The organism is Pseudoalteromonas sp. H103, assembly GCF_001469205.1.
Lineage (GTDB): Bacteria > Pseudomonadota > Gammaproteobacteria > Enterobacterales > Alteromonadaceae > Pseudoalteromonas > Pseudoalteromonas carrageenovora.
Genome location: NZ_LOFG01000017.1, coordinates 1 through 57671, shown reverse-complemented (window position 1 = coordinate 57671; position 57671 = coordinate 1). Strand labels below are relative to the sequence as shown.

Annotated in this window: 62 protein-coding genes (1 of these 62 running past the window's edge); 20 read left to right on the top strand and 42 right to left on the bottom strand. The window is 39.2% G+C overall.

From position 1 onward, the window contains the following. The 14 genes from ATS74_RS14645 to ATS74_RS14590 all read right to left on the bottom strand — a co-directional run. Window positions 1-1182, bottom strand: the 5' portion of a protein-coding gene (locus ATS74_RS14645; protein ID WP_058549616.1) for a phage major capsid protein. Its footprint begins 63 nt before the window's first position; the window shows 1182 of its 1245 coding nt (coding positions 1-1182); the start codon lies at window positions 1180-1182; the stop codon falls past the left edge of the window. Between the two features lie 69 nt (window positions 1183-1251). After that, complete coding sequence (locus tag ATS74_RS14640; protein WP_058549615.1) at window positions 1252-1995, bottom strand: head maturation protease, ClpP-related; 744 nt, start codon at window positions 1993-1995, stop codon at window positions 1252-1254. Next, a complete protein-coding gene (locus ATS74_RS14635; protein WP_058549614.1) occupies window positions 1992-3239 on the bottom strand; it encodes a phage portal protein in 1248 nt (415 codons plus the stop codon). Before ATS74_RS14635 ends, ATS74_RS14640 begins: the two co-directional genes overlap by 4 nt. Further along, on the bottom strand, window positions 3239-4954 hold the full coding sequence (locus ATS74_RS14630; RefSeq protein WP_058549613.1) for a terminase large subunit: 1716 nt from the start codon (window positions 4952-4954) through the stop codon (window positions 3239-3241). Before ATS74_RS14630 ends, ATS74_RS14635 begins: the two co-directional genes overlap by 1 nt. A 10-nt stretch (window positions 4955-4964) precedes the next feature. Continuing rightward, the gene (locus ATS74_RS14625; RefSeq protein WP_058549612.1) at window positions 4965-5426 is read right to left on the bottom strand and encodes a P27 family phage terminase small subunit; all 462 of its coding nucleotides are present in this window, start codon (window positions 5424-5426) and stop codon (window positions 4965-4967) included. A 92-nt stretch (window positions 5427-5518) separates the two neighbouring features. Beyond that, complete coding sequence (locus tag ATS74_RS14620) at window positions 5519-5896, bottom strand: HNH endonuclease (protein ID WP_058549611.1); 378 nt, start codon at window positions 5894-5896, stop codon at window positions 5519-5521. Next, window positions 5886-6242 (bottom strand): HP1 family phage holin, encoded by a 357-nt coding sequence (locus ATS74_RS14615; RefSeq protein WP_058549610.1) that lies wholly within the window; start codon window positions 6240-6242, stop codon window positions 5886-5888. Before ATS74_RS14615 ends, ATS74_RS14620 begins: the two co-directional genes overlap by 11 nt. Then, the gene (gene lysC / locus ATS74_RS20240) at window positions 6226-6507 is read right to left on the bottom strand and encodes an Rz1-like lysis system protein LysC (RefSeq protein WP_442960109.1); all 282 of its coding nucleotides are present in this window, start codon (window positions 6505-6507) and stop codon (window positions 6226-6228) included. The genes ATS74_RS14615 and lysC overlap by 17 nt, the downstream gene beginning before the upstream one ends. Beyond that, window positions 6401-6829, bottom strand: a complete 429-nt coding sequence (locus ATS74_RS14610; RefSeq protein ID WP_058549609.1) for a hypothetical protein — start codon at window positions 6827-6829, stop codon at window positions 6401-6403. The genes lysC and ATS74_RS14610 overlap by 107 nt, the downstream gene beginning before the upstream one ends. Continuing rightward, window positions 6822-7295, bottom strand: a complete 474-nt coding sequence (locus tag ATS74_RS14605; protein ID WP_082660636.1) for a lysozyme — start codon at window positions 7293-7295, stop codon at window positions 6822-6824. The genes ATS74_RS14610 and ATS74_RS14605 overlap by 8 nt, the downstream gene beginning before the upstream one ends. A gap of 177 nt (window positions 7296-7472) precedes the next feature. Further along, complete coding sequence (locus tag ATS74_RS19960; protein WP_161936777.1) at window positions 7473-7646, bottom strand: hypothetical protein; 174 nt, start codon at window positions 7644-7646, stop codon at window positions 7473-7475. A 17-nt stretch (window positions 7647-7663) separates the two neighbouring features. Next, window positions 7664-8008, bottom strand: coding sequence for an antiterminator Q family protein (locus ATS74_RS14600; protein WP_161936776.1), 345 nt, complete (start codon window positions 8006-8008; stop codon window positions 7664-7666). A 311-nt stretch (window positions 8009-8319) separates the two neighbouring features. After that, window positions 8320-9687, bottom strand: a complete 1368-nt coding sequence (locus ATS74_RS14595) for a virulence-associated E family protein (protein WP_058549607.1) — start codon at window positions 9685-9687, stop codon at window positions 8320-8322. Further along, window positions 9687-10730, bottom strand: coding sequence for a PriCT-2 domain-containing protein (locus ATS74_RS14590; RefSeq protein ID WP_058549606.1), 1044 nt, complete (start codon window positions 10728-10730; stop codon window positions 9687-9689). The genes ATS74_RS14595 and ATS74_RS14590 overlap by 1 nt, the downstream gene beginning before the upstream one ends. Window positions 10731-10818: 88 nt before the next feature. Here ATS74_RS14590 and ATS74_RS14585 point away from each other — a divergent pair, with 88 nt between their 5' ends. Beyond that, window positions 10819-11259, top strand: coding sequence for a hypothetical protein (locus tag ATS74_RS14585; RefSeq protein WP_058549605.1), 441 nt, complete (start codon window positions 10819-10821; stop codon window positions 11257-11259). Here the strand turns inward: ATS74_RS14585 and ATS74_RS14580 are convergent. After that, window positions 11219-11458, bottom strand: coding sequence for a hypothetical protein (locus ATS74_RS14580; RefSeq protein WP_058549604.1), 240 nt, complete (start codon window positions 11456-11458; stop codon window positions 11219-11221). The two genes, ATS74_RS14585 and ATS74_RS14580, sit on opposite strands and share 41 nt — an antisense overlap. Window positions 11459-11569: 111 nt before the next feature. Then, a complete protein-coding gene (locus tag ATS74_RS14575; RefSeq protein ID WP_058549603.1) occupies window positions 11570-11791 on the bottom strand; it encodes a transcriptional regulator in 222 nt (73 codons plus the stop codon). Window positions 11792-11918: 127 nt separating this feature from the next. Between ATS74_RS14575 and ATS74_RS14570 the strand changes: the two genes are divergently transcribed. From ATS74_RS14570 to ATS74_RS14530, 11 genes are all read left to right on the top strand, one after another. Then, a complete protein-coding gene (locus ATS74_RS14570) occupies window positions 11919-12545 on the top strand; it encodes a LexA family protein (RefSeq protein ID WP_082660635.1) in 627 nt (208 codons plus the stop codon). Between the two features lie 11 nt (window positions 12546-12556). Next, window positions 12557-13789, top strand: a complete 1233-nt coding sequence (locus tag ATS74_RS14565) for a hypothetical protein (protein ID WP_058549601.1) — start codon at window positions 12557-12559, stop codon at window positions 13787-13789. Window positions 13790-14193: 404 nt separating this feature from the next. Next, window positions 14194-14598, top strand: a complete 405-nt coding sequence (locus tag ATS74_RS14560) for a helix-turn-helix transcriptional regulator (protein ID WP_058549600.1) — start codon at window positions 14194-14196, stop codon at window positions 14596-14598. Window positions 14599-14617: 19 nt separating this feature from the next. After that, entirely contained in the window at window positions 14618-14782 is a 165-nt protein-coding gene (locus ATS74_RS19955; protein WP_016899782.1) for a hypothetical protein, read from the top strand. 112 nt (window positions 14783-14894) lie between these two features. After that, window positions 14895-15158, top strand: a complete 264-nt coding sequence (locus ATS74_RS14555; RefSeq protein ID WP_058549599.1) for a hypothetical protein — start codon at window positions 14895-14897, stop codon at window positions 15156-15158. A gap of 161 nt (window positions 15159-15319) precedes the next feature. After that, a complete protein-coding gene (locus ATS74_RS14550) occupies window positions 15320-16078 on the top strand; it encodes a hypothetical protein (protein WP_058549598.1) in 759 nt (252 codons plus the stop codon). Further along, window positions 16078-16248, top strand: coding sequence for a hypothetical protein (locus ATS74_RS19950; protein WP_161936775.1), 171 nt, complete (start codon window positions 16078-16080; stop codon window positions 16246-16248). The genes ATS74_RS14550 and ATS74_RS19950 overlap by 1 nt, the downstream gene beginning before the upstream one ends. 2 nt (window positions 16249-16250) lie before the next feature. Continuing rightward, window positions 16251-16832, top strand: a complete 582-nt coding sequence (locus ATS74_RS14545; protein WP_058549597.1) for a 3'-5' exonuclease — start codon at window positions 16251-16253, stop codon at window positions 16830-16832. A gap of 98 nt (window positions 16833-16930) precedes the next feature. Beyond that, window positions 16931-17152 (top strand): hypothetical protein, encoded by a 222-nt coding sequence (locus ATS74_RS14540; RefSeq protein ID WP_058549596.1) that lies wholly within the window; start codon window positions 16931-16933, stop codon window positions 17150-17152. A 1-nt stretch (window position 17153) separates the two neighbouring features. Continuing rightward, a complete protein-coding gene (locus ATS74_RS20130) occupies window positions 17154-18332 on the top strand; it encodes a tyrosine-type recombinase/integrase (RefSeq protein WP_058549595.1) in 1179 nt (392 codons plus the stop codon). A 62-nt stretch (window positions 18333-18394) separates the two neighbouring features. Then, the gene (locus tag ATS74_RS14530) at window positions 18395-19192 is read left to right on the top strand and encodes an HNH endonuclease (protein WP_082660623.1); all 798 of its coding nucleotides are present in this window, start codon (window positions 18395-18397) and stop codon (window positions 19190-19192) included. Between the two features lie 766 nt (window positions 19193-19958). Here ATS74_RS14530 and ATS74_RS14525 read toward each other — a convergent pair. The 4 genes from ATS74_RS14525 to ATS74_RS14510 form a co-directional block, all read right to left on the bottom strand. Further along, complete coding sequence (locus ATS74_RS14525) at window positions 19959-20450, bottom strand: hypothetical protein (RefSeq protein WP_152996122.1); 492 nt, start codon at window positions 20448-20450, stop codon at window positions 19959-19961. 65 nt (window positions 20451-20515) lie between these two features. Then, window positions 20516-20803 carry a hypothetical protein gene (locus ATS74_RS14520; RefSeq protein WP_058549592.1) on the bottom strand — a complete coding sequence of 96 codons (288 nt, stop codon included), beginning with the start codon at window positions 20801-20803 and terminating at the stop codon, window positions 20516-20518. Window positions 20804-21012: 209 nt separating this feature from the next. Further along, window positions 21013-21828, bottom strand: coding sequence for a DUF4145 domain-containing protein (locus ATS74_RS14515; protein WP_058549591.1), 816 nt, complete (start codon window positions 21826-21828; stop codon window positions 21013-21015). Window positions 21829-21870: 42 nt separating this feature from the next. Then, on the bottom strand, window positions 21871-22899 hold the full coding sequence (locus tag ATS74_RS14510) for a hypothetical protein (RefSeq protein ID WP_058549590.1): 1029 nt from the start codon (window positions 22897-22899) through the stop codon (window positions 21871-21873). Between the two features lie 139 nt (window positions 22900-23038). On the opposite strand from ATS74_RS14510, the gene ATS74_RS14505 reads away from it, so the two are divergent. Both ATS74_RS14505 and ATS74_RS14500 read left to right on the top strand, forming a co-directional pair. Further along, window positions 23039-23251 carry a hypothetical protein gene (locus ATS74_RS14505; protein ID WP_058549589.1) on the top strand — a complete coding sequence of 71 codons (213 nt, stop codon included), beginning with the start codon at window positions 23039-23041 and terminating at the stop codon, window positions 23249-23251. A gap of 73 nt (window positions 23252-23324) precedes the next feature. Beyond that, complete coding sequence (locus ATS74_RS14500) at window positions 23325-23804, top strand: hypothetical protein (protein ID WP_058549588.1); 480 nt, start codon at window positions 23325-23327, stop codon at window positions 23802-23804. 31 nt (window positions 23805-23835) lie between these two features. Here the strand turns inward: ATS74_RS14500 and ATS74_RS14495 are convergent, their stop codons facing one another. From ATS74_RS14495 to ATS74_RS14480, 4 genes are all read right to left on the bottom strand, one after another. Continuing rightward, window positions 23836-24504 (bottom strand): hypothetical protein, encoded by a 669-nt coding sequence (locus ATS74_RS14495; protein ID WP_058549587.1) that lies wholly within the window; start codon window positions 24502-24504, stop codon window positions 23836-23838. A gap of 72 nt (window positions 24505-24576) precedes the next feature. Further along, entirely contained in the window at window positions 24577-24987 is a 411-nt protein-coding gene (locus tag ATS74_RS14490; protein WP_058549586.1) for a LexA family protein, read from the bottom strand. A gap of 493 nt (window positions 24988-25480) precedes the next feature. After that, window positions 25481-25729, bottom strand: a complete 249-nt coding sequence (locus ATS74_RS14485) for a hypothetical protein (protein ID WP_058549585.1) — start codon at window positions 25727-25729, stop codon at window positions 25481-25483. Between the two features lie 119 nt (window positions 25730-25848). Further along, window positions 25849-27504 carry a hypothetical protein gene (locus ATS74_RS14480; RefSeq protein WP_058549584.1) on the bottom strand — a complete coding sequence of 552 codons (1656 nt, stop codon included), beginning with the start codon at window positions 27502-27504 and terminating at the stop codon, window positions 25849-25851. Between the two features lie 219 nt (window positions 27505-27723). Here ATS74_RS14480 and ATS74_RS14475 point away from each other — a divergent pair, with 219 nt between their 5' ends. From ATS74_RS14475 to ATS74_RS14465, 3 genes are all read left to right on the top strand, one after another. Continuing rightward, window positions 27724-28311 (top strand): hypothetical protein, encoded by a 588-nt coding sequence (locus tag ATS74_RS14475; protein WP_058549583.1) that lies wholly within the window; start codon window positions 27724-27726, stop codon window positions 28309-28311. Between the two features lie 97 nt (window positions 28312-28408). Continuing rightward, on the top strand, window positions 28409-29320 hold the full coding sequence (locus ATS74_RS14470; protein WP_058549582.1) for a zinc dependent phospholipase C family protein: 912 nt from the start codon (window positions 28409-28411) through the stop codon (window positions 29318-29320). Window positions 29321-29324: 4 nt separating this feature from the next. Continuing rightward, window positions 29325-29726, top strand: coding sequence for a hypothetical protein (locus ATS74_RS14465; protein WP_058549581.1), 402 nt, complete (start codon window positions 29325-29327; stop codon window positions 29724-29726). A gap of 236 nt (window positions 29727-29962) precedes the next feature. Here ATS74_RS14465 and ATS74_RS19765 read toward each other — a convergent pair whose 3' ends face one another. Then, window positions 29963-32233, bottom strand: a complete 2271-nt coding sequence (locus tag ATS74_RS19765; protein WP_082660621.1) for a putative bifunctional diguanylate cyclase/phosphodiesterase — start codon at window positions 32231-32233, stop codon at window positions 29963-29965. Between the two features lie 83 nt (window positions 32234-32316). After that, window positions 32317-35181 carry a UvrD-helicase domain-containing protein gene (locus ATS74_RS14455; protein ID WP_058549580.1) on the bottom strand — a complete coding sequence of 955 codons (2865 nt, stop codon included), beginning with the start codon at window positions 35179-35181 and terminating at the stop codon, window positions 32317-32319. A gap of 261 nt (window positions 35182-35442) precedes the next feature. Here ATS74_RS14455 and ATS74_RS14450 point away from each other — a divergent pair, with 261 nt between their 5' ends. Both ATS74_RS14450 and ATS74_RS14445 read left to right on the top strand, forming a co-directional pair. After that, window positions 35443-36180, top strand: coding sequence for a hypothetical protein (locus ATS74_RS14450; protein ID WP_058549579.1), 738 nt, complete (start codon window positions 35443-35445; stop codon window positions 36178-36180). Window positions 36181-36291: 111 nt separating this feature from the next. After that, window positions 36292-37209, top strand: coding sequence for a M14 family metallopeptidase (locus ATS74_RS14445; RefSeq protein WP_058549578.1), 918 nt, complete (start codon window positions 36292-36294; stop codon window positions 37207-37209). A gap of 76 nt (window positions 37210-37285) precedes the next feature. On the opposite strand, the gene ccoG is transcribed toward ATS74_RS14445, so the two are convergent. The 10 genes from ccoG to ATS74_RS14395 form a co-directional block, all read right to left on the bottom strand. Continuing rightward, a complete protein-coding gene (ccoG, locus tag ATS74_RS14440; protein ID WP_058549577.1) occupies window positions 37286-38668 on the bottom strand; it encodes a cytochrome c oxidase accessory protein CcoG in 1383 nt (460 codons plus the stop codon). Window positions 38669-38812: 144 nt separating this feature from the next. Beyond that, a complete protein-coding gene (locus ATS74_RS14435) occupies window positions 38813-40231 on the bottom strand; it encodes a sigma-54 interaction domain-containing protein (protein ID WP_058549576.1) in 1419 nt (472 codons plus the stop codon). Between the two features lie 72 nt (window positions 40232-40303). Beyond that, a complete protein-coding gene (locus ATS74_RS14430) occupies window positions 40304-41608 on the bottom strand; it encodes an ABC1 kinase family protein (protein ID WP_058549575.1) in 1305 nt (434 codons plus the stop codon). Window positions 41609-41668: 60 nt separating this feature from the next. Beyond that, on the bottom strand, window positions 41669-42226 hold the full coding sequence (locus ATS74_RS14425) for a DUF1439 domain-containing protein (protein WP_058549574.1): 558 nt from the start codon (window positions 42224-42226) through the stop codon (window positions 41669-41671). A gap of 94 nt (window positions 42227-42320) precedes the next feature. Continuing rightward, window positions 42321-45002: a DUF349 domain-containing protein gene (locus ATS74_RS14420; protein ID WP_058549573.1), complete on the bottom strand. Its 2682-nt coding sequence runs from the start codon at window positions 45000-45002 to the stop codon at window positions 42321-42323. After that, window positions 44992-45273, bottom strand: a complete 282-nt coding sequence (locus tag ATS74_RS14415; protein WP_058549572.1) for a YeaC family protein — start codon at window positions 45271-45273, stop codon at window positions 44992-44994. Before ATS74_RS14415 ends, ATS74_RS14420 begins: the two co-directional genes overlap by 11 nt. Window position 45274: 1 nt before the next feature. After that, window positions 45275-45601, bottom strand: coding sequence for a zinc-ribbon domain-containing protein (locus ATS74_RS14410; RefSeq protein WP_058549571.1), 327 nt, complete (start codon window positions 45599-45601; stop codon window positions 45275-45277). A 59-nt stretch (window positions 45602-45660) separates the two neighbouring features. Continuing rightward, entirely contained in the window at window positions 45661-47328 is a 1668-nt protein-coding gene (locus ATS74_RS14405) for an alanine/glycine:cation symporter family protein (RefSeq protein ID WP_058549570.1), read from the bottom strand. A 159-nt stretch (window positions 47329-47487) separates the two neighbouring features. Beyond that, window positions 47488-48615 carry a M14 family metallopeptidase gene (locus ATS74_RS14400; RefSeq protein ID WP_058549569.1) on the bottom strand — a complete coding sequence of 376 codons (1128 nt, stop codon included), beginning with the start codon at window positions 48613-48615 and terminating at the stop codon, window positions 47488-47490. A gap of 199 nt (window positions 48616-48814) precedes the next feature. Next, a complete protein-coding gene (locus ATS74_RS14395) occupies window positions 48815-50257 on the bottom strand; it encodes a glyceraldehyde-3-phosphate dehydrogenase (protein ID WP_058549568.1) in 1443 nt (480 codons plus the stop codon). A 174-nt stretch (window positions 50258-50431) separates the two neighbouring features. On the opposite strand from ATS74_RS14395, the gene ATS74_RS14390 reads away from it, so the two are divergent. Then, on the top strand, window positions 50432-51232 hold the full coding sequence (locus tag ATS74_RS14390; RefSeq protein WP_058549567.1) for a DUF2989 domain-containing protein: 801 nt from the start codon (window positions 50432-50434) through the stop codon (window positions 51230-51232). A 311-nt stretch (window positions 51233-51543) separates the two neighbouring features. Here the strand turns inward: ATS74_RS14390 and ihfA are convergent, their stop codons facing one another. The 6 genes from ihfA to ATS74_RS20125 form a co-directional block, all read right to left on the bottom strand. Then, entirely contained in the window at window positions 51544-51843 is a 300-nt protein-coding gene (gene ihfA, locus ATS74_RS14385; RefSeq protein WP_002960690.1) for an integration host factor subunit alpha, read from the bottom strand. 2 nt (window positions 51844-51845) lie between these two features. Continuing rightward, window positions 51846-54233: a phenylalanine--tRNA ligase subunit beta gene (gene pheT, locus ATS74_RS14380; RefSeq protein ID WP_058549566.1), complete on the bottom strand. Its 2388-nt coding sequence runs from the start codon at window positions 54231-54233 to the stop codon at window positions 51846-51848. Between the two features lie 15 nt (window positions 54234-54248). Further along, on the bottom strand, window positions 54249-55229 hold the full coding sequence (pheS, locus tag ATS74_RS14375) for a phenylalanine--tRNA ligase subunit alpha (RefSeq protein WP_006794499.1): 981 nt from the start codon (window positions 55227-55229) through the stop codon (window positions 54249-54251). Window positions 55230-55311: 82 nt separating this feature from the next. Next, window positions 55312-56022: a DnaA inactivator Hda gene (gene hda / locus ATS74_RS14370; RefSeq protein WP_138684120.1), complete on the bottom strand. Its 711-nt coding sequence runs from the start codon at window positions 56020-56022 to the stop codon at window positions 55312-55314. Then, window positions 56022-57077, bottom strand: coding sequence for a DUF2066 domain-containing protein (locus tag ATS74_RS14365; RefSeq protein WP_058549565.1), 1056 nt, complete (start codon window positions 57075-57077; stop codon window positions 56022-56024). The genes hda and ATS74_RS14365 overlap by 1 nt, the downstream gene beginning before the upstream one ends. A 328-nt stretch (window positions 57078-57405) precedes the next feature. Continuing rightward, window positions 57406-57671, bottom strand: a 266-nt coding sequence (locus tag ATS74_RS20125; protein ID WP_058549564.1) for a hypothetical protein, incomplete at its 5' end; no start/stop codon positions are given.

The window sequence follows — 57671 nt, the reverse complement described above, 5'->3', positions numbered from 1 at the left end:
GCGCATAAACGCTAAGAAACCAACTTGGCCCTTACGGCTATATGCGCTATCTGTGAATCGGAAGAACAACATTTGCGATACATCACGCACAATGTATTTAGAGAAATCACCAAATAAAACCGACTTAGCGTTAGCCGCCATAGTTGGAATGTGCTGGTTAGTTGCATACGGTTTACCTAAAATGGTATTAGGCTCTGAGGCTTCCATACCTGGTAACCAAAGTGGGCGGTTTTGTAGGTCTTTAAGTTTTTTAACGACTTTGATTGTAGCGTCGTTCATCATGTAACCGCATTGCATGCTGCGGCGATACGCAGGGTCTACGCTGTGTTGTAAATCAACCAAGTCATCAAATGTAACGGTTGCAATTTGGCCTGAAGCCCCTACTTTACCCGCTGTGGTATCGGCTAAAATACCGTGTGGCATTGAAGTACCTGTACCATTAATAAACGCATCTTCCGAGGTGCGGCCAATGCGCATACCAATTTGACTATTAATGTAACCTTCAAGGTCAAACTGAGTGTCTTGCAATAATTGGAACGGTACCGCAATCACTTTAGAGCTGATCATGTGCGTATCAATGTTACGAACACCAAATGAAGTATCTTCATCATCTGCTGTGCCATTTTCTGCTAACCATTCGCCTTGCTCAGCCGTTGCGTTAGCTGTAGGCCATGGAATTGTAGAGCCGGTTGCAGTTGGCACTACTGTTGCCAGCTCTCGCATGCCGCCATACGCTTTAAGCGCTTGTGAAATGCCTGGTGCAATTTCATCAGCCGTTAAATAGCCACCTTCTGAACCTTGCCCTGTACTCATTGTATTTTTAGGGCTGTCGATACGTGCTTGTACTGCTGCTCGTTCGTTTTCATTCAGTGCCGACATACCACCGCGTAACCAAGATGCATAAGCAGCTTTTTCTTGATGAAGTTGATGCTCAGCTTCATCAGTAGAAATACCGTTATTATCGGCACGGTCTTGAATGGTTTGCTTTGACTTAGCTTGTAAGTCGAGCACTTTTTGTTGGCGGTCTAAGTCGCCATCAATTGCATCTATTTTATTAACTAGGTCATCGTACTGCTTTTGCTTGTCTTCGCCCCAAGCCTGGTCTTTTGGGTGATCCGTTACTAATTGGTTTAGGGTTACAGCTAAACCTTTTCGCTGCTCACGCTTTTGTTGGATAGACATAATTATATTTCCTCAATTTTAAGTACAAAAAAAGCACCCGTAGGTGCTTTAGTAGTGGTGCCAGCGGAGCTAGCCAGTAGTTAGCAGCATGTTGGCAAATCGCTCTAGCCGTTCACGCTGCACAAATTTATCTTGTGGTTGTTGGGGTTTAGGTGCATTTTGATATGACGTTAAATCCCACGCTTTATTGGTGGATTTATCGTTTGTACCATCTTGCATAATGCTATCTACAAAGCCATGATCTAATGCCTCTTGCGCAGTAAACCATGTTTCGTTCATCATCCAGGTGCGCACTTGTTCTTCGCCTGCTTCAGTGCGTTTTTCGTAGTCGTTTACAATGGTGTTGTCGACTTTATCAAGCATATCGGCGGTGTCGCGTATCTCTTGTGCATTACCAAGGGCAAGTGTCCAGGCGTAGTGAATCATATAAAAGCCCGAATCAGCTATTTCAATAGTGTCACCTGCTAATGCAATACGTGTTGCTGCACTGGCTGCTATACCATCAATATGAACATGGATTTTTGCAGAGTGCGCTTTTAAGCTTGAGTAAATAGCGGTTGCTTCAAATACGTCACCACCTGGGCTGTTAATATAAACATCGATGTCGGTTGCATCAGTAATGCTAAGCAAGTCGCGCTTTATCATTTCTGCTGATACGCCCCACCATGGATCAATTACATCGTAAATCAAAAATGCTGGGCGGCTTTCGCCTGCGTTGGCCAGTGGTGATTGTTGCTTTACTTGATAACCAACTTGGTCACGGTTTTGGCAGTTATTTTTAACTAACTGCATTAATTTGCGGCTGTTATTCATGATTCGTTTTCCATTGGTTGATTATTTGCAATTGGGTCGTATGGCAAAGCGTATTTACCACCCAGCTCGGGTAGGTTTTCGAGCTTACGAACTTCGTCTATGCTCATCCAGCCGGGACCTTGTGAGCCACCGATAGATTGGCGGTATGCTTCGTTTCTGTCTTTAAGCGTTAGGCGCATTAAATTTGCAGCTATGAACTCGGCGAACATGGATTTGTTTAAAAACAGTTTGCGATTTATCTCTTGTTCAAAGCGGTTTAAGTGTGGCCCAAGTGTAAAACGTAAGAACGATAAGCCAATTTCACCAATACCTGAGCCCCACGATGTTGATTTTTGCTCTTGGTTTACCATAAAGCTCGGTAAACCAAATGCGCGGGCTATGTCGGTGATTTGAAATTCGCGTGATTCAAGCAGCTGTGAGTCTTTAGCTGATACGCTAAGTTGTTTTACATCTGTGCTGTTATCAAGCACGAGTGGAAATTTTGAGTTTTCAATACCACCGTATGCTTTAACCCATGCATTTCTGAATGATTCTTTTTGTGTTTCGTCCCACTTGCCTTGCTTAACAACGGCCACACGCTGAGTTGAACCCGATTTAAAGAACTCGCCGCTGTGTTGCTCCATGGCAAGCTCAAGGCCAATGCTGTTGAAAGCGCCCCACTGAATTACCGACATAGATTTAAGGCCGTTAAAACCGAAGCCCGGAAAGTGTAATATGTCGTCTTGGTCAAACCCTCGCGGGGTATCACCAAGCGTAAAAAAGTAATTTAGCCGACCGTTGTTATTAACAACGTTCATACCTACTGGACTGATTGGTAAAATCTCTTCGATATCACCATTTCGATCACGTAATAACACCGCATAACCATCACCATGTAATAACATACTTGAAACTATGAACTCCCAAAACGCTGCAGCGCTCCATACTGGTGTAGGTTGTAAGTTAAAAAGGTTAGCTAAGTTATGGTTAGCAATGCGATTTTTATCGCCATTATCACCACGCTCATAGATATGTACAGGCATCTGTGCAATTGCACCGGCAATTAGACGCACACATGCAAACACGATTGACACTTTCATTGATGTTTTAGGCGTTACAGCTGGGCCTGCCAATGATGGCATGACGCCAAACAGGTCAGATAAACTATTTATATCCTGCACTGTAATATCTTTTTGATCAGCAGAGTTGTTAACTGCTGGCGCGGTTTTACTGCTGAAACGACTTAAAAACGGGATATTAAACATTAGAATTCCAAAAATTCTTGATTAGAACCATCATCTTCTTCTGGCTGCCATGAGCCAATGAAGGCCAGCAACTTAGCGACGGCGGTATCTATTTTGTTGTCTTTATGTTCTTTTACTGGGCGAATGTATTTACCGTCCATGGTTTCTTTGGCTATTACGTTGCCTAGGCACCAAGTAAGAACTGGATCACCGTTATGGTGTATGCGGCCTTGCCTGAGTAAGTTTTCAAACTCACGCATTGCCGGTGAAAAATTGGTGTAATTTTGTGATACCTTAATTGGCTCTATGCCTGTGCTGTTTTGTACGCGCTGTGCTATAGGTGCTGCACCTGCTGGGTCGTAAAATAAGCCAGTTACTTGGTAGTTTTCGTTATCAGTTTCGATAGCGCGCTCTACTTCGTCGTAATCTATGCTGGTACCTTCGCATTCAATTAAGTGGCCTTGGTCTACCCAGTCACGATAAATGTCTATTTCGTTTGCTTTAGCCTCTGTTACATAGGTTTTCGCAAAGAAGTAGTAATGTAATTTGCCGTTTATCTCGCGTGTAAAACACGTTACATCGGCTGTTAAGTCGTCCGACTCTGAAAGGTCGACGCCTTTTGTGCATTCTTCGCCAGTAAATTGCTCCATTGTAAGCTCGGTATCAGCAGCTGATAACCAATCTTCAAGGTTAAGCCAGGACTCGCGAGCACCTACCCATAAATTAAGGTGCTTAGTTTTAAATGCGTTTTGCTTACGCGCTGACTGCCTTGCTTTTGTAAGCTGGTTTAAAAGAAACTCAACCTCTACAGATACACCAAAATTAGGATTAGCCTTGCGTAGTGCTTCTTCGCTTTGCCAGTCGTCATCTTTATCTATGGTGTAAATCATTGCGAAAACAGTTTCGTCGGTGCGGGTTCCTTCAAGAATCTCTTGGCACTCTTTTTGGAATTGCCCACATGGCCCAAACCAATTAGAACCCGCTGTTGATATGATCCATTCAAGTGGCTGCTCTCGGGCACCCATGCCGGTGATCATCGTATCGCGTTGGTCGTCATCATCATGTTCGTGGTACTCATCACATAAATAACAACTTGGCGAACCACCATCACCAGGATTACCAATTAAGCGTTCAAACTTGCCGCCGTCCGTTGTTTTTTCTATCTGCTGAGCAAACAATTCAATATTAAAACGGCGCCTAAATATAGGCTGTTTTAACGCCATCTTTTTAGCTGGATTAAACACTTCGTTTGCTTGTTTTTGTGTAGTCGCACCGCAGTAAACTTCAGCGCCTGGTTCATCATCATTCGCTAGCATGTATAAACCAATGGGAGCAACCCAAGTAGATTTGCCGTTTTTACGTGGTACTAACGTGAATGCTGTACGAAAACGCCGGCGATGAGTTTCTATATGTTTCCAGCCGTAAACTTGTGCTGTTATCCACTTTTGCCAGCCGCTCAAATTAAGCAAGCCTTCATGCCCTTTTGCTCTGGCCCATTTGCCTTTTACATGGCTAAAGGTTTCTAAAAACCAAATAACTTTAAGGGCTGCTTCAGGGTCAAAGTAATATGGAAAGTCCTTACTGCCTGCCCTTGCTAGGTCGTGGCTTTCACGTTCTACAGCGGCCATCTCATATTTGTTAGATGGCCGCTTACCGCTTAAAACATCAGATGCATACTTTTCGATATCAGCTAAGTGATCACGTTGAAACGTTGGGTAATTACTACGGTTTTGCATTTAGATGAACTCAGTACACATCATCAAATAGACCAGGCTGCAAATTATTAAACCGCTGATCTGTCGCAGGACTACCACCAATCTGATTTATCAAGCTATTCAGTTTGCGCCAATCATCATTGTACTGGCTAACCTCTGGCCGCGTTTTATGTTGAATGCCATTGCGGCCTTCAGTTGTATACTTCCAATTATTTTCATCTAAGTATGTAAGGGCCGCTTCCATGCGCGCAATTACAATGCAGTACTCTTTAAAAAACCGAATATAGTGAGGCTTAAAGCGATTAATCTTTACATACTCAGGTATATCACTATTCCATATCTGCTGTTCTGGCTTTGACATTCCACGCGGACGCGATTGGGTCGCGATCTTTTTCGCGTCCTTATCACTAATTTCCTTGTTTTCAGTAGAGTTAGGGAACGGAACTACCTTGTTAGCTCTATCCTCTGCTACTGATGGATATCTACCTGCCATAATTACCAAATAATCTCTTCAAATGGGTTTTTCAATTTCAATTCTGCCCCGCATAAAAATCTAATTGAGGGGGCGGTGTACGTGGGATAGCGCTAAACTTTGCCTACCCCCGGGTTAAGACTTTGACGTGACTCAAGTGCTGTTTTTTCTTTATCACATGCTTGGCATATGGTCTGAAGGTTATCTATCTTATCGTCACCACCTTGACTCAGCGGCACAATGTGATCACATATACCATGGTAAGCGCCATGCAACTCAACAGAGGTGAGAACACCTTTAGCTTTGCATATCTGACACAAGAAGTTATCACGATGAAATATAAACTCTCTTGTTCGCTGCCACACACGGCCACCTCTACCTGATTGTTTGTCCCCGTTACGCTTACGGCCAAACGGTAAACGTTTAGGGCATGGTTCACCTCTGTGCACAGCTTTGCACTTAGTGCACCAAGTACCAGGCTTAGTTGCCACTGCGCTGTTCCAGAATCTTATTGATACGCTCTTTTCTATAGTTAGCATCAATCTCAAGAAGTTCATCAAAACGCTTCTGCTGATGCTTGGAGTCTTCCAAAAGCAACTCTTTCATGCGAGCCCTATGGAACTCCTTATCATCTTCATATTTCTTTGCTTCACGCTCGTTACGTTTGTACTGAAACCAGTAATTAGCTAAGAACGTAAGAGCTGCAAATACAATCCCTAGTAATATTGCCCACTCATTCAAGCTAAACACTCCTCCTGCAGCAGTGGCTAAGCTAGCACTATACGTTGTAGCACTTACAACTTTCTGCGTAGCTATATCACTAATCTCTATTCGCATTGTTCCAACTTCTTGCTCTTAATAATTGTTCATTGCACGTATCAATAACAGACTCTAAATAAGCCGTGTACTGGCTATGTGATGCATTATCACCAACAACATGAGAACTAACACTACATGGCTTGATAAACTCATTAGGCATCAACACAAACTCATATTTAGTTTGTACTATTGTCTTTACTGCAGGCTCCAACCCTTGCGTACTTGAACATGCTGATAACAGTGCTAGGCACACAATCGTTAGCCCAGGTCTTAGTTGTTTCATTAGTTGAAAGCCTTAACGCATCAAGCTGCGCTGTAGAAGATTGGAGTTTAGTTTTAATTGAAGTAAGTTGTTGCTGGTGATCAGCTCTCAGCTTAGCCAGTAAATCACGCTCTTTAAGTAGCTGCTTATTTCGCTTATCAGCATCAGCCAAGCTATTAGTTAAATGCTCTGCATGGTTTTTATAACTTTGAACTGATGCTTTAATCTGTTTATTATTATCAAGTGCTTGTGTTAAGTCAGACTCAACAGCCATATACTTAACAACAGTAATGCCCAGCATCGTTGCTAAGCCTGCAAAAACAATCTTATTTAAACTAAGCATCAGTTAACTCACTCAAACATAGCTGTCGTTCCAACTCTCGGCGCTTAACCAAGCCTGGTAACTTACGGCCATCAGCATAAACCCAGCGTTGTAATTCATTACATGCCTTAACACGCTCACCGTTATTTAAGTATTTAAGCAGCGTACTACTACGGAAGTTCCCAGCGCCCACGTTATAGTGAAACGACATATATGCCGCATGCTCACTGGTAGTAAGCGAAATATTCACCGCTCTCAATAACTGCTCATTATGATCACCTAAGTCCATAGCAAACAGGTTTAAACATTCTTTTTCAGTGTAAGTCTTACCAAGCTCAGCTGTTTGAGTATGGCCAAAGCAAGCAGTAACCACACCAACAGGGTCCACATAGCCTGTTCTTACTTCACCCTCAAATTCAGCAACCATTACACCCGTTAAGGCAAGAACGCCCGTAACACCAGCGGCTAATAGTTTATTAATCTTCATTTAAGGCCTCAAACGTAAAAAACCCGCTAAGGCAAAACCTAAGCGGGTTACAACAACAGGATGTAAGGATAAATCAGCAGACACAAAAAAGCCCAAGGTGTTAACCTCGGGCTTTATGATGCAGCTTTGCTAAGCTTACCTGAGTTAGTATAGTTATTGGGCGCCCGATTGCAACTTTTATTTCATACCATTCATAATATCGTTTAATTTCTTTAGTTTAAAAACTTGCTCTTTGATTTTAGCCTTAACTAAGTCATTTTTTAAATTAAGACTAACCACTCCATCTATATCAATATTTACAGTTTCTAGCTGTGCCTTAGAAAAACTATTATTTTTGAATGATGAAAACATAAAACCTCCAAAATAAATTAAGCTGCTTGTTTAATTATTACGCCCTTAGCCAGCAAATGGCCCTCAAGCCAAGCTGCGCCACTAAGCAAAAGTTTCTTAGCCTTAGTTTCGCCAATGTCTAAATTATTAGCGATCACCTTAGTGCTCAATTTAGAACGGTAACTCATCATAACCACCACTTTCGTTTTTGGAGCATACAACCCCAGCATTGCCACAGCTTGGTCAATCAACAAACCCATATCATCATCAATTAACGCCACTACACCATCATTCGATGCAGAGCTCAGCGTAAGCCCCAAACCAGCCTGAGACCACACACCCCATTCATTAAGCAAATCATCAATAGTCGTAACTAACTGCATCATCATTCCCCATTAAAGCCAAATAACAAATTAAACTATACTGGTCACCCTTATTTTTACCGTGACCACCTACCGTGACCGCTGAAACCCTTGTATTTACTCTATTGGTCATACTGGTCATACTGGTCATAGTGTTTTTACATACACAAGAACAAACATATAAATAGAAAGTACAAAATACGCGTGTCCGCTCGCACCCGCGCGCGTATGTGTGCGCGAAAACACCGTGACCACCATGACCACCATGACCACACCAACAACCACGCACCTTACAGCGGTCACCGCAACTGGTCATGGTCATACTAAAAAATTTACTTAGCATTCCAAAACCCCTCAGGCGGCACATAAAACGCAGGGCGTTTACCATCAACACGCTTTTTCTTCTTAATAAAACCAAGCCTATGCATAATCTGGCCAACACGCTTTTGCTCAGGCGGACGCATAGCATGAGGATCCATACCAAGCACCTCAGTCATAATATCGGCCAACGAATAATCACCACGCATATTCTTAAGCAGCCAATCGTAAATAAGCCCCTCCCACACATCAGAATCAAACCTATCTTCCTGCTGTTCTTCAAACAAATGCTTATATTCATCAGTAGGCCACCACGGCATACCACCATTAAACAAATGAAGCGCCTCAGCCCATAGCTGATCCCTATCACGGGCAATTGCATCCTGGCATATCTTTGTACACATCACAGGCCAGTAACGCCGGTTACCCGTAGAGTCTTTTAAATACCTATCTTGGTTAGTGGTACCCACAAACACACACTGCCTCGGGAACTCCTGCACCATACGGCCATAACTCGGGCGGTACCTATCAACCTTAGAACCAAAAAACTGTTTAGCCTTCGTGTTTTCCGCCTTATTAAACGAATCAAGCTCAGCCAGCTCTATACCCCACATCCCCTGCATTTGCTGAAACGTATCTTTTTCACCAAGGGCCATAGGCGTATCAGTAAACCAATCACCAAACAAATTATTACACATGGTCGACTTACCTAAGCCCTGATTACCTTCAAGTATTAAAACCGAATCCACCTTAACTGGCGGACACATAACACGTGCAACAGCCGAAACCAAAAAGAACGTCCCAACCATTGCGGCATATTCAGTATCTTCTGCGCCCAAGTAATTATGCAACCACACAGCAACGCGAGGCGTACCATCCCACTTAACGGTATTTAAATAATCCTTAACAGGATGAAAAGCATGCTCTTCTGAATGAACCAAAATAGCACCCAGCACATCATTGGCCCTAGGTGTAAAACCATAGGTTTCAGAAAGGTAAATACGTAAGCGCTCAGTGTCAGTATCAGTCCACTCACCTACTTTACCCTTTAAGAAAGGCGGCTTATTACGTTTAATAATGCGGTAACTAAAATCGCAATAACCCAACACACCATCAAAAGCAGGGTCATTCTCAAGCACCAACTTTGTATTACTAATACTAGCTTGAGGCATGCCCGAATTCGTTCTTTGGAAACAGTCTTGCCACTGCTTATCCCCCAGAGAACGCTGTCGCGCGTCAGCGTTTTGCGGCGGCGGGTTATTTTCTTTATTACCATCATTAGCACTAGGCTTATCGACCACACTCAGTAACTGTGCTTTAACCGCATCAAGGCCAGCATTAACGTGTAAATCATTCCAATCGTTTAAACTACTTTTAGCCATTATGCCGCCTTATCCACAACAGCAGCAAAGTCAGGTATTGCTACCAAACCACCCACCGCAGCTGCAGCATCATTAGCCATACTTACACCCGGGTTCCCCTTCGTATTGGCATCGTCATCAGCACAAAATATAAAGGTTTTATCAGCAAGCTTGTGTTTAAGCTCAGTGGCCACCGCCATCAAATTGCCCGCATCAAGCGCCACTGCACATGGCCACTTAGTTGCCATATGAATGCTCGCCCCAGTGGCATAACCCTCACAAACCGCTAAAATATTACAGCTGCTCGCCTTACCAATAAAATGAAACAACCCAGCCTTACGGCCATGCTTTAAAAACAACTTAGTTCCCTGCTCATTAATAACCTGAATATTCCAAAGCACCTTTTCAATATCAATTAACGGCATCACTAAATCACCACGCTTAAAATGTAAAAAACTAAAATCGCGGGTTTCCTTATCAGGCAAATCAGCAAAAAATTGTTTAATTTCTTTACCACCTGTCACAGCCTCAGCCGTAAAATTAGGCCTAAATATAACTATCACAGCACTTTTAAAGCTGCTTAAACCAAAACTGGCCACCTTCTTGGCAGCCAAATATTTATTAGAGTTAACAGGTTTAGTAAATTGTTCGACAAGTATTTTGGAAAAATCGGCAATCACCCCATGCCAACGCTGGCGCGCGGCTTCATCTTCTGCTTCTTGCGCTTCGCGCTTTTTAGCACGTTGTGCAAATTCTTTATTTAGCCTGGCTTGTTCTTCTGGGGATATCGGTTCACGCTTAACAGTAAACCCATTATCTATAGCCATTTTAAAAACAGTTTTAATAGTAGTACCGCCACCAACCTTAATGCTACGCCAGGTACTTTTAATATCGCTCGGTTTATATTGCTCGCTACCTGCGCTCCAACTATCAAACGCATCAAAGCCTGTATCACCAAACTCATTTTTAATACCCATGCACACCTTAACCCACTCATCACGTGAGCAATTAGGGTCAAGGTACTGCAATGCATCCTGTAAATCCTGCAAAGTCGTTTGCTGCATTGTTATTATTCCTGTGTTGTATTAAAGCGCTTCCTTAAATTAGTATGTTCAGTAACCAAACCAACAAACCAAAATAAGGAAGCAAAAAATGTCTTTAGAACTCGACGCACAAAACCAATTTGTTTTAGTTAGTTCACTTGTTCTCCACCACACAGCTAAAAACTTTCCATTTGAAGTATCTTTAAGCAAAGATAAAATCCTAGCTTTTTTTGATGAACACGGAATAAACCACCTTATCAAAGATATGGATAAATCATTTAATCCAACTTTAAATTGGCTAAATGACGAGGGGTATATCCGCCGTTCAACTGGTTATAAAGACTCATACACAATTACAGAGAAAGGATTAACCGTTACACAATTTAAAGTAAAACAAGTACCAAGTTGGTTTGAACAATATATTGCTACTAAGGAAGGTAACGAATACTTCTTCAAATATAACGTTCGCCAATATGATATAGCCAAGCTAAAGTGCATCGGCCCAGCCCTTAATCTTTTACCGGAGAATTGGCTTCAGGCTGATGAATAACAGCAAACTGACTTTCTAGCTTCACTCTCTCTTCACTAAAATGCTTCAGACTATCTGTCATTGATTTAATACTGTCTTGGAGCTTTTTTTTTCTCAGCCTAAACATATCAAAATCATCTTTAGTTAAACCAAATTGAATGGTTTCCCCACATACCTCAAATGTTGCTAAACCAATACATTCGCTTTTTTTGTTATCCATAAATCACCTGTATAAAAAAACATATATTCCGCAGGTTTACCCCACATTGTGTTATTGCACTAAAATTAACCACACAACAACACAGGAGTAACCCACATGAAAACTACCAACCTAAGCAGCTTGCTTGCTTTCCTCAGGCGGATAAATATCAGGCCGCAGCTCATGCCTAGACACGCCCGTGACTTTTTCAATAATAATTACTTTATCAGGCGCAACTTTGCCGGTTCTTAGCCAGTTAGATACGTTTTGTTGAGAAGTTTGAATTGCATCGGCAAGTTTTACTTGGCCACCTAAAGTAGCAATTGCTTTTTGTAATGCTGGTTGAGTAGTCATTTTGATACCTACTTTGTGATTGACCCCTCACATCATACAACTTAAATTGTAATTTACAACAACTTAAGTTGTTTTCTATGTTACAAATTTTCTTGTAAAATGAAAAAAACCATATAAATTAATAATTATGAATACATTAGCTAAGCGTTTAAGTTATGTTTTAGAGATGAAAGACATAACTCAGGAAAAAGTCGCTAGCGCTATAGGTGCTAGTCAGCAGTCCATTCATGCCATATGTTCAGGTAAGACCTTAAAGCCGAGAAACCTTGTCGCCATAGCAAGGTTCCTAAATGTATCACCAGATTGGTTAGAATCTGGCAGTGGTAGTATGGGTGTAAATGAAAATAACACTATAGAAATGAAAAAATTTAGTCCTAACGTCCCCTTGATCAGCTGGGTGCAAGCAGGTCATTGGGCTGACATTCATTTGAACGATGTAGAAACGTTTTACCCCTGCCCTGAAAAGCACAGCCAATCAACCTATTCACTTGAAGTAAAAGGCGAGTCAATGTCGCCCGACTTTATCAATGGCGAAATAATCTTTGTTGATCCAGAGGTCGAAGCGCGTAACGGTTCGTGCGTTGTTATTAGGCAAAATGGCAATACAGAAGCTACATTTAAACAACTTATTATTGATGGCTCGCAAAAATACTTAAAAGCACTCAACCCAAACTGGCCTAACCCAATAATAGAAATGCTCCCTGATGCCACCATTTGTGGTGTAGTTATTGGCAGTTATAGAAAAAGGAATTAACAGGTAATCTCATGATAAAAAATATTATTTTGTGTATATTTGGGTGCATCATAACTGCGTTCACATTTTTTTATTCAACAATTGCACTTGGCGTTATCGTATCTATTTTGGTCGTGACTCTATTTTTAAGTTTATGGGGACAAGACGCAATAGTTACAAAAGTAAAACAGTACCCTATTTCAGCCATTATTTCTGTTATTGCACTCTATACTACTGTAATTGTCTTAATTGCGATCTCTCATGAGGACTTCTATAACGATAGCAAAACATTGACTCTCCCTGATGGGTTCATTGCCTCTTTCTATGCATCTGCATTTCAGGATCTAATTTTTTATTTACTAATTACATTAACGACAGCATTTGTAATTAAGTACATAAAAGTTAAGGATCCTCTTGACTATAATTTCATAGAAAAAATCCTCCATATGTTCCCTTTAATTAAAGATGACGAGATTCAAAAGGATTACATAACCCACAAAATGAATATACTTTCTTGTGAAATTATTCAAACGGAGAAAACTATCGTCTACCAAGAATGTGACGAAGAATTCTTAAAAATACTAACAAATACAAACTCTATATATAGAAATATTCACCATAATTATAACGTTACTGAAAAAATAGGTTCTTTAGGCGTTGCCCCAGATGCTTCTGTGATTGAGAAATTTAAGGGTAGCCATTGGGGTGAGTTACATCATGTTACATTTGTGGGTAACGATCCCTCTAAAACAAGTGAGATTCCTTATAAGAAATTTACCGGCAAGTCCTATTCTGATGAATACTATATAAACCTAAAAGCAGGTAAGCAAGGTAGGCTAACAACGAACTATTGGTTTTGGATGGATATGAAAAACGAAGGAAGAACAACTCCTAGTTTTTTCACAAAAGAGTACATAATCTTCTTAAAAAATGAAACACAATGCACTCTTGAGTTTGTTGTAAAATCCAACACTAATGATGATGTAACCTTTAGTTTAAAGCCTGGGGAAGACTGGAAATCAAAACCTTTCAAAGATTTAGTTCCAGATAAGGATGAAATAAGTATTAAAATAACTAATACTGATGAATTAAAAAAAGCACATAAGTGTGCTAGTGCTAAAACAGATACTGATAAAAATGATCCCGCAGGAACAGAAACTATTGTCGAAAATCCTCCTGTTCCAGATAATGTAACTGTCGAGGTAGACACTACGATTAAAATTAATGACGATAGTAAGGGTGGAACTAACCCAAAAACCAAATGATATTTAGTTAAGGAAGGCTTAAGGTTTTATCATTAATATAGTACATGACAATAGAAAAAATATGTTATAATCTACTCATGAAGATTCATTCACCACAACACAAGGGGGTCGTTATGGCTCACGTAGTTAAAGAACATGTTGTTAAAGAACATGTTGTTAAAGAATAATCATAATAAAAAATCTATTACTTTAGTAATTTAAAGAACTGGACTACAAGTCCAGTTTTTTTATAGCTATAAAAAATTTCTCTTTTAAACCGCCTTTTTCGGCGGTTTTTTTATGCCTATCAAAAAGTATTCACGAACAAAATTACAATTTAAATTACAATTTAAATTGTAATTTAATGTTGACTCAAACAATTTAAGTTGTATTCTAAATAACAACTTAAATTGTAAGACCGTACTATGAACACACAACGCACAGAAACCGGATACCAACTTGACGACATGCACGTTAACGCCAAGCCCTATTCACGCTTACCAACTCAACAGGCGCGTACCTTGCTATTGGTCGCTAAAGGCCTACCGCAAAAATGTATAGCTGACGAGTTAGGCGTAAAACTGTGCACGGTTCGCCAAGCATGTAACGAGCTCAGCTTTAAATTTAATACCCATTCTATGCGCCAAACGGTACATCAAGCAATCAAGCAAGGCGTATTGCGTTACACCGTATGCATACTGCTTTGCCTAATTAGCGCAGCAAATAACGACCTAGAGCGCAGCTTTAGAACTATTCGGGTAGCCCGAACAGTTCGCACCACCCGTTTACGCCGCATGCGTGAACTACAAAACGACTTACTAGCAGCCTAACGGCACAAGGAGAATAGCGATGACCAAAGTATTTTTATTCCCAACAGCCAGAAATAACGCCGCCACGGCCCCGTTACTTCACACGCTAAAGCAAGCACAAAAGGCAAGCCCCTTTGAACTGGTAATTCCAAATATTAAAGCGGCCAACAACCCATACCCTGAGCCACCGCCACACGCGGCCTAACTCAGGGCAATAGTTTCACAACCTGCTGGCGCGCACTTGCCCAACTAGCCCAGCCGAGTGGTTGCCGTAAGCAACCAACCAACAACACAACAGGAAAAAAGGACGAACAATCATGCTAAACGTATTCACAGCATTGGTAATAAACCAACTAAAACAACGTATTCACTTTATGAACCAGCATATGCAGGGTGAGGAACTTCGCCTTTACGAATCGGGTACCAAGTTCTGTGTAATAGTTCTGGTCAACACTCATAAAGAAAAACTAATAGGGTCAATTGCACTTAATGCCAGCGCCAAACGCGACCTATGCGTTACCAAAGCCTTTTTAAGCCTAATAGAAAACACCCGCACATTAAAAACAGCAATGGCCGCATGAAATCATTCAAGAAAAACCTAATTGCAATACTCTTTATAACAGTATTCATTGCATTACTAATTATTGAACAAAACCTAGACCAATGGGTTTAACCAGTAATTTCTGACAGCTCACTCAACGAGTGGGCTGAATTGAAGTTACTACAACACCAGGATATGAACATGACCAACCAACCTTTATCAGTAGTCGATGCAATCAACACCTTAGTAACGGCTTATAACCAAGAAGTAGCCGAGTTTGACCAAATGGTTACCGAAGCAGACCAGCTGCAAGAGCAAAACGACAAGCTAACCTCCTTGGTAAAAGACTACGAACAAGGCGCGGCGGTATTGCTTAAAAACCTTGAGAACGCCCAAATAAAGCTGGCGCAAGCGAACCGTGAACGCGACCAGGCATTAACCAAAAATCAAGATGCAAACATTACCCTTGCTGCATTTAAAGAAATAGCCGGCACACCTAAAAAGCTGCGCGAAAAAGTTAAAAGCTACAAAGAGCGCCTAGAAAGCCAACGCCTAGCCGCAGAGCAGCAAAAGCGTAAATACCAAGACGAATGCAAGAAAAATACGCAGTTAAAAGAGCAAATACTTGAACTTGAAAACCGCCTAGATGTAGCTGCAATAAACCAAATTTACAGAAACGACAACGACATAATTCAAACCTACCCCTACCACCTAGGTGGCATGGTTGAAGGGCACGACGAACAACAAACGCCCCTGCTCTACTTAAATCAGAGCGGCCGTGGCGGTTTAATACTGCTTAACAAAGACGACGAAGCCGAACTAGTAGAAGCACCCAAAGGTGGTTTACGCCCTAAAAAAGAAACACTTGAGCACTGCGGTAGATGGCTTCGCCGAGCAAAAGCAAATGGCTGGCAAACCGACGTAAAAGACATAAAAGCATTAGCAAACAGCAGCGACTAATGAATAGCTTTGAGCAAGCAACGCTCGAAACCTTAGTCAGCTTTAAAGCAAAAAAGCCAGAAGAGATCAGCCGCTTACTAACTAACAAAAAGCTTCAACAAGAAGCCTACCAACTAGTTAAAAAGTGGAACGACAAACGTAAACAACTGGGCTTAGTCCCTTGGGAATAACAATGAACACAGAACTAAACGACGTAATGCTCGACCTTGAAACCATAGGCCAGCACTCAAACGCGGTTATCGTCTCTATTGGCGCCGTATTTTTCAACCCGCTTACAGGCAACATTGGAGCAGAATTTTACCAAGTCATCGACCTAGAAGACGCCATGAACTACGGCACAGTAGACGGTGCAACCCTAAAATGGTGGATGAAAAAAAGCGACGAAGCCCGCGCTATTTTTAACAGTAAAGACACCATGCTATTAAAAGACGCCCTGCTCGAATTTAACGACTGGCTATACCAAATCGAAGGTTACAAAAACCGCATTGTATGGGGCAACGGCGCCACGTTCGACAACACCATTTTAACCAATGCCTACACCGCCACAAAAATGACCAAAACATGGCATTTTAGTAACGACCGCGACGTTCGCACCGTTGTAGATATTTGTCGCAGAGTACTAGGCATCGACCCTAAAAAATCAAACGAATTTAAAGGCAACCCACATAACGCGCTAGACGATGCCAAGCACCAAGCTAAATACGTAAGCGATATTTACAAACAATTAAAGTTAACCACCAATGCACAGATATAAACGCAATTGCATAGCCCAACAACGGGTTCGCATACGCCAATTTTATAAACGTAAACACACAATGAAAAAAACACAGCCAAACGAGAGCAAGGTGACTTATGAAAAAGCCTAAATTAATGAAAGCCCGCTGCTGGGCCAAAAACCACTTTCACAGCGACTCACTACCAAGTTATCAATCGCTCCGCGACTGGGTAGCAACAGGTTATGTACTAGGTGAATTGGTAGGCCCAGGCCAACAAGTGTATATTTACGAAGACCAACAACCAGGAACGCATGCAAAAGCAAAAGAAATTGCATTGCAACTAGCAGCGAACAGCTAACATGGCACCAAGAAAACGACTTAACAAAAACCGAGACCTGCCGCCGTTTTTATACTTTGATAAAAACGCCGGCTATCAACTCAAACTGGTAAACGGCAAGCGCAAAATAATTAGCCAAAACCGTACCGAAGCAATCATAATTGCAAACGAGTACAACCGCATAAAACGAGGCGGCTCATTACTAGACGACCTTATAAACGACACCGCGTCAAAAACCAGTTTTAGCAGCTTGGTTGATAAAATAATTGAACGCATGACCGCCGATAAAAAGCCCGGCACCAGTGTAGTATCTACGTGGTTAAACGACGCCGAACGCGTTAAGTCATACTTCACTATGCCAGGCGAAGAAATAACCCTAAGCGACGTAACCGACTACATTAACCACTTTCATCAAAGCGCCAGTAACAACGTATACAACCGCAAATTAAGCTTTCTTGAACTGGTATTCGACTACGCCAAAGATACAGGCCACATGCTAACCAACCCAGCTGCGCTTAAAATTAAAAAACCAAAAGAAGCCAAAAAGCGCAAAGCCCTAGACGTAAACGCATTTGAAAAAATACGGGCCGCCGCTCCACTTTGGCTAAAAACAGCCATGGACTTAACCATGCAAACCACCCACGCAGTACTCGAAATCTCGCGCATAGAATACAAACTAAAAAAAGCAGAGCCAGGCCGCTGTGGTTGCATTTGGTATAAAGAACCACTCACAGACCAACACGGCAAAATTTACGGCGAACTGGCCATACACCGCCAAAAAACCTATAAAAGTGAAGCGTCGCACGTGATCATACCCATAAACGACACAATAAAAGCCATTATCGACAACAGCCGCGATAACACCGTATCACCCTACGTCGTGCATAAGCTCCCTAAAAAGAACTCAAACCCAACCAGTGCATTGGTAAACCACATCACGCAAATAGTAAGCAAAAATATCAGCCGCGAATTTTCAAACGTACGCGACCAACTAGGCCTATATAGCAACTTAAAACCAGAAGAACGCCCAACCTACCACGAAATACGCGGCCTATCAGCACGCCTAATAAAAGCCCAAGGCTGGGACCCACAAACCCGCATGGGTCACTCAGACAGTAAATCAACCAAAGTCTACACCGAATTCGGCAAGCAAGTAGAATGGGTGCAAGTGCCTAACTTGACGGTGAGTTTGAATATTTAAATTTGAATAGATGTCTTTAGACTGCTAATTTAAATATAAAATAATTAAGTAATGATACTTTTATGTCAGTTAATAGATACATTCCTGCAGATATTAAAAGAAGAGTCAGGAAAGAATGTGGATTTGGTTGTGCTATTTGTGGAATGCCTTTCTTTGAATATGACCATATTGAAGAATATTCTATAGTCAAAGAGCATACTGTTGAAAACTTGATTTTATTGTGTCCAAATCATCATAGGGCTAAGCCATACAAATTATCTAAAGACAGAATAATCGAAGCTAGAGCTAAACCTTTTAACTTGAATAATAACCTAACCTCACCTTTTCAGTTAGAGAAAACTCGTAAATTAAAAACTTTATTCGGAAGTAATATGGTTGAAGGCTCATACCCAGATGAAAACAATGAGCACCATGCGCTTTGGATTAATGGTGAAAGTTTCTTCACTATTCATTCGGAGAATAGCTGGTTATGTGTATCTTTTAAACTAACTGATATAGAAGGTAATATATTATTACTTGTAGAAAAAGGTGAGGTCAAAGTCTCAACGCAATCATGGGATTATGAGTGGGTAGGTTCAAATATAAAAATAAGAGCTGGGAAAGGCTTACTTTTATTAGATTTAAATTTATCAGATAATCGAGTAGAAATTTTAAAGGGTTGCTTTCTTGACTCGGGTTTTGATGGCTTTGTTATTAATGATGGAGCTTTATTTACAATCATAGAAGGTAGAGAACGAGGAATTTCTATTCAAGGTAAAGCTATAGCAAATGGTTTTGGTGGATGGGGCTTATTAAATAAATCTAAACATCCTGATATTGTAAAACCTAATGGTTTCGGTTTTTTCCGCGGGCAAGGTTAAGGATAGCTTCCTCATTTTAACTTTAAACAACCCCAAATTAATTACTGAATTAGAAAAAGATGGAATTCCTGCTATTAATAAAAAGCAACGAATCAGTTTACGCCTATGTTATGTAGCTAAATAAACCCCAAGTTTCACCTGCAAGTGATCCGCGCATTTGACGCCCAGCAGCAACTGGCCATAACCAAAGCACCCAACCCACTGGACTACCAGCGCATATTACTGTGGGTGCGTTAAAAAGTACCATACTAAATAGAGCCAAAACCCCTATTAACTTATCAACCAAAGCCGCTAATAATAATTAAAGTATCATACTGATTAAAATTTCATTCCAGCATTCACTAAAAACAAAATAATAAAGTCTCATACTAGATCTGAAATGTTTACCACTTCAACAAGACAAAAGTGGTAAAAAGCCAAATAAACTGCCACTTTCACGAAACAAAATAGAGTAAAATTGCAACAATTTACCAGTTTCACAGAACAAACAATAAAGCGTGGTAAAGCTTTACTGCTACAGTTGCCACCTAGTAGTATGAGACTTTATTGCTTAGGATGATAATTTATTAGATGGAATGAATCATTATTATTCACCGACAATTACTCACCATAGAAGATGGTGAAACTACACATACAAACGCACTGGCCATAGAAGACATGGTTACATCGTTCGAAAAACTAAGCCGAATGATACACAAATACTAAGCCCATAAAAAACCCGCTAATTAAGCGGGTTTTAATTTTTATTAATCAGAACAACAAAGTGCTAATCAATCGTTTTTGCCTTATACAAGCGCATAAGATCATTATAAGCATCAGCTAGAGCGTTTCGTGAATCATGGCTTTCATTCTTGTTATAGCTTTTAGGTATATTTTTATTGTTTACATACATAGTAGTCGCTACTTCTAAACGCGCACTAGCTGCATTGATTTTTGCGGTTTGAAACATTAGTTCAGCTTGTTTGGCTTGGGCTTCTGCAGCTCTATGTAACTCCCCTCGTTGGTTTGATAATTCATCACGGGACAATTTTAGTTCTTCCCTTTGTAATTCTAACTCTTTACTTTGAAGGACAATCGTATAAATAACACCACAAAATGCAAGCCCAGTAAATAAAGTGTTTATAGCTCCAAACATACCACCAAAGGAATTTCTAGCATCCCAATTAGGCAGTTCAAAATAAATAACCAGTCCAAGAGTAACTTGTATTAATGCCACTAAACCAAACATTATCCATAATGCTCTGAATTTTTTCATCATGCTCACTTAAATATGTAAAATTAATAAAGGAATCTCGACCAATTTATCACGATCATTATATTTGTTTAATAGCTATTTTGAGCTTTCAATGTTTGATAAGACTTAAATGAAAACACCACAGCAAAAAAAAGAGCTAGAAGGAATGGAATATAATAAATGATAGAGAACTTCTCAAATAGCGCAGTAATTACAGTTGTGTGTTCTTTGGTGTGCAGGCCATATCCCCAATTAAGTAAATAGCCAGTCAGTAACCACAAAAGCATTGAAATAAATGCACCAACTTGCCAAAAATAGCCTGTTATTTCGAAGAGCATATTTATAAATTCTGAAGAGTTATTTTTTCTACGAGCCATGCTGTCCCTGCAACTAGAAATACGATTTGTCTAAATTTAAGACACTCAGCCACCTAAAGCAAGAGCTAATAGATGACATAATGATCAAAAGTACTAACAGCAAAAAAAGCAAAACTATTAGTGCAATAACGTAAAAGCCCGAAAATTTATAGTGGGCTTCAAAGATCATTCAATATAAAAATTAAAATACCTGTAATTAATACCCACACTTAAGGCTTTAGACTTAATTGTTTGTGCGGTTTTTTAAACTTATCTTGTAATTGAAGTGCTACCTTTTCAATTTCAGGTTCTATGTGTTTTCGCCTGAATATATCGAGTACCACTTCAAACACTTTGTATGAGTCTAATAAGTCATCTTCAGTTATTTTATCAGCATGCGTCGCTTCATTCCCTACAAGCCGAAGTGATTGAAGCCAGCGCGCCTCTAAAGGAAATTCATCAGCCATAGCCTCAATGTTTTGATAGAGATTTCTCTCTTGTGTATAACCTAACTCTAAGCATAGCTTTTCAACCGCCCTTCTTAGCCGATTACCCGAAGAACAAGTGTCAGAAAAAAAGTGATTAAACGAACTTAATAACTCTTCATTTATAGAGGTCGGTGTTGTATCGCTCAATGGAAACAAGGGTAAAGGCGGGTTGAAGCTTTCTACTTTAATTTGTCTAACCGATGTATCATTATTTGGTATTTTAGCTAAGCCAGTAGATGACACATTTTCATTACACATACCACACTTGAAAAATGCAATAAATTGCGAAGGTTGGTACATTGCCCCATCAGCGGCAGTAAGAACAAGTGCTGCTAACTTAAAGAAGCTATTATCTTCTTTATTTGCGAAATCCATTAACTCATTGTCTTTAAACTGTTCCTGATAAGCTCTTCTTGCTTGCCAAGATAATTTCCTAGAAGTAAAGCTTTCAGTATCTAATTTAAGATTCATACTTTTACAGTATGGGCATGGTAAAGCGGGATAGCTCTCTAGAAAATGTAGTTTGGACACGTTAGCCCATAATTGCTTATTAAACATAGAGTTTCCTAAAATATTTTAATTTACCAGCCATGCTACCTATTATCTACTTGGAACACCCAATATTCTTAATATTTCATTTTTAACGCTTCGTAGCTCATGAACTGGTAACGAATCAGGCGCTTTGTTAAATATACTATACCCTTTAGCATATCTTTCTCTATAGCTATCATAAGCATCTGAGGTATAGCTATTCATCAAGTACATATTAGGCTTACCCGATAAACTATTAAATAATCTCAATAGCTCCTCTTGATCTAATTCGTTTTCTTCTTGCTGTTTAAAATAAATATCTCTCTCTTCTTCATAATCATCTGCACTTTCATCAAACAAACCGTAGTAACCAGGACTGAATGCATAATGGGTTGATACTGCAACCATCAATAACGCGAGTTTAGTTTTTTCATTTTTTTTCTCTGAAAAGCTTTTAGCTAAATTTCTCAAGTTATAAAAAGCTCTTACGTTGCGATCTTTAATTTCATTAATTTTCGCAGGCCCTATTATCAAATCAGGCTCTAAAACATCAAAGTACTTTTCAGCCATCATAAAACCAATATCGATAAATACAAAATCATAGTTATCTATTATCGGCTTTAAGCCATTAGGAGAAGTAGAGTAAGGTATATTTACCAAGTCATTCGTAGAATTCAAATTATTTGAGCTTTCAATTTCTATTGTTCTGGGGAATGGGTAGTTATGTTTAATAGACATTTCACCAAACATCGCACAGCCATTACGATCAGATATAACAAGCACTTCATAGCCATCAGCCATTAGCGCGGTGCTAATATCAATAGTAAGCAATGTATGCCCAGCTCCTCCTTGGCCACCATAAAAACTAACAAGTTTCCCTAATTTACCTTGCTTGTTAGGTGGGTAAGGTAATCCATGCTTCAAACAAAACAACTCAAGTGTTGCTGGCGGTATGTTCAAACTGCTACTAGCAGTCACCGGCGCTTCATACCTTTGCCATAATCGCCGGTTCTTATAAACACTATCTGCCGCTTGCTGACTCGATAAACCTAATTTTTTACGTAATTCTCTTAAGTTTTCGGGAGTAATTCGCTCCATTTAATACGTCCTTTTTAATATACAACACAAAACACGAACTTTACGACGTAATTTATACCATAGGACGTATATCTTTTCACTTTTTAACGCACAAAATTACTTGTATCTTTTCCTCAACGAAAACAGCAGGAAATACCAAATGCAAAACAACAAAGCGCTACAACTTAAAAACGAACTAGATAAAAACATCTATCAAGCAGAAGCCGCAATTAACGCCCTATGTATTGAAGATCACTTTGAAGCAATGGATAAAGACACCCTAGCAGGCATGCTGTGGGTGTTATCAGACAACCTAGAAAAGATAAAACGAAGTGTAAAAGGTATTTCAGTATATAAAAACCCGATTAATTAGCGGGTTATGTTTACACCTTATAAAATAGTTAGGTAAGATAGAAAAACTAAAAATGGCATTTAAAGGACACATAATGCGTAAACTAACGACCCTAACCCTTCCTATATTTTTGTACGCATGCGCTAATGTGAATATGGTTCCCCATGATGTAGCTATGGTCGATTTTGATGCACCAGAAGGTAAAACAGGTTGGTCACAATATCAACATGTTGAAACATTCCATGGTTATACAAGCGACCAAATTTACGATGCTGCTAAAGTAGCATTAGGTAGTGCTGGATTCTCTTTACGCATGGCTGATAAGTCCAAAGGCGCTGTTATTGGTGAACATGGTATGACCGCACATGATTGGAACGTCATTGCTGGCGTGTACTTTAAGGAAGAAGAAAATACAACTAAAGTAAAGATTATAGCTGAAGGCTCTAAAGACATAGGATTCAGCGGCGATGTAACATCAGACGGCTGGACAGGTAAGATTTTACGGGCAATGCGCCAGTATTTAAACGAAACGCATCAAACAATCTTGAAAGTTAATAAAGCGGATATTGAATAGTTACAAAATCCGCTTTTATTTAAAAGTTAAGTTAGCAATATTTCTCAGAAAAAACAGCTAACTCCTGAGCTCGTAATGGTTCCCAACCATTTTGAATAGCAAACCTCTTTACTAACTCAGGAGTTAAAGAGTTTGTATTTCTGAGAGAAGAAAACAATCTTTTAGCTAAGTCTTTATCAGATGGATGAGTTAGACCTGTTGACATATTTATACTACGGCCTAACCTTAGTATCACTTCCTGAGCTTCAGAGCTAAGAGCATCTGTATCAATAGCCCAAGTTGTAGGCCCAATAATTTTAGGATTCCAAATTGCTAACCAATCTTTACCTTCATCTTCCCTCCAAGGCAAAAATACAATCGCTTCTGACCTTGCTGAATCAACTAAATTCATATCATTTTCTGAAGTATAAATAGCAAAAATCACTTCGTTATTTGAAAATTTAGCAATACTTTTGGGTGTTCGAAAGGAAAGCTTAATATCATCGATCGCATTAACTGTGCCACCATCTAAAATTGTCTTTGTTGCTTGCTTGCCTAAAAGGTTAGCTACGATAGAATTCTTAAATCCTTGCTTCGTAGGAAAGACTATTATTATATTTGTAAGTGACATTCCCTTACAAACCTCTAATGCCGTATAAAAAGCCAGTTCAAGATTACCTTGGTTTGGCCCTGTATTTTCTACGATAAATCGATTATTCATATATCTTCCTTATAAAGATCACTATATCCAATAAGTGCATACCTACATCTCAACTATACAACCTCAAAAGATTCAATCAAATTTTTTTAACTCTGCGCAGTACTTATGTAGCCTAATACTCCTAGTAACAACACCTTCTAAGCAAAAGCCATCTTCAGGTGATATATAGACAGGAGCATATTCATCTGATGCAGACATTAGTAAACGCTTTTCTTTATGGATTATTTTGCAAACAAAGCAGCCATTGTAAGTAGCCACCACTACATCGCCTGTACTTACATCAACAGCACGATCGACAATTAACAAATCACCATCAAATATCCCTAACCCCTGCATAGAGGCCCCTGATGCAACCCCGATAAATGTAGCAACAGGGTGTTTTATAAGTAACTCATCTAGAGTTAAACCCAGCTCTTTATATTGAGCAGCCGGCGATTCAAAACCTGTAATACCCGCCTCAATATAAATAGGAATAACAAACATACACGCACTCAAAAGACACTGTTCATTTATACAGTATAGATTAGATCGATTCATTTTGAAACGATAAGTGTTGGCTTAGGAAAGTAAGAGTTTTGATTAAGATTTTCTAATGAGTTGTTTATATTGGATTTTACTGATAACGTAAAAACTCGATTTGTAACAAGCGCCCTAACCGCTTGATTTTATTGAATTGTAAAAATGATAAAAATTGCAAAATTAACTGTACATAAAATCAGTAAATTTAACTTTTAGTTCTTAAATTACAATAACTTAACTAGATATAGCGTCACATCATGGGGTGGCAGGGGTCGAGAGTTCGAATCTCTCCATACCGACCATTAGTTCCTCAGAGTAATCATTCCAATTTTTTATATTCAATGCCGTCATACCTTAAATTACTCTTTATAAAGTTATGACTAAATTAAAAGCTATCTCATAAAGCCCAGCAATACATAAAAAAAGCGCCTTAAGCGCTTTAAAATTAATAACGAGTTTAGTGCTTACGCCCTACCCCATTTCGAACTATGTCTTTGCCATTTTCAAATACTTCTGTAGTAATACCACGCGCTAGTAATAGCTGCTGGCGGTCGTCAAATACCGCAACAAAGTGGCTGCCGTCTTTATTGTTAGTAGCCATTCCTACGCCTGCAACACCTGTTAAACCTAAGCCGCCGTTTTCTACAGCGAGTAAAAAAACTTCAAAGTCTGCTAAGTTATCTATAATGTCGTTTTCGTTATTCATAAAAGCTCTTTGTTAGTCGTGCTTATTAAAGCGATAAGCATATAGTTTAATATAACCATATTTTATAGGGCACTTAAGCAAACTTAAACCCTTTACATAGAATGCAGCGCCTGTATTTTTTAAAACGTGCTAAGTGCTAAATTTAAATTACTTATTGCACAACCAAATTCTTTTGCATTCACGCGGTGATAGCTTGTATTTTCAGTGATACTAAAACCAATTAAAAACTCATCTTGTTGGGCTACAGTACTTTGCTCTTGGCTTAAACACATTGCCTGAGTGAGTGAGCGTAATTTTGAGCCATACAAAATATCGCCAAAACGCTGCACTGGCAGCGGAGGAATTTTTATACTTGGCAGTGCTTGATTTACAGTGCGCTCACTTAAGCTAAATTTGTTATTTTTAATATCTATTACGCTACCAGCTGGCCAATAAGAATAGTTGTAAAGCGTTTTAGCGCCTTGCGTTTTATCTTGGGTATTTGCTGTTAAGTGCACCACTCCACCACTGCCTAATACGGTAATTAAATTATTCCCGGGTGATTTAATTACCACCAAAGCGGTATTTTCATCAATACCAAAGCCTTGCTGTAATTGCTCATCACTTTTGGTTTTTGTGCTTGTTTTGCTTAACAATGTTGCAAGTCTAAGCGTTCTGTTTTGCTCGCTAAATTGGCTATCGAGCAGGCCATAATTAAAACTACCAAGGCCACCAGCTGCTGTATATGTAAGCCGTTGCTGCTTAGTGGCTTTATCACCTCGTAGCGCCCCAACGCTTGAGCCGCCTGTAACAATTGCAGTATTTAAATTACTTTTAGCTGCACTTTGTACTAAGCTGCCAGCCCCTTCACCTACAATTACAGGGCGAGATTGTAGTGCTTGTGTCCACGGGTATGGGTTATTGTTTTGATCGAATAATACTTTACGAGTAAGGCTTACATCGCCATCGTTAAACATAACGCCTGTACTGTTTTTTATAAGGCTAGTTAATGCGTGTACACCACCTTTACACAGTGCCATTTCAGCTTTTGTTTGCTCAGGGTAAATCACCTCTCGGTTATAAACCCCCATTTCGCTTTGCCTAAGTGCGGGTAAATTATTACAGCTATTAGTTGTAATTGCTTTGGCTAAGGCAGGGGTAAGTGCTAACCACTGAGTGTTGATATTTGTTGAATCAAAAAGAGCTGTAGAACGGCTAGCCGAACTGTATGGGTCTTTGCTAGATGCTGTAATAACAAGCATGCTTGGATTGGGGTTATTTACTTTTAAGCTGCCCGATATAAACTGCAAAATATTGTTAGTACTATTTTGAGCATTTAGTGCGGTGTTAACTTGTACTTTGTCAGCTTTAAATTCCTCTAGCATATCTATCACAAAGTTATACTCTTGCTTTGATAAGCTATTTAGCCCTTCGTTATTTATATCGCGCCACTGCCATAATAAATCACTTTTTGAGAGCGACTTGGTGCTTTTATTAAGCACTTTAGCTAATGACTGTACTGCAGCGTTTTTATTGTTTGTATTATTAGTTGGCCAATTTAAATTTATTTGTTTTATTTTGGCGTCCGTTACTTTAAACCAGCTATGTTGTTTACCTTTAATCTGCTGACTATTTATGCAGTTTTTAGCGTTGCTGCTGTTACAGGCATTCAGTGTGCTGCCCGCTAAAATGAGTGTTTGGCTTTGCTCCTGGGCAGCTGTGTTTAATGATATAAAAGCAGGGAGTATGGTAAATAAAAGCCGCGTTCGCATATTTAATAAAAACAAAGTGCGCATAAAAGTCTCTAAAGTGTTGCCAATAATATTTGTGCAGTTTATCAGTATGCTAACCTTGGCTAAATACCTATTTACACAGATTCGGTCATGCTTTGCAGTTATTTATTTAGCACCAAAACAAACCATTAAACAATGACTAAACAAGTTTAAACAGTGCATTTATTGACCAGGCGAATTGTTTAACATACCGTGGATTTTTTATTGTAACAAAGGTGAAATATGGACTTTTCTAATGAGGAGCTAAATTTTTTATCTGAGTTATTTAAACCAAGCGAAAAATCACACCCACATAACTCCCATGTGTTAACTATGCAAAGCTCTGTACCTGCAAGCATTGCTCATTTACTAAGTAACGCCAACTTAACCTTACTTGCTGAGGTTGCTCATTATCAATTATGGTTTCCGCTAGAGTTAAAAATTAATGGCGATGGGGTAATAAACCCAATTCTAAATGCCCCTGAAGTTATAGACACAAAAGGCACGCAACGTAGCTGGCGCTGGAGTGAGCTAAATATTAAAAGCCAAGGTTTTAAAATTGAGTCAATATCAAGTACAGGTATATTTTTAAAACCCTTAAGAAAAGGAAAGCAACTTAACAAGGTTGAGCACATGGAGTTTATGCTGCCCAATAAAGAGAGTATTTCAATAGATGTAGAGCCCGTAAGGCAAAGTACATTAGGTATAGCGGCAAAAATAACGCATATTCATAACGGGCAAGAACACCTTAGAGCCTATTTATTTGAAGAGCACAAACGAAAATTTGCTAAACTTTACCAAAATGGCCAACTTATAGAGCAACTTAGTTAACCTTTACTCTGGCCTAGTTAATAATTCCTCCTTACTCTAATGCATTTAGGTATGTTGTGTTAATCTTAGTGTTCTAAAAAATCATAAGGATATGACAATGCCAGGTGCTTTTGCCCATATTACGGCGGCGAATATTGCCACTGAAACTAACTCCCTCATAAACATGAATATCCCTAATAAAGCTAAGTTAATTTTAACTCAGCGCCAAGCCTATGTTGAGCTTGGCTGTGTAGCGCCCGACTACCCTTACTTAGCACTAGCGCAAGCCTCGCAAAATGCATGGGCCGATTTAATGCATTACGAGCGCACCGGCGATTTGATAAAAGTAATGGTTGAGTATTGTAAAACTTTAAACGGCGAGGCATTTGAAAAGTGTTTTGCATGGTTATGCGGTTATATGACCCATGTTGCGGCCGATATTACAATTCACCCGGTTGTAGAGTTAAAGGTAGGTCCGTATGAGCAAAATAAAACCGCGCACAGAACCTGCGAAATGAATCAAGATGCCTATATTTGGCAACGCTTAAATTTAGGTGAAATTGGCTACGCCGATCGAATAAAACATAATATGGGGTCGTGTACTAACTCCTCGGGAGATTTTGACCCAGATATTATAAATATATGGCAGTATGCGCTAACAAGCATTCACCCTAATTATAACAATGAGCATGCACCAAACTTTAATGCTTGGCATAAAGGTTTTCAGACTGTGGTTAATAATGTAGAAGAAAGCTACCGCTTGTTTGCATTTGCAAGGCACGTTGCTGCCGATATGGGCTTATTTTACCCCCGTCCTGATGAAATAAACCCAACTTATATTGAGCAATTAAATACGCCTAAAAACCTTATGCATTACGATGCTATTTTTGATTTTGCGGTTAAAAATATTCAGCATTACATAAGCATTATTGCTAACGCTGTATTTTTAGATGCCGATTTAAAGGCTATTAAAAACTGGAATCTAGACACAGGTTACGACGAGCAAAATAACTTAACTGCATGGAATTAATAATATGAAAGACTTACTTTTAGCCACATTATTAATGTTGGCAATGGGATGTACTACTTCATCGCAAAACAAAAGCCCAGAGCTAATGAGCGACCTAGCCTCACAATTAAAAGATATAACCACTGCAATTGATGGCACATTAAAATTTAGTGATACAAAATTTGAGTCAACAGATGCTCTGTTAATGGCCTCTATAAATAACGATTTAAGCAAGCTTGCACCTTTTAAGGCATATACACTTATTATTGATGTTCAAAAAAATAATGTAGTATTGCTTTTGTGTGATAAAAACTCAGCCTTAATTGAAGATGTAGGTTGTACCGCACAATCAGATATACAACATTGGCAGGCTAAAAAAGCGCAAAAATGCGATGTTACTGTAAATGCTCAGCAATTTTGTAACTAAGCATTTAAATAACCTGAACTCTGGTTAAGGGATTTACTAACGTATTTTATCATGATGATATTTAAGATTATTTTCTCTAGCCAGAAATTTTCAGTGAAAACAAGGCGAATTTACGCGTCAATAGCTAGTCTATTGCAAGTAAATTCAACACAGTGAGCGCTTAAAATAGCTGCGAGAGATAGATTTATTATCCACAGCTCAGGTTGAATACTAAACACTATTCAATAAAGCTTTTATTAAACGGTGTTTAGCTCTTTGGATTTAACATGGCTAAACACTAACCCTTTGCGATTAATATGCGCCTCTAATCTTTTAGCAGGCATCGGTTTAGCAAAGTAAAAGCCCTGAAATTCTTTACACCCCATTTGCGCCATTACGGTTACTTGCTCTGGTGTTTCTACGCCCTCAGCAACACATTTAATATCAAGCTCTTCACACATAACGTGCACCGCTTTTACTAAGCTCTTTTGCCTTGTAGACGTGGTTACTTGGCTAATTAAAGAACGGTCTAGTTTTAACTTGTTTATTGGGTACTCAGCAAGACGCGCTATATTAGAATAACCAACACCAAAATCATCCACTGAAATAATAAAACCCCACGACTGCAGCGTATGTATAAGTTCTAATGAGTGCGCCTGATTTGCCTCTAATGATGTTTCTGTCAGCTCTAACTCTATTTGATGAGGCTTAATATTAAAATCAGCTAAGTATTTTACTAGCTTAGACATAAAGTCAGCTTGGCTAAAATCAAGCAGTGAAATATTAATTGCCACTGGTACAGTTGGTAGCCCTTTTTGACTCCAATCGGCTATTTGTGAGCATACTTTTTGAATTATCAAATCAGTTAACCGGCTAACCATTGCGTACTCTTCCGCTATTGGAATAAACACGCTTGGCGATACAACTCCAAGTATAGGGCTATCCCACCGAGCTAGTGCCTCTAAACCAATACACTCACCACTTGCAGTTACTTTAGGCTGATAATGTACGCTCAAGTCACCTTGCAAAAGTGCTTCGTCGAGGAGCATTGAAATTTCATACTTTTCTAAAAATGCCTGTGAAAGCTTTTCATCATAACCACATAAAGGTTCGCTTTTAGTAGCGTGTTTAAGTGCACTACTTGCATTAGTAAGTACCTCTGCACTATTTTGCCCATGCTGTGGGTAATGCGCATAACCAAACATAAAATTTTGCTGGCAGCGCGCATTATTAAGTTTGTACGTTTCATCGAGCGCATGCTTTATGGTTGGCAAAATTTTAGTTTTTAACTCATCATGTGATTGAGTGCCAATTATAAAAGCAAGCTTACCAGCGCCAATATGTGCGCATAAAAAAGGCCCATCTGGCATTATTTTCAAGCGTTTGTATGCATTAATTAAAAGTGCTTGAGAGTCTTGCTGTGCGAGTTTTAATTTTAAATATTCACTATTAGCTGTTTGTGCAACAACAATATAAAAACCGCGTTGATATTTAGTAATTAAGCGCTCACATTGCATCTCAAACCAATGCTTATTAGGGAGTTTTGTTTGTGGGTTTCGGTATTTTAGCCGTTTGTTTTCTTGCTCTATATTGGCTAAATTTTGCTTAATTATTTGCTCTTGAGTGCAGTCGTAAAATTCATAAACCCGATAATTTTTATTCATGGCTACTAAATAATTAGCCCTTAAAAATCGTCTTTTATGCTGTATGACCTGACTCATATTATTTGTTTTAACGTTTAGCTCAGGAACTAACGACGTTATATCAATGCCCTTACTTATCTGCTTTTTATTGACAGCAAATAATTTGTTGGCGCACTTGTTGGCATCGGTAATATTAAAATGTTCATCTACAATAATTTTAGCTTTATCTGACTCTGTAAAAAATGTCTTGTATAACTCATTTTTATCTATTAATAGTGAATTAGCCACACTCATCGATTTATTTAATCGCTTTGCAGCGACGATAGTTCTAGCCACTGCCAGTGGAATACATATATTAAAAAATAAGAATATGAGCCCAGTTATATATAGATTTGCGCTTGGGAGCTGCTGAGCTATACCCGTAACGTTTGATAGGTCTATATTATTAATGATCATATAAAACGGCACTATATTTAGTACAGCGTAAAATGTGGCCGTTCGGTTACCAAGTAACATAAGTGCAATTATGGGGCAGGAATACATATACATAGAGCCCACTTTAGCGAGCTCTAAGTCAGTTAAAAATAAGTTCATACAGATACTGGCAATTACAATAGCAGCTAGCAAAGCATGCGCACTTTGTTTGTAAAAGCGCTTGCTGGCCAAGACTAAGCCAGCAGAAATTGTTAAAAAGCTAAAGGTAAGTACTACTATATAAAGTAAATCAAGCTCTACAGCCGTAGCGAATGTATGCCATGCTACGCCAAAGCATAACAACATCACTAAGGAGGAAATAATACGAAGTGCGCTAACCCGCCAGTGAGCCACCTCATTATTATGGGTGTGGTGATCGGACAGCAAAAAGTACTTATTAAGAAAATGCATAATTAATAAAAAGTAAAAGCTCGATAGTTAATTAAACATTTTAAATTTGTTAAAATCAAACAAATGAGTTGTATTATGTTCGATTAATTAGAAATTACGTTGTTTTTTACTTTTCGGGTGTTTTTACAGTTGTGCTCTTTTAATGCGTATCCACTACACCCTAAAAACTCACCATGCTTAGACTGACGTAAACGCATTTCGCGTCCGCATTTTTCACAAATAGGTTGGCGTGCTCGGCACTCTTGGTTTGTACACTGCGAATATGTGGCTTTATCAACCGATGGACTTCTACAGCTTTTACATACCCTAAGTTTTGTTTTACACAGCTGAGTATTATTGCAGCTAAAGTAGTCGCCGTATTTGCCCGATTTAGGTCTAATTAATCCATCACTACACGTTATGCATTGCCTTTGCTGTAATTGCGACTTTTTAAAAAGATCAGATGCTAAATGTATGGGGTAATCATCATTTATTAATTCTTTTATAAACGCTGAGCAAGCGTAAGGGTCGGCAATTAAATAACTTTTATGCTTTGCACGCGTAATACCTACATAAAGTAAACGGCGCTCTTGAGAATGGGTAAAGCTATCTTGCTTTGGTAGTAAAGTATCCACCAGCAAATTGTCTTGGTTATCACTTGGAAACCCTAATTGACCTTGCTCAAAACCAATGATAATACAGTAATCGGCTTCAAGCCCCTTTGCGCTGTGTAATGTCCAAAAATAAAGTGGGTTAGTGCGTTTTTTACCTTTTAAATGCTGTTGAACACCATTTAGCATGTATCGGTATCGGCTAAGTATGGCAATACTGGCCGAGGCATCATTTTTTTCAATGGTACTTATTGTTTGCTGTACTTTTATCTCGATTGATTTAGTTCCTTGGTATAAATCGTCGAGTAAAATAACTTGTGGTGCTGTTACCTGAGTATGGGTAATGATGTGTTTTTTATATTGCTCAGGATTTTGCATTACAAAGCGCCCTGCCACATCACTTATGCTGTTGTTATACCTAAATGTTTTTTGTAGCATAGTTAGTGAGTGGCTACCTACAAGCTCGTTAAATTGTGTGGTTAGCGCCAAATTACCACCCGAGAACCTATAAATAGCCTGCCAGTCATCACCCACAGCAGTAAAGCGTATCCCATTGCCGTGTTTAATAATTGCGTTTAAAAACGCCATACGCGCGCTTGATATATCCTGGAACTCATCAACTAAAATATGGCTCCATGGAACTTTAAAATCCCCATTTTTTACAGCCCTAGTTGCTTGAATAATCATATCGTCAAAATCAATACTATTGTGAAGGCTTAGTTCATTTATATACGCATCGTGAATTTGCATCAACAAGGCTGCATATTGCTTATAGTTTTTAATACCGCTTTGCTTTATTCGCTGCTCTATTTGTTGGTGAGATAATTGCTCTACCCTAATGGCTTGCAAACATTTTATGTATTTATCAACCCCTTGTTGTAATTGCCCAGAGTTATTTAAAGTATGAAATATTTCGTCACTACTCAAAGGCACAAGCTCAACATTATGTTGTTTTAGTTGTTTAGCTAAGGTTTGTTCAAGCTTTCCCTCAAGCCAGTTATAGTGAAAGGTTTCAAGCAACGTAGTACCGTTTTGCTTATGTAGTTTACGTTTAAACGCTATTTGCTCGTTATAGTGTTTTTTATCTATGTCGGCACGCGTATTACCACGTCTATCTATTCCAAAATGCTCTAAATATAAATTGTATTGAGGAATGTAAAAATCTGGTTGGTATTTGCTTTGCAACTGCTCAGTATAAGTAGGCTGATAAGTCGATTCATAACTATGCGGTACTGAGTGTAAATGCAACCAATTTGAAATTAACAGCTCTTGGTAACCTTTCACTTTATGACCCGCTAAGCTGCGATATTCATTGTCGCGCACGTATCGCTCATACTCTGCATTATTATTAAAGCTAAATATATCTATAGGCTCGTGCAGCAAATCTACAAATGTTTTTAAAAATTTAGGGTCTGCTTGTAGTTTTTTGCTTACCCACTGGGTAAGCCAACTATTTAATAATATTGGATCGGTGGCAAACTTTGACAGTTCAACCGGTTTTTTTGCACTTTGTAATAACTTTAGACCCAAAGCATGAAACGTTAAAATTGTCGGTGTTTTGCATGGTAATTTAGCCTGTACCGCGCGGTTAATAAAGCGCTCTTTAAGCTCGTTAGCAGCACTTTTGTTATACGCTAACACTAAAATTTGTTCAGGCTTTGCAATGTCACTGGTTATTAAATTTAATGCTTTTGCCACCATGACAGATGTTTTACCTGTACCCGCAGCGGCTAACACTAAGTTTTTATCATTATCGCGTATTACTGCTAAACGCTGCTCTATAGTGAGTGGGTTTGATTCTATTTTATTAAAAAAATCATTTTTAAGAGTTAGTTGTTTTTGCTCATATTTTTGGCGCAGTAATACCACTGCTTGAGCATTATCGGGCGTGCTGCTAAGTATATTTAAAAATTTAATACTGGCGGGGGATAAATGCTCAAGCCATGTACTTTTACTTTTGTTGTAATGGCTACCTAGCAAAAATACATTATTTTTAAGTGTTTTTAGGGAACTATCACGTAAAAATTCATCTAAAGCATAACGCTTTAATACTGCTTTAGCGTTGTTAACCTTTTGCTCAAGCAGTTGCGAAAACTGATTATTAATTGCGCAATTTAAGGCGTGAGCTTGCGCTTTATTTAAAAAGCTAATGGATGTGTTGCGATCATCACTTAGGATTATTTTAGCACTAAACACGTGGTTATTTAGTGCGGCAAAATTATAGAAGTCTTTAATTAAAAAACGCTGTGTTTGCGCATTTTTAAAGTGCACTACAAGCTCTGTTTGCTCAATGCTTACGTGTTTAATCCGGGTAAAAAAACGGCCTAGCCAACTTGGAGTAGCAATATACTGCGCCATAATACTCAATATCAAAACATGCTTTGATTTAATTGTAACATACTCTTTTGTAATACATTTAGCGTAATAAAATAGGTTTTAGTATGTTAATTAAACGCCAAGCTTATATTTAGATCTGTTATTTAAACTTTTCATTACAAGCGTTAACAAATTTAAACATATACTGAGCGTTCTATGTGTAACAATGCAAACTTACAATTACATTACAGTTAATTAACCCACTGTTACGTTTACAGGCAAATACTATTAAAGGAGCTAATTATGTTTAAAAAATGCGTTATGTCGGCAGCATTCATTTTAGCTTTATGTGCCTGTAATTCAGAAACTGAATCAGACCTAGTAGAAACAAAAGATATTTGGGCTGGATTTAAATTAGTGTCTGATGGAAGTATAACGCGCGTTAACGCCGAGCTAAACGTGAATGATATCAGTGGCTCTAACGTTGTTTTAAGTGACACTGATACGCTGCAAGCTGTTGTTAATAGTAGCGTTGTAACACTTAAAAAAGATACCGATTTTTTAGATGTTGACTACCAAGCTTATATAAACGCAACTGACGATAATCAACTATTTGATATAATATTTGGGCGTAGTAATGGCATAAGTGCCAGCTCAAACGTAGAGCTACCACTAAACTTTATTATTTTAACCCCAAGCAATGAACAACCATTTAAGATTGATAGTACGTTAACTTTACAGCTTGATGGAACAGATCCTAATAGTACAAGCTATGTAGAGCTAACTAGTAGCTGTATAACGTTAAGCAACGACTCGCTTATTCAATCAGGCACCCTAGAGCTTTCCTCGTCACACCTTGAAATCCCCCTTGAAAACCTTGATATGTTTAAAAACACACAGATAGACCACAGTAAGTCGTGTAATTTAACGCTTAGCGTTATACGAGAGCGCTTTGGTAATATTGCTGATGAGTTTACAGATCAAAGCTACATTAAAGCTCAGCAGTCTCGTGCTATTAAAAACATGACTTTAACGTTTTAATTTGCACGCTATTTTACTCAGCGTTAAGCTATGCCTTTATTAAGTAATTTACTAGTTGCCTCTGCCTTTTTTATAAACAGCAAACGCATTAGTACTATATAAAGGTTAATTATGACTCATAGCACCTATCCTATTGGCACACCTGGCACTAAATGGAATAACAACAATAAAGACCAGTGGTTTAAAAGCCAAAGCATTAAACGCAGCTACCAAAATGACGTTGTGTCTTTAATTAACGAGCTAAAAAATTCATTAACTGTTGAGCAATACGGCGAGCTTAATTACGCTGCGGGTACCTACCCTTTATATGTGCTAAAAACACCTCAGTTAGATAAAAACAAACCGACTATTTTAATCACCGGTGGTGTGCACGGCTACGAAACCAGTGGCGTACATGGCGCACTTAGATTTGCTAAAACATCGGCTCTGCAATATTCAGAGCAGTTTAATATTATTGTTGCCCCATGTATTAGCCCTTGGGGATACGAAACAATTAACCGCTGGAACCCTGCGGCGATTGACCCTAACCGCTCATTTTATGAAAATAGCCCAGCGCCAGAATCGGCTGCTATTATGGCATATGTTAAGTCTCTTGATTTAGAGCTTATAGCGCATATTGACCTTCATGAAACAACCAACAGCGATAACAGCGAATTTAGACCTGCACTTGCAGCACGAGAAGGCACCACAAACACTAATTGGAACATACCTGATGGTTTTTATTTAGTGGCCGATACCAATAAACCTGAACCTGAATTTCAAAAAGTAATTATTGAAGGTGTAGCAAAGGTTACTCATATTGCGCCAAGTGATGAAAATAATCAGCTTATTGGCGTACCCCAAGAGCAATTTGGCGTTATTAACTACGCGGCACGCGATTTAGGTTTATGCATGGGCTTTACAGATGCACCCTACGTAACAACCACTGAAGTGTACCCAGATAGCCCAACAGCCACAGATGAAGAATGTATATTGGCGCAAGTGGCCGTTATTAAAAACGCACTTAAATATATACGTGAAAACGCATAGTAAAAACTGCACATAAAAAATGCCCAAGGAGATATTATCCTTGGGCATTTTTTAATTACATAAGATTTTTTTAATATCAGTTTTTATAAAACTGACTGTCTTTGGTTATAGTGATGCTGGCATCTTCTTGCGCTGTTACTATAAATTTAAGTTTAGTCACTTTTCGCTCAATATCGTAGCCGTCAGCGGTAACGGTAACCGGTACGCTCTTCATTACACCCGGTTGTACAAGTGTTGACTCAGGGCTTGTAAGTGTGGCACCTGCCAATCCCTCAATAGCAATGCTGTAATGCATAGGCTGCTGCGTTTTATTAATAATCGTTAGCGTATAAGGGTTTTCTACCAAGCCTTCGTAGTTCACTCTGTAAAGCGCGTTTCTGTCGCGAAGTACTGAAGCCTCGATAGGCGTGCGCTGTAACATCCATGCAAACATTGAGATAATCAATAAAGCAGTTAACGCACCATAGCCAACTAGCTTTAACCTAAATGGATTAGTTTTTTTGCCTTCCATTTGCTTTTCGCTAGCGTATTTAATTAATCCTTTTTGATAGCCAAACTTATCCATTGTGTCGTCGCAGGCATCAATACATAAACCACAGTTTATGCACTCATACTGTAAACCATTGCGTATATCTATACCTGCGGGGCACACCTCTACACATAAATTACAGTCTACACAATCACCTAAATTAAGCGTTTTAGGATCGGCTTTGCGTTTACGCGGCCCCCGGTTTTCGCCTCGTGCGCTATCGTAAGTAACCACTAAAGTGTCTTTATCGAACATAACCGATTGAAAACGAGAATACGGGCAAGCAACTGTGCACATTTTTTCACGTAAAAACCCGGCGTTTCCGTAAGTACACAATGCAAATAAAAATACCCAAAAGCTAGTAATGCCTGACCACTCAAAAGTGAACATTTCCATGTATAAACTTTTAGCGGGTATAAAATAAGCCATAAATGAGGTAGCAGTTAGCACCGATATTACAATCCATGCAGTGTGCTTAGTGATTTTTTTACGCCAAGTGCTCAATGTCCATTTTGATTTATCTAGCTTGATACGTTGATTGCGAGTGCCCTCTATACGCTGCTCAACCCAAGAAAACATCAGCATCCAAATAGTTTGCGGGCAAGTATAACCACACCAAACTCGCCCCAACCAGTTAGTTACAAAAAACAACGCAAAGGCGCCCACCATAAATAGTAGGGCTAAAATCATAAAGTCTTGAGGAAGTAAGGTTAAGCCAAAGATTGTAAATTTTTGAGTTGCTACATCAAGTAAAACAGCTTGCTGACCTTTATATTGCAACCAAGGAATAGCTACAAATGTGAGCATAAGCAACCAACCTAGATTACGGCGTATTCGCTGAAAAAAACCTTTTTGCTCGCGAATATAAATAGGCCCTTCTGTTTTATAGGGCTTGATGATCATGTCTTCTTCTTTAATATCAAACTTCATAGTACTTACTTAATAGTGACGGTATTAAGTAAGCTTTTGCAACTTTCAGACCACCCTGAAAATTAAATTAACTTATTGATATTAAACAACTATTAAAATTTAAAAAAACACACCTTCGCGAAATAAAACGAAATTCGCGATATATCACGAACCCTTATTGATTCCTAGCTTACGCATTTTTGATCTTAGGGTGCTCTCTGGCAAGCCCAGCTTAGCAGCAGCGCCTTTATCGCCCGATATTTGCCAGTGCGATAGCTCAAGTACACTTATAATATGTTGTTTTTGTGCCTCATCGAGGGTAAGGGCGGGATTGATTGGGTGCTGATCTTTTAGTGTTAACGGCTGAGTTAACTTAAGTACCTGGTGTTTAGATAAAATAGCTTCGCGTTCAAGTACATTTTGTAACTCGCGAATATTACCTGGCCAGTCATATGCTTGTAATTGGCTAATTGCCTTTTTGCTCAAACCACTTAATTGTTTTCCAAGGCGCTTGTTAAGCTGAGTAATTAAATTTGTGCATAAATATGGAATGTCTTCTTTTCGGTCTTTAAGCGCAGGCACTGTAATAGGAAATACATTGAGCCGGTAATATAAATCGATCCTAAAACTGCCCTTTTGCACCATTTGCCATAAATCACGGTTAGTTGCCGCTATTACCCTAATGTTTACTTTAAGTGTTGTGCTGCCGCCAACGCGTTCAAACTCTTGCTCTTGTAACACTCTTAACAATTTACTTTGCGCTTCTAATGGCAGCTCTGCAATTTCGTCTAAAAATAATGTGCCTTTATTAGCTAGTTCAAAGCGGCCTTTGCGGCGTTCGCTAGCGCCTGTAAAAGCGCCCTTTTCGTGCCCAAATAGCTCCGACTCTAATAAACTAGGCGTAAACGCAGCACAATTTACTTTTATGAAGGCTTGATTATTACGCTTACTTAAACGGTGCAGGTTACGTGCGACTAATTCTTTGCCTGTGCCATTTTCGCCAAGTATTAATACGGTACTGTCGGTCTCGCTTACTAGCTTTATTTGTTCAAGCATGGTTTGAAAAATATGGCTTTGCCCAACTAACCCTGAGTCTTGCCAGTCCTCATTAAGCTCAGCAATTAAATAACTGTTTTCATCTTTAAGCTGCTCGCTTAAATGTTTAACCTGAGCAAGTGCATTATGTAACTCGTTTTGTGTACGCTGCTGCGCCGATATATCTCGAAATACCGCTACAGCACCGATTAGCTGGTCATTACGATAAACAGGCGTTGATGTGTACTCTACAGCAAATGAGCTACCGTCTTTTCGCCAAAATACCTCATTTTTGATTTCGCGACGTTTGCCATCAAACATAGTGCAATATATTTGGCACTCGTCTGCAGGATAAGGTGTGCCGTCTGCGTGGCTGTGGTGATGGTATTGGTGTATTTTTTTACCAAGCAATTCATCGGCTTTCCAACCGGTCATGCGCTCAGCTGCAGGGTTTACAAATACAGCATTACCGGATAAGTCAAAACCATAAATCCCCTCACCTACCGCATTAAGTAATAGTTTAGGGTCGTTTAAAAATTGCTTTATCATTGCAGTAACCTCGCGAAATATCGCGAGCATTATGCCATAAACCAGTGTGTTGTTCAGTTAAATAGTAAGCAATTAAATATAAGGCTTAAATAACGCTTTAATATTTATTTTTGCATTCAACTTGGCTGCTATTAAATAAAGCCCAGCTAATTTACGATGAATAAAAAGCGCATCGACAGGTGGGGTGTGCCATTGCTGCGATTGAGCGCTCAGCTCAAGCCCTGCATTTTTAATATTGTTAGCCAACGTGCTGTTTTTAAAGTCAAAATAACCATCGACTCTTAACGGCTCACACGCCATTAAAAATAAGTCAATTACATGATTTTTATAACTATCTACAATATCATCTTTAAAGTAACCTATTTGAGTTGCAGCAGCTAACACCCCCTCTCTGTTGTTTTCACTCCCAGCTTTAAACAAAGATAGGTAAGCTTGACTTAATTGCATGGATATTTCTCGCGTGGCGCCAAAATCAAATAGCACTATTTTTTTGCTCTCGCGTTGGTAATGAAAATTGGCAAAGTTTGGATCAGTTTGAATAAGCTTAAACTCAAACATTTCTTTAAAAAATAAATCAACAAGTGCCGCAGCCACCTGATTTTGCTCATTTTGTGCTAAATCATTGAGTGCTTCAATAGGAGAGGCTTTTACATACTGCATTGCCAAAATTTGTTTAGTATTGTGCTCGGTGTATGCTTTAGGAACGATAAAGCGTTTATCTTCAGATAAAAGATAGTGATACTTTGTAATAAAATGCGCTTCTAAAGCATAATCAGCCTCTGCGAGTAATTGTGCTTTAGCCTCACTTACCAGCGGTTTTATATCCAGCTCTTTAGGAATTAAGCGCGCTATATTTAAAAGTGAAATAACATTATCTACGTCACTTTCTACACTTTTTGCGATACCTGGGTACTGAATTTTTATAGCCAGTTTTTCACCATTTTCTTGGTACGCTAAATGCACTTGTCCAATTGAGGCTGCAGCAAAAGGCCTTAACTCAATATGTGAAAATCTCTCAAGCCAATTATTCCCCCACTGCTGCTTTAACACTGCAATTAACTGTTTATGGGGCATAGGATTAGCATCTGATCGAAGTAGTGCTAATAGCTTTGTAAGTTCAGGGCTTAGTAGCTCACCAGCATCCATTGAGAGTAATTGCCCAAGCTTCATTGCAGCACCTCTAAGATGCGCAAGCTCAGTGGCTAGTTTTTCAATATTTTTAGGCTGTAGCAGTAAACTTTTGTTATCCCAGCCATTACCACTTAAAGCACTTTTAGTACCGTCTATTAATATATTGGCGGCAACGCCACTGGCTAAAGAGCCTAGCTTTGCAAATCGAGAGAGTCGTGAGGTAGGAATGCTGCGCGGTACTGCCATAATTTAGAGCCTAATAAAGTAAGTCTAAATAATACGTAAATGGCGCCGCGCTAGATCTACTTAAAGACGAGGTACTAACTTAATTGCACCCTCAGCCACTTTCATATCAAGAGGTAATTTACTCAGTAACATTATTTTAGGGTCGTCCATATTTAACGAATAAACAGGGTTAACCGTTAAAAAGGCGTTAATTACTTCCATAGCTTGGCTATCAAGCGCACCTAAGTTACCTTTAAAACCACCGGCGTCTACGCTTGAATCAAGTAGCTTTACATTTCGTAAAAACACCGCTTTTTTCTCACTATCGTAAAATGGGCTGCCTTCAATCTGCAGCTTTAAACGCACAGGGTATTTTAGTGCAAAAGCGTTAATTTCAGCGCTTGAGTCAGCGCCTAATACAACGACATCGCGGTTATCTGGGCCAATGTTTACACTTAAATCGTTCACATCAAACTGAACTGGCAACCCCATTAAACTCACTTTTTCGCTTAGCTTTGGTAATTGCTTACCCAATACGGTTTCAACTTCTGCTTTAGTGAACGAGTAAACAGATACACCTTGGGTTGTGTTACATGCCGCCAAAAATAGTGTTGTTGCAATCAGTAGTAATACTCTCATGAGGATCCCTTATATTAATTTTAATTATAAAAAAGCCGCTTTAACAGCGGCTTTTACAATGCATTACCTGTATTAGTACAGGTGTATTACATTATTATGCTGTAAAAGTTGTTTTAATTTTAGCTAGTGTCTCAGGCTCAACTGAACCCTTACTGAGCGCTAACAACTGCTTTAAATAATAGTTTAAATCAGCATGTTCACCACGGTGTTTATCATCTAGCATTGCAACTTGTTCAGCCATTCTAAGCGATGCATTTTCTGAGCTCACGTTGGCTAAAATTTCCATTCTAGTGAGTAATTGTTCACGGCTCAGTGATGTTATTAACGATGTTTGGTATTGGCTTGGCAATACATCGTTATTTTCAATGGCGCTAAATAGTGCATCTAAATTAGCTTGTTCTGCTTGGCTATTAAGCAATGCTAACTTGTGCTCTATCGCTTCAAGTAGGCTGTTTACTTTACCTGTAAGTGATTTGTATTGAGCGTAGCCTTTTACCTTAGTTTCTAGGTCATGCAATTGCGCTTTTTGATTCACATTATCAAGTGCATCTTCAAGTTCGGTCAGTTCAACTGCAGCTTGTTTATCGCTTTCGTTTTGAGCAAGTTTTTGCTCTTCAAATTCGCTGCTTCGTTTCGTAAAGGTTTCATCATTAAATTGACGAAACTTTTGCCACAGTGCGTTTTCAGCTTTTAAGCCTGCAAAGCCTATTGTTTGCCATTGCTGTTGAAGCTGTTTTAGCTCTTGGCATGCACTTGCAAGATCATCGCTTTGTGATAGTTGCTGTGCTTTTTCAACGAGTTCATTTTTTTGAGCTGCATTTGCTTTATGAAACGCATTAAGTGTTGCAAGTACTTGCTGTTGCTCTTTTTTGTAACGATCGTTTAATACGCGGTATGTTTTAGGGTCAACTTTACCTACACTGCGCCATGCTTTGTTTAAGCGATTGTATTGGCTCTCATATTGCTTCCAGTCAAAGCCATCGTCAGTGCAAGGCTCTGAAAGTAAAGCGCTCATATCAGCAATTATAGTTTCACGTTGGGTTTTAGCGGCTTCTCTCGCTACTTCTTGCTCTGCAAAGTAGCTACGACAAGGCGCAAATAATTGTTCAATTTTGTCATCAAACTGCTCGCCTTGTTGCTTTTCTTGCTCAGTATCAAGGCGCCCTAGCTCGTTCCAACGTTTACGTAAAGTTTTAACTTGATCAGCGCGCTGTTGCGGATCGGTACACTCTTCGCCAACTAAAGCCGTTACTTCTTCAAGTAGTGCTTTACGCTTTGGCGCTGCTGCATATTTTTGCCAATCTTTAGCATCTGCAAGTTGCGCTTCAAGTTCTGCTTTAATATTTACTAATGGCTGTTGATAATGTGCAGTTAGTGTATTAAATAGCTCTTCAAAGCCTTTAAAAACACCAAATGCTACATTAAAACGGCCTTCTTCAATTAGGCGCTTTACATCGCGTGCTTTACGTTTTGCTTGGCTTTGATTTTTCTCAAGTGGCTTAGTTAACTCACTCATAGCAGCTAAAAATTGCTTTTTGTTAGCATTTAGCTGTGTTTTAAAGTTTTGTGCAAGTGACCCATCAAGCGTATTCAAATGGCTGCGAGCAGCTTTAAACGCGATATTAAAGGTATTTAAAGAGTCATCGTAATCACTTAATTGCTCAGCCGGCTGTATGTCACACAGTACCGCATAGGCTAATTTATACTCTTTAATTGCACTTGTAAGCTCTGGTAACTTAGCAACTTGAATAAATAATTTTTCTAGCTTATTAATTACTTGTTTAGATTGCTCGTTATTAGCAAGTTGTGAATCGCTTAGCGATTGCTTAGCTTGAGCTACTTTTGCATCTAACCAATCTTGTTGAATTTGCTCAGGCGTTTCTAGTCCGAGCTGTAATGCATTTTCAATCTCTTCACTTAAAGCCTCAAGAGTAGCAAGCGCAAGTAACTGACGTTGTTGTAAAGCCAGTTTTTCTTGCTCTTTCGCATGTTGCTCTTTAAGTACTGCAATATGTGCATCAAGCTTGTCGGTAATAGTAATGTACTTAGCATCAAGTGTTTTAACATGATCGGCACTTAACCATTTAAGCTCTAGAGCTTGCCACTGCGCCATTAAATCACTCGATTGAGGATTAACGATTGCGTAGTCTGTTTTATCACGAAGTGCATTTAACTTCGCTAAAATTACACGTGTAGAAGCCTCTACTTGCGCTGGCATTTCTATTGCCAAACGTTCATTTTCTATATGTGTTTCTAAGCTCTGCTTAGCGCTGCCTTTAGCGTGTTTTAATAAAGGCTTTGTAAGTTGATGCGTAATAACAAGCTCTACTAAATGAGCTTGTAACTCTTCGCTGCCTTCTTTAAAGGCTTTTTCGATAAGTTTAGGGTTAGCCAAACGCTTTAAAAGCTTAACGCGTACTTGAAGCTCTTTTTCAGCAAATGCTAGTTTTTCAAGTGTTTTAACTGGCGCAAAACGCTCAATGTATTCAGTTTTAATATGTGAAGACAGTGCGCTTTCGTCGCTTAATACTGCATTAGAGATTTGTTGTTCAGCAACATCTTTTAGCGCTTGATCTTGTTTATATGCTTTCCACCACAGCGCTAAGTCGTTCACTTTTTGCAGTGCTTTACGACGAATTTCAGCCGAATTATCTTCAAGGGCTAGTGTATTTAAAATTGTAGCATCGCGCTGTACATCTAGGTTTTCAATTGCTTCTAGACGAACTTGCTGTTTTGGGTGTTTCCATTTTGGTGTAAAAAGGTGTTTAAAGATCATGTTCACTAAACCTAGCTATTTCGTTGTCTGATTTAAATTCTTTTTGTAGTTGTGCTTTTGTTTTTTGGATCATTTCGCCATTTGCACCAATGGTAAACTGCTCGTTTGATTGAGCCACTTTAGCTTGGTACAGCATAACTAATTGCACAGTTTGTTGCTTTTGCTCGTCTGATAACACCGTGCCATCAGGCCACTTACCTGTTGCAGCACCGTACTGTAAGCGTTCAAATAATTCGGGAGTAATATTTTGTACTAGATTGTCGATATTCATGTCATTTTTTCTTTTTTAGAGATACTAAAATAATACGATTGATAAGGTACCAAATACACCCTACTCCAATTGCGATTGTGTAGGCGTACCACTGCAGGGATTCTTCTTGCGGTTGTAAAAAGTATAAACAGAAAAAGCCACCTAAAAATAAGATTAGCGCCAAAAAAGAGTGATTCATAAACATCTGGCGTTTTTTAATCCGCTGCTCACGTTGCAGCTGCAAAACTTGCTCGTCGTTAAGCTCTGAAATATTACTACCGCAATGCGGACACTGCTTATGTTTGTCTGAAATTGATTTTGCACATTTGGGGCAACGAGTAATCGCCATACATCTCTCCATACTACGCATAAAAAAAGCGCCTTGCGGCGCCTTTTATTGTACGTGTTTTATTTCTCGTTGTCTTTTTTGAATTTAACCCAGTAGTCATCTACTGACTGTTTCATCTCTTTGCGCAGCAACATGATGCCAAATAAGTTAGGAAGAGTCATAACGACGATGGCCACGGCCGCCAATTTCCATACTAAAGTGGTATCGGCAAACGATGCCCAAAAGAACGCTGCAACATAAAATACACGGTACGGCATTACTGAACGGTGCCCTAGTAAGTAAATCATTGCACGGTCACCATAATACGACCAAGCAATAGCGGTCGAGAATGCAAATAACAACAAGCCAATCGATACAATATATTGCCCACTTTCGCCAAAGTAGCCTCTAGTAAACGCTTTAGTTGTCAGCTCAGCTGAATGCACTAGCGATTTACCTACTAAGCTAATACTGTCGTCAGTTGGCATACCATTTTTAACTTCAACAATACCTGTATACTTATGTTTTTCTGTTAAACCAAAACGAACATCTTCTGCAATTGACCGCGAATTAATAACGGTGTAGCCCTTAGTAATAGACTCACCATTGACCACGTCAATATTACCTGTAAATAACTCAATGTTACTGTCGTTATTATTTAAGTAATTATATAGCTCAGTGCGCTGTGCTTCGTTCGTTTCAGAGTAGTCACCTTTAATAATACTCATTGAAGAGCGTTCAAAGTGTGTTTCGAATTTCTCGTTCCATACACCCGAAGACAAAATAACTAAGCCTGTAAGTGTACAAATGATGATGGTATCAATAAACGGTTCTAATATAGAGACTATACCCTCTGATACTGGTTCATCTGCTTTTGCTGAAGCATGGGCTATTGGCGCAGAACCTTGACCCGCTTCGTTTGAGAATAAACCTCTGTTTACACCTTTGTTAAACGCGTAAGCGAACGATGCACCTAAAAAGCCGCCTGCCGCTGCTGAACCAGTAAATGCATCCATAAAGATTGACGCAAATGACGGGCCGATATTTTCAATATTGTAAAAAATAACAGCAAGCGCACCAATAATATAAACCGCGGCCATTAGCGGTACTACGCGTGATGTAATTGCAGCAATACGTTTAATGCCACCTAAAATTACCAGTGCTAGTAAAACAGATAAAACAGCACCCGTTGCCATTGGCGCAAAACCAAATGTTGCTTCCATACCTTGGGCAATATTATTTATTTGTGGCAAGCTGCCTGTACCAAATGAGCTAATTACCGTTGCAACAGCAAATAAAATGGCTAACCATTTCATGTTTAGACGTTTATCCATGTAATACATAGGGCCGCCAGACATAGTGCCGTCTTCTGTTTTTTCGCGGTATTTATGAGAAAGAGTTACTTCTACAAATTTGGTTGTCATACCAAAAAATGCGGTCATCCACATCCAAAATAAGGCTGCGGGACCACCAATAGAGATAGCAAGTGCTACGCCACCAATGTTACCTGTACCAACCGTGCCAGAAAGCGCAGTCGCAAGGGCTTGAAAATGTGTTGTGTCGCCTTCGGTGTCTTTTTTATCAAACTTACCAGTTACAACTTTACACGCATGTTTGAAATAACGGATTTGTGGGAACTTTAAATATATAGTAAAAAATAAACCAACCCCTAGTAGCACGTATGGGAACCAAACAGCTCCTCCTAACATGCCATCGAGGCTATCTAAAAATTGTCCAAATACATCCACGCTGAATTCCTCTTATTATTTTAATTGAGACTGTTGACTGCGTATTACTCAGTTAAAGCTAAATAATACGATAACGCTGCTATTGCTAATTTTTTATTATTTGTAAATTTTGTAATAAAAAAGGGCAACATTTTATTGTTGCCCTTACCTTATACTAATTTATCTCAGTTTATCAACGACATTTACGATTGCCGCTAAAGTATCTTGTCCAAATTGATACGAACGGCGGTCAGACCAGCCGTAATCTGGGTCTGGTAGGTCGTTATTGTCTTTAAACGGCATCTCAACGGTGTACGTAAGTGCTTTAAATTCTTCTGCTGTTGCAGATGAGCCCACCGTTAAATTTGCTTTACCCGGTTCGTCTTTATCGTAGCCATGTTCGTCTTGAAACTCTGGAGTAATAGTTAAAAGCGCCGCTTTAAAACTATCTTCTAAGTCTTTTAAACGATCGTCGTAACTTGGTATACCTTCACTACCTGCAACAAAGTTATATGGGATTGCTTCATCACCGTGTATATCTAGGTGCATGTCTAGGCCTGTTTCGCGCATTTTATTAAGTACTAAGTAAACCTCAGGGCTATTTTCCATGCTTGGTGTTTGCCATTCACGATTTAAGTTAACCCCTTTTGCATTGGTACGAAGGTGCCCACGTACACTCCCATCAGGGTTCATGTTTGGCACAATGTAAAAAACAGCTTTAGATAAAAGCGCCGCTGCATGCGGGTCTTCATCATCAAGTAATTTATGCAATAAACCTTCTACAAACCACTCTGCCATAGTTTCACCTGGATGTTGGCGTGCTGTGATCCAGATTGTTTTTTTATCTTCGCTTGGTTGGCCAATTTTAAGTACGCTCATATCGCGACCATCTAGTGTTTCGCCAAGAGTTTGTAATTGGCATAGCTCTTCGCTTTGCGCCCACGATAATAAATCTAAATGACGCTCGTAGCTGTAAGGCGCAAAGTATGCAAAGTAAACACTGCCGCTTTCTGGCTCTAGCTCAAATGTAAGCGTGCCATTTTCGTAATTAGAAGGTACACGAAACCATGTTTGGCGATCGTACGATGCAACTGCTTGATATCCATCCCAGCCATCTGGGTATGCCGATTTTTCAAGATTATTAATATTTAACTTATGCAATTGGTAAGGTGTTGTTTCAAGACGAAAGTGAAACCACTGATAAAATTCAGACTGGTGATCGCTATTAATCTCTAATTGAATATTTAAAGGATCGGTGGCTTCGATAACATTTATGTTACCACTATCAAAATTGCTGCTGATTTTCATGAAAAAACCTTAAGGTAGAATAAGTTTATCTGCTTAACTTGCAGAACTGACACTATTTTATAAATAGTAAAATGCATAATTACGGCATAACCGCAGTACACATTTCAATAATTAAAGCCTATCACACAGGGTACACTTTAAAAATATTACGCGACTAAAAAAGCCAGCAAAAAAGCTGGCTTAGTGATTTATTATTAATTTAGCGAGGTAGGCTTGGGAAGGCTACTTCGGCCATATCACGCATACAGCGAACAACTTGGCAGCTGTAGCCAAATTCATTGTCGTACCAAACGTAAAGTACTACACGATTACCTTCAACAATAGTTGCTTGTGAATCAACAACACCTGCGTAACGGCTACCTACTAAATCGGTAGATACGATTTCTGTAGAAGCAGTGTAATCAATTTGATCTCGCAGCTCTGAATGAAGCGCTGTTTCACGTAAAAACGCGTTAAGCTCTTCAACCGATGTCCCTTTTTCTAAATTAAGATTTAAAATAGCAAGCGATACATTTGGTGTAGGTACACGGATTGCGTTACCCGTTAATTTACCTTCAAGTTCTGGTAATGCTTTAGAAACCGCTTTAGCTGCACCTGTTTCGGTAATTACCATGTTAAGCGCTGCAGCACGGCCGCGACGCTCTGCTTTGTGGTAATTATCAATAAGGTTTTGATCGTTTGTGTACGAGTGCACAGTTTCTACATGGCCGTTATTAATACCAAACTTATCGTTTAATGCTTTAAGTGTTGGCGTAATGGCATTAGTTGTACAACTTGCTGCACATACAATTTTATCAGCAGGCAAAATATCTTGGTTATTCACACCATATACTATGTTTTTAATATTGCCTTTAGCCGGTGCAGTTAATAATACTTTTGCAGCACCTTTACACTCTAAATGCTGACCAAGGCCTGCTTCATCTTTCCAAATACCTGTGTTATCAACAATAAGTGCATTTTCGATGCCGTAAGCTGTGTAATCAATTTCGCTTGGAGAGTTAGCATAAATTACTTGAATGTAGCTACCGTTAGCTTTAATTGCATTACGCTCTTTATCAATTGTAATTGAACCATTAAAAGGCCCGTGAATTGAATCTCGACGTAATAAGCTAGCGCGCTTTTCTAGGTCGCCATCTTTACCACCACGTACAACAATTGCACGTAAGCGTAAATCGGCATATGGTCCTGACTTTTCAATTAATAAACGTGCTAATAAGCGACCGATTCGGCCAAAGCCATAAAGTACTACATCGCGTGGCTCTTTCGCTGGTAAATCAGCTATTTCTGCAAGTTCAGCTTTTACAAATTCGTCTACAGTACGGCCATTAGCTGCATCAGTATACAAGTAGCTATAAGCAAGTTTACCAATATCTATACGGGCAGAGTTTAACTCCATTTTACTAATCGCTTCTAAAAACGGGAAGCTTTCACGTAAACGTAATTTTGTGCCTTCAAACTGCGCTACAGTTTTATGAGACTTGATAATATCTATTGTACTGGCATTAACGAGAGGACGGCCATATACAGCGATTTCTATGCCACGGTTACGATAAAGCTTACCAATGATAGGTTGCATGCTTTCGGCGTAATCTTGGCGCTCTTGCCAACTATTTGTATATTCTAATTCGTGAGATGAGGTCATTTTATTTACCTAAATTTAACATTTTGAACGGATAGCCTTTGAAAGTGCACTATATTTTGAGAGTAATACACCTTAGGCACGGCTATTCTAAGTTAATCTTAAGTTATTCTCTACTGTTAGAGCACAAATGATTACGTTAGAATGGTTACGTATATATTCATTTGGGGTTAAGGGATGGTTTTAAGAGCAAGCGTATTACTAACAATGCTAGCGTTAACAGGGTGTGATGAACCACTAACACTCGCCCAGGTTTGTAAAGAGACACCTGGGTTTTGTAGTGATCTAAATAAAGACAGCCATTGTAAGAATGAGCGCTCTGTAGTTATTTTAAAGCGCTACACTGAATATAAAAAACCAACAGATGAAAATAAATACCAATTGCTCAAAGGCTTTGAGTCTTATAATCAGTGTATTACGTTAGCTGCAAAAATAGAGCATAAAAAGCTAAAATCTAAGACAACATCGCGCATTGAAGGACAACTAACCAGTATCAAAGAAATGACGCGCTTATATCAAGACACTCAAAAAACTAATCACCCAGGTTTACTTTACTATCATTGGTCTCGAAACAGCGACCAAAGTGCACTTAATAAATTACTCGCCTTAGAAAACGATAAAAGCGTAACGCAAAGTGCCGAAATGCAATTTTTTTTAGCGTCTTACTATATTAAGTTTGATGATGAAAAAACAATAGATCTGCTTTATAAAACGCTTGAGTTGAATAAAAAAGGTATTGAGCCAAACCCTGAAGTTTACACATCACTTATTAGTCTGTTTTATAAACACGATAAGCTTAAGCATGCGTATATTTTTTCTAAGGTTGCGCAAATGTCTGGCATTGAAAACATCGATTTATTACCGATAGAACAACAACTTATGAGCAATGGTAAAAATTTAGATAGTTTAGATACACTTGCCCAACAAACATATGAGCAAATACAAAGTGGTGAATTTGTATCGCCTAGAGAGTTTTAGCTAGGACGTGTTGATCTTCGTGGATTGAAATTTGTTCAATCTAGGGGCGATTAAATCACGGCGCGAGGCTTTTAAGTAAATAGGTTCTATAGCTGCTACGTTATTCTAATAGCGGCATTGCTTTACCTTGTGCATCCATTTAATCGTAAATGAGAATTTTTAACGCATATAGCGACACGTTTAACCCGGCAAAAAGATTAAGTATTATTGCCGATAGGTAGTATATGCAGTAGTAAATACAACAAAAATACCCAGCATTGTGGAGCTAGGTACTTTTATGTAAATAAAAAGGCAGCTTACGCTGCCTTTTTTTATTTTGCTTTGCTTGTGCCCACTTCTACACGGGTTTTAAGCTTTTGGCCTGGTCGAAATGTAACCACACGGCGCGCCGAAATAGGAATGTCTTCTCCTGTTTTCGGGTTACGGCCTGGTCTTTCTTTTTTATCACGAAGATCAAAGTTACCAAATCCAGAGAGCTTAACTTGCTCACCTTTTTCAAGCGCTGAGCGGATTTCTTCAAAAAACGCTTCAACTAAGTCTTTGGCATCTTTTTTATTGATACCCAGTTTTTCAAATAGGTGTTCAGCTATGTCGGCTTTAGTAAGCGCCATATCTAGTCCCTCAACGATGCATTAAATTTATCAGCCAATTCGGCCACCACGTTATCAACTACTAGATTGATGTCTTTCTCTTCGAGTGTTCTATCAACCGCTTGCAGTGTTAGAGCAATCGCCAAACTCTTATAATTTGGCTCAATACCTTTGCCCTTATACACATCGAATAAGTTTAGGTCAACCAATTGATTTCCGCCAACTTTTTCTATCGCGGTTAAAATATCACCAGACTTAACGCTGTCGGCCACTAAAATAGCGATGTCGCGGCGATTTGAAGGAAATTTTGATACCCCTACAGCTTGTGGTAAATTTCTTTTTTCGATTGCCGACATTTCAATTTCAAACACAAAAGTTGCGTTGTTGATATCTAACGATTTTTGCGCTTGTGGATGCAATGCACCAAAAAAACCAACCTTTTTACCATCAACATAAATAACGGCTGATTGGCCTGGGTGAAGTCCATCTGACTGCTCTGCTTTAATTTCAAAACGGCTAACATCATTGGTGATCGCAAGTAATGCTTCTACATCACCTTTTAAGTCGTAAAAATCAACGTTACGTTTTTCTTCAACCCAATGTTCGCCGTGTGCTAAACCGGTAATTACCCCACCAAGAACTGGCACCTGATAAACACCGTTTTCAGCACTTTCATCACTGATAAATTTAAGACCGTGCTCAAATAAGCGAATACGCGGTTGCTGACGGTTTTGGTTATAAGCCACTGAAGCCAATAAACCAGGCATTAAGCTGACACGCATAGCTGACATTTCAATTGAAATTGGATGCGGTAATACAAGCGCATTGCTATCTGGGTGTAAAATAGTTTGTGCTTTAGGATCTACAAAGCTATAAGTAATTGCTTCTTGGTAACCACGCGTAACGAGCGTATTGCGGAACTTACTAAGCGCAATTGTTGACTCGTCATGCGTTGTCATTTTGAGTTTTGCAGTAGGTGCAACATTTGGGATACTGTTGTAACCGTATACACGCGCAACTTCTTCAATTAAATCTTCTTCAATACGAATATCAAAACGGTAACTTGGTACGTCTGCACTCCAGCTATCATTTTCTACTTTAACATCAAGGCCTAAACGAGTCAGAATATCAGTTACTTTAGCATCATCAATATGATGACCTATTACGCGGTCTAAACGAGAACGGCGAAGACGTACTTCAGTCACTTTTGGTAATTTATCTGCTGCAACAGCTTCAACTACAGGACCTGCTTGACCACCAACAATTTCAAGTAATAAAGCGGTTGCACGCTGCATTGCATCATGTTGTAGAGCAAAATCTACACCACGCTCATAACGATGTGACGCATCGGTATGTAGGCCGTAACTACGTGCTTGCCCAGCAATTGCAACCGGATTAAAGAACGCACTTTCAAGCAGTATGTCTGTTGTTTTTTCAGTAACACCTGATTGCTCACCACCAAAAATACCGGCGATAGCAAGTGCTTTATTATGATCGGCTATAACAAGTGTAGAGTCATTCAATTTAGCAGTATTACCATCAAGTAGTACTAGCTCTTCACCTGCATTTGCACTACGTACTTTAATTCCACCTTCAATTGCACTTAAATCAAATGCATGCATTGGGTGGCCAAGTTCTAGTAATACATAGTTAGTTACATCAACAACCGGATCGATTGAACGTACGCCACTACGGCGTAGCTTTTCAACCATCCAAAGTGGTGTTTCTGCATCAAGGTTAATACCCTTTATAACACGACCAAGGTAGCGAGGGCATGCATCTTCGTTTACTAGTTCAATTGATACTTTATCGTCAATTGTTGGTGTAACAGATGGAATAGCTAATACATTTACATCAATGCTATTTAAAACACCTACTTCTCGTGCAAGGCCTTTAATACCTAAACAATCACCACGGTTTGGTGTTAAGTCAACATCAATAATGTTGTCATCAAGGCCTAAGTATTCGCGTAAATCAGTGCCTACTGGTGCATCAAGTGGCAATTCCATTATGCCATCGCCTTCTTCGCTAATACCTAGTTCAACAAAGGCACACAACATACCGTGAGAAGGCTGACCGCGTAGTTTTGCTTTTTTGATTTTAAAGTCGCCAGGTAATACAGCACCTACGGTTGCAACAGCTACTTTGATGCCTTCACGACAATTTGGCGCACCACAAACGATATCAAGCAGCTCATCGCCACCTACGTTAATTTTAGTAACACGAAGTTTGTCTGCATCAGGGTGCTGACCACATTCAACCACTTCGCCTACTAGCACACCATTAAATTTGGCTGCTGCTGGCTCAACTCCATCAACTTCAAGACCAGCCATAGAAAGCTGTTCCGAAAGAGCTTGCGTATCAATAGCAGGGTTTACCCACTCTCTTAACCACTTTTCACTAAATTTCATTTTATTATTTCACTCTTAACGGAACTGGTTTAGGAATTTTAAGTCATTTTCAAAAAATGCACGTAAGTCGTTTACGCCGTAGCGCAGCATAGTTAAGCGCTCTACGCCCATACCAAATGCAAAACCAGTGTATTTTTCTGGGTCAATACCCACCGACTTAAGAACGTTAGGGTGAACCATGCCACAGCCTAGTACTTCTAACCATTTACCGTCTTTGCCCATAACATCCACTTCAGCAGATGGTTCTGTAAATGGGAAAAATGAAGGACGGAAACGAATTTCCATATCTTCTTCAAAAAAGTTACGTAAAAAGTCATGTAAAATACCTTTAAGCTCCGTAAAGCTTACATCGGTATCAACCATTAACCCTTCTACCTGATGGAACATAGGAGTATGAGTTTGGTCGTAATCATTACGATACACTCGCCCTGGTGAAATAATACGTAGCGGTGGCTGTTCTGTTTCCATAGTACGAATTTGCACGCCACTTGTTTGTGTACGCAGTACTAATTTAGGATTGAAATAAAAGGTATCGTGATCAGCACGCGCAGGGTGATGCTCAGGGATATTTAATGCATCAAAGTTATGAAAGTCATCTTCAATCTCAGGGCCTGATTTAACCTCAAAACCTAACTCACCAAAAAAGCTTTCAATACGTTCAATTGTTCGTGTTACCGGATGCAATCCACCTGTTGGCATTACACGCCCAGGTAAAGTAACGTCAATTGTTTCTGCGGCTAGCTTTTCTTCTAGTGCTTTACTTGCTAAAAGCTCACGCTTATCGTTAATTGCAGCTTGAACATCTTGCTTAGCTTGGTTAATTACCTGCCCTGCTTCTTTGCGTTCTTCAGGAGCAATTTTACCCAGTGTTTTAAGTAAGCTAGTGATTTCGCCTTTTTTACCAAGGTAATTAACCCTGATCTCTTCTAGTTGCGCGATTTCACTGGCACTGGCTACCGCCTCAAGTGCTTGCGCTAATATATTTTCTAAGTTCATTCGATACCTGATCTTTCACAGAAGGTGATTACAATTTAATTGACTAATGATAACTGAAAGCAGGGTCTAGATTCTAGACCTACTACAGCTTTAACGTTGATTTTATAAAGGGAATTGTTAATTTTCGCTGTGCAGCCATAGATGCATGATCTAATTTGTCTAATACATCGAGTAAAGCGCGCATATCACGGCTTAAACGCGTTAGTAAAAACCGTGCACATTCATCGCTCAATTCCAATCCACGCATATGCGCACGTTTCACAAGCGCCTGAGCTTTGTCATCATCGCTCATAGAGCGAATTTGAAATGTAGTGCCCCACTTTAGCCGAGACTCTAAATCGGGAAGGCTAATATTGAGCATATCAGGAAGTAAGTCAGCGGTAACTACGAGCATTTTCCCAGGTTCGTTAAAGCGATTATAGAAATTAAATAATGCTTTTTCCCAAGGATCATTCCCAGCGACTAAGTGAACGTCGTCTATACACAATACATCGAGAGCCTCTAAGCCATCGAGCACCATCGGGCCAAAATCAATAACTTCACGCATTGATAATAGCATGTTGGATAACCCACGCTCTTGTGCTTTTACACAAGTGGCGTATAGCAAGTGAGACTTGCCTGAATCACCTAAACCACATAAATAGGTATACTGAAACGTTTTAGATAACTTTGAAAAGCTGTCCTTTAAATGGTTAACCTCTAACGAGTCCTCACCACCAAAATATGATGCAAAGGTTTCATCATCCGGTAAGGTAACCGGTAAAGCCATTTGCATAGGCTCAGCGTTTAGCATTACTCGCCAACCCACTGATACTCTAAACTACTTTTATCAACCACATGATAAAAAGCACGTGGGTCAACGTAGTCTCTAAAAGCAGAATCAAGGCCAAGTGCTTTTTTAAGATCGTTTACACTGCCCGTATGGTTTAACTTAAATTCAACAAGCTCTGGAGTTTTTCGTAAAATAGTTACGTCGGTTACTACACTTAAACTAAGTAATCTACGTTTTGCTAATTCGATATCAACAAAGCTATTAGTTTCTTTTAAAGTAAGTGTTGCAGAAGCTTGCTGGTAATAGGCATTAGGATCAATTGCATATTCGCTTGCAAGGCCTTGCGCGAGAGTATCAATCATTTGCCCTACAATTTGCTGCTTGTCGCCCGTTAATCTATTTGATTCAAACAAATCGTCGTTAGTAAAGCGCCAATCTAGTATCCAATTTTCACTGTCCTGTTCTTGAAACATTCTTGCAGTAATACTTCGCTCTGCACTGTAACGCTTAGATGCTTCTTCAACGGGCTCAGAAAAATTCCCCCAAACTTCGGGTACACCTACTAAGCGCCTGTCTTGTAAATCAAGTAAAGGCACAACAACTGGTAAGCCACGGCGTCCTGCTTTATCATAAATTAACTGCTCTAGCTGCGGGTAACTTTCTTGTGTTACTAATTCTCTGCGCCAATTGTCTTCAATACCTAACCAAATAGCAACGAGTGGTCGCTGAACACCCCACAGTGGTAAATTGAGCTCTTTAATGAGCGCATTTATTTTGCGCGCTTCAAATTTAACAACTAATTTAAGCTGGCCGTTTGCTCGCTCGTCATACTCAAATTTGAGCATATAATCTGAGATATCTTTTGTACGTTGTTGCGCTAGTTTATTTTGATCTGCAGTTTCATCACCGCTCACTTTTACTAAAACATTAAGCAATGCCTTACGGCTTGCATTTAAACGCGTATCTCTAGTTTTATCGTCGACTTTTAATATATCTTGATACAGATCAGTTACTTCAACTGCCGATACAGAAAAACAAAATATAAATGATATGGCACTAATTAATAATCTATACACAGGCTATTAGTTCTTGGTTTTAAACTGTTTTGATCCTAAATCAAAGCCAGTAACAAAGCAAAATTATATTTGTTATCCAGCACTATCAGATTAGTAAAAATATAAATAATAACTATACCTCTGTGCTTAACTATAAAAGCTCTTTGATTTGATCTCGACATATTCACAAGATTGAGGAATTGGTTGATGTGATGTACGCAGATTGTGGATAAAATAGCAAATGCGACACTTCCAGGCAGAGAAATTTTTGATGTTGTCGTCGGGAGTCGCTACGCTCGCCTGACCTATGTAATAGAGGCTTGATGAGTGTCTATCAATTGTGCGCATTTTACTTTTCTGCAGACAGCAAAAAACCCGTTACATTGCTGTAACGGGTTTCTTTAATTTGAAGCCTGGTAATGTCGTGGTGCCACAGCGGTGGAGAGTCACAGTGAAATGCTTCACTACCTTCCTGTCGGGACGGCCTTCCGTGGGGCTCGCCTTCGAGCTGTTTTGTTTGATGTATAGGAATACAAATGCCGTGGAGTACAGGATGTACGAGAGCGGCCACTACTGAGTTTGGCATGGGCTCTTGGCTATTTACTAAATCCCAGA

What these genes read in the sequence shown, in the direction of transcription:
- ATS74_RS14640 (WP_058549615.1), bottom strand. Translation starts at nt 1,995, where the DNA reads ATGAATAACAGCCGCAAATTAATGCAGTTAGTTAAAAATAACTGCCAA.
- ATS74_RS14635 (WP_058549614.1), bottom strand. Translation starts at nt 3,239, where the DNA reads ATGTTTAATATCCCGTTTTTAAGTCGTTTCAGCAGTAAAACCGCGCCA.
- ATS74_RS14630 (WP_058549613.1), bottom strand. Translation starts at nt 4,954, where the DNA reads ATGCAAAACCGTAGTAATTACCCAACGTTTCAACGTGATCACTTAGCT.
- ATS74_RS14625 (WP_058549612.1), bottom strand. Translation starts at nt 5,426, where the DNA reads ATGGCAGGTAGATATCCATCAGTAGCAGAGGATAGAGCTAACAAGGTA.
- ATS74_RS14615 (WP_058549610.1), bottom strand. Translation starts at nt 6,242, where the DNA reads ATGCGAATAGAGATTAGTGATATAGCTACGCAGAAAGTTGTAAGTGCT.
- lysC (WP_442960109.1), bottom strand. Translation starts at nt 6,507, where the DNA reads ATGAAACAACTAAGACCTGGGCTAACGATTGTGTGCCTAGCACTGTTA.
- ATS74_RS14610 (WP_058549609.1), bottom strand. Translation starts at nt 6,829, where the DNA reads ATGCTTAGTTTAAATAAGATTGTTTTTGCAGGCTTAGCAACGATGCTG.
- ATS74_RS14605 (WP_082660636.1), bottom strand. Translation starts at nt 7,295, where the DNA reads ATGAAGATTAATAAACTATTAGCCGCTGGTGTTACGGGCGTTCTTGCC.
- ATS74_RS19960 (WP_161936777.1), bottom strand. Translation starts at nt 7,646, where the DNA reads ATGTTTTCATCATTCAAAAATAATAGTTTTTCTAAGGCACAGCTAGAA.
- ATS74_RS14600 (WP_161936776.1), bottom strand. Translation starts at nt 8,008, where the DNA reads ATGCAGTTAGTTACGACTATTGATGATTTGCTTAATGAATGGGGTGTG.
- ATS74_RS14595 (WP_058549607.1), bottom strand. Translation starts at nt 9,687, where the DNA reads ATGGCTAAAAGTAGTTTAAACGATTGGAATGATTTACACGTTAATGCT.
- ATS74_RS14590 (WP_058549606.1), bottom strand. Translation starts at nt 10,730, where the DNA reads ATGCAGCAAACGACTTTGCAGGATTTACAGGATGCATTGCAGTACCTT.
- ATS74_RS14585 (WP_058549605.1), top strand. Translation starts at nt 10,819, where the DNA reads ATGTCTTTAGAACTCGACGCACAAAACCAATTTGTTTTAGTTAGTTCA.
- ATS74_RS14580 (WP_058549604.1), bottom strand. Translation starts at nt 11,458, where the DNA reads ATGGATAACAAAAAAAGCGAATGTATTGGTTTAGCAACATTTGAGGTA.
- ATS74_RS14575 (WP_058549603.1), bottom strand. Translation starts at nt 11,791, where the DNA reads ATGACTACTCAACCAGCATTACAAAAAGCAATTGCTACTTTAGGTGGC.
- ATS74_RS14570 (WP_082660635.1), top strand. Translation starts at nt 11,919, where the DNA reads ATGAATACATTAGCTAAGCGTTTAAGTTATGTTTTAGAGATGAAAGAC.
- ATS74_RS14565 (WP_058549601.1), top strand. Translation starts at nt 12,557, where the DNA reads ATGATAAAAAATATTATTTTGTGTATATTTGGGTGCATCATAACTGCG.
- ATS74_RS14560 (WP_058549600.1), top strand. Translation starts at nt 14,194, where the DNA reads ATGAACACACAACGCACAGAAACCGGATACCAACTTGACGACATGCAC.
- ATS74_RS19955 (WP_016899782.1), top strand. Translation starts at nt 14,618, where the DNA reads ATGACCAAAGTATTTTTATTCCCAACAGCCAGAAATAACGCCGCCACG.
- ATS74_RS14555 (WP_058549599.1), top strand. Translation starts at nt 14,895, where the DNA reads ATGCTAAACGTATTCACAGCATTGGTAATAAACCAACTAAAACAACGT.
- ATS74_RS14550 (WP_058549598.1), top strand. Translation starts at nt 15,320, where the DNA reads ATGACCAACCAACCTTTATCAGTAGTCGATGCAATCAACACCTTAGTA.
- ATS74_RS19950 (WP_161936775.1), top strand. Translation starts at nt 16,078, where the DNA reads ATGAATAGCTTTGAGCAAGCAACGCTCGAAACCTTAGTCAGCTTTAAA.
- ATS74_RS14545 (WP_058549597.1), top strand. Translation starts at nt 16,251, where the DNA reads ATGAACACAGAACTAAACGACGTAATGCTCGACCTTGAAACCATAGGC.
- ATS74_RS14540 (WP_058549596.1), top strand. Translation starts at nt 16,931, where the DNA reads ATGAAAAAGCCTAAATTAATGAAAGCCCGCTGCTGGGCCAAAAACCAC.
- ATS74_RS20130 (WP_058549595.1), top strand. Translation starts at nt 17,154, where the DNA reads ATGGCACCAAGAAAACGACTTAACAAAAACCGAGACCTGCCGCCGTTT.
- ATS74_RS14530 (WP_082660623.1), top strand. Translation starts at nt 18,395, where the DNA reads ATGTCAGTTAATAGATACATTCCTGCAGATATTAAAAGAAGAGTCAGG.
- ATS74_RS14525 (WP_152996122.1), bottom strand. Translation starts at nt 20,450, where the DNA reads ATGATGAAAAAATTCAGAGCATTATGGATAATGTTTGGTTTAGTGGCA.
- ATS74_RS14520 (WP_058549592.1), bottom strand. Translation starts at nt 20,803, where the DNA reads ATGGCTCGTAGAAAAAATAACTCTTCAGAATTTATAAATATGCTCTTC.
- ATS74_RS14515 (WP_058549591.1), bottom strand. Translation starts at nt 21,828, where the DNA reads ATGTTTAATAAGCAATTATGGGCTAACGTGTCCAAACTACATTTTCTA.
- ATS74_RS14510 (WP_058549590.1), bottom strand. Translation starts at nt 22,899, where the DNA reads ATGGAGCGAATTACTCCCGAAAACTTAAGAGAATTACGTAAAAAATTA.
- ATS74_RS14505 (WP_058549589.1), top strand. Translation starts at nt 23,039, where the DNA reads ATGCAAAACAACAAAGCGCTACAACTTAAAAACGAACTAGATAAAAAC.
- ATS74_RS14500 (WP_058549588.1), top strand. Translation starts at nt 23,325, where the DNA reads ATGCGTAAACTAACGACCCTAACCCTTCCTATATTTTTGTACGCATGC.
- ATS74_RS14495 (WP_058549587.1), bottom strand. Translation starts at nt 24,504, where the DNA reads ATGAATAATCGATTTATCGTAGAAAATACAGGGCCAAACCAAGGTAAT.
- ATS74_RS14490 (WP_058549586.1), bottom strand. Translation starts at nt 24,987, where the DNA reads ATGTTTGTTATTCCTATTTATATTGAGGCGGGTATTACAGGTTTTGAA.
- ATS74_RS14485 (WP_058549585.1), bottom strand. Translation starts at nt 25,729, where the DNA reads ATGAATAACGAAAACGACATTATAGATAACTTAGCAGACTTTGAAGTT.
- ATS74_RS14480 (WP_058549584.1), bottom strand. Translation starts at nt 27,504, where the DNA reads ATGCGCACTTTGTTTTTATTAAATATGCGAACGCGGCTTTTATTTACC.
- ATS74_RS14475 (WP_058549583.1), top strand. Translation starts at nt 27,724, where the DNA reads ATGGACTTTTCTAATGAGGAGCTAAATTTTTTATCTGAGTTATTTAAA.
- ATS74_RS14470 (WP_058549582.1), top strand. Translation starts at nt 28,409, where the DNA reads ATGCCAGGTGCTTTTGCCCATATTACGGCGGCGAATATTGCCACTGAA.
- ATS74_RS14465 (WP_058549581.1), top strand. Translation starts at nt 29,325, where the DNA reads ATGAAAGACTTACTTTTAGCCACATTATTAATGTTGGCAATGGGATGT.
- ATS74_RS19765 (WP_082660621.1), bottom strand. Translation starts at nt 32,233, where the DNA reads ATGCATTTTCTTAATAAGTACTTTTTGCTGTCCGATCACCACACCCAT.
- ATS74_RS14455 (WP_058549580.1), bottom strand. Translation starts at nt 35,181, where the DNA reads ATGGCGCAGTATATTGCTACTCCAAGTTGGCTAGGCCGTTTTTTTACC.
- ATS74_RS14450 (WP_058549579.1), top strand. Translation starts at nt 35,443, where the DNA reads ATGTTTAAAAAATGCGTTATGTCGGCAGCATTCATTTTAGCTTTATGT.
- ATS74_RS14445 (WP_058549578.1), top strand. Translation starts at nt 36,292, where the DNA reads ATGACTCATAGCACCTATCCTATTGGCACACCTGGCACTAAATGGAAT.
- ccoG (WP_058549577.1), bottom strand. Translation starts at nt 38,668, where the DNA reads ATGAAGTTTGATATTAAAGAAGAAGACATGATCATCAAGCCCTATAAA.
- ATS74_RS14435 (WP_058549576.1), bottom strand. Translation starts at nt 40,231, where the DNA reads ATGATAAAGCAATTTTTAAACGACCCTAAACTATTACTTAATGCGGTA.
- ATS74_RS14430 (WP_058549575.1), bottom strand. Translation starts at nt 41,608, where the DNA reads ATGGCAGTACCGCGCAGCATTCCTACCTCACGACTCTCTCGATTTGCA.
- ATS74_RS14425 (WP_058549574.1), bottom strand. Translation starts at nt 42,226, where the DNA reads ATGAGAGTATTACTACTGATTGCAACAACACTATTTTTGGCGGCATGT.
- ATS74_RS14420 (WP_058549573.1), bottom strand. Translation starts at nt 45,002, where the DNA reads ATGATCTTTAAACACCTTTTTACACCAAAATGGAAACACCCAAAACAG.
- ATS74_RS14415 (WP_058549572.1), bottom strand. Translation starts at nt 45,273, where the DNA reads ATGAATATCGACAATCTAGTACAAAATATTACTCCCGAATTATTTGAA.
- ATS74_RS14410 (WP_058549571.1), bottom strand. Translation starts at nt 45,601, where the DNA reads ATGGCGATTACTCGTTGCCCCAAATGTGCAAAATCAATTTCAGACAAA.
- ATS74_RS14400 (WP_058549569.1), bottom strand. Translation starts at nt 48,615, where the DNA reads ATGAAAATCAGCAGCAATTTTGATAGTGGTAACATAAATGTTATCGAA.
- ATS74_RS14395 (WP_058549568.1), bottom strand. Translation starts at nt 50,257, where the DNA reads ATGACCTCATCTCACGAATTAGAATATACAAATAGTTGGCAAGAGCGC.
- ATS74_RS14390 (WP_058549567.1), top strand. Translation starts at nt 50,432, where the DNA reads ATGGTTTTAAGAGCAAGCGTATTACTAACAATGCTAGCGTTAACAGGG.
- ihfA (WP_002960690.1), bottom strand. Translation starts at nt 51,843, where the DNA reads ATGGCGCTTACTAAAGCCGACATAGCTGAACACCTATTTGAAAAACTG.
- pheT (WP_058549566.1), bottom strand. Translation starts at nt 54,233, where the DNA reads ATGAAATTTAGTGAAAAGTGGTTAAGAGAGTGGGTAAACCCTGCTATT.
- pheS (WP_006794499.1), bottom strand. Translation starts at nt 55,229, where the DNA reads ATGAACTTAGAAAATATATTAGCGCAAGCACTTGAGGCGGTAGCCAGT.
- hda (WP_138684120.1), bottom strand. Translation starts at nt 56,022, where the DNA reads ATGCTAAACGCTGAGCCTATGCAAATGGCTTTACCGGTTACCTTACCG.